41 protein-coding genes, 1 tRNA gene and 1 riboswitch are annotated in these 42145 nt (G+C 40.7%); of the genes, 20 read left to right on the top strand and 22 right to left on the bottom strand.

Going from position 1 to position 42145, the window contains the following annotated elements:
- Positions 1–336: 336 nt before the first annotated feature.
- The 7 genes from P20429_RS05570 to lptD all read right to left on the bottom strand — a co-directional run bounded on the left by P20429_RS05570 (position 337) and on the right by lptD (position 9065).
- Positions 337–2352 (bottom strand): methyl-accepting chemotaxis protein, encoded by a 2016-nt coding sequence (locus P20429_RS05570; protein ID WP_007585094.1) that lies wholly within the window; start codon positions 2350–2352, stop codon positions 337–339.
- A 136-nt stretch (positions 2353–2488) separates the two neighbouring features.
- Positions 2489–3307 carry a symmetrical bis(5'-nucleosyl)-tetraphosphatase gene (locus tag P20429_RS05575; RefSeq protein WP_007585093.1) on the bottom strand — a complete coding sequence of 273 codons (819 nt, stop codon included), beginning with the start codon at positions 3305–3307 and terminating at the stop codon, positions 2489–2491.
- Between the two features lie 8 nt (positions 3308–3315).
- The gene (gene apaG, locus P20429_RS05580; protein ID WP_007585091.1) at positions 3316–3705 is read right to left on the bottom strand and encodes a Co2+/Mg2+ efflux protein ApaG; all 390 of its coding nucleotides are present in this window, start codon (positions 3703–3705) and stop codon (positions 3316–3318) included.
- A complete protein-coding gene (gene rsmA, locus P20429_RS05585; RefSeq protein ID WP_007585090.1) occupies positions 3689–4495 on the bottom strand; it encodes a 16S rRNA (adenine(1518)-N(6)/adenine(1519)-N(6))-dimethyltransferase RsmA in 807 nt (268 codons plus the stop codon). The genes apaG and rsmA overlap by 17 nt, the downstream gene beginning before the upstream one ends.
- A complete protein-coding gene (gene pdxA / locus P20429_RS05590) occupies positions 4492–5484 on the bottom strand; it encodes a 4-hydroxythreonine-4-phosphate dehydrogenase PdxA (RefSeq protein ID WP_007585088.1) in 993 nt (330 codons plus the stop codon). Before pdxA ends, rsmA begins: the two co-directional genes overlap by 4 nt.
- Before the next feature lie 2 nt (positions 5485–5486).
- Positions 5487–6782, bottom strand: a complete 1296-nt coding sequence (gene surA, locus P20429_RS05595; protein ID WP_007585086.1) for a peptidylprolyl isomerase SurA — start codon at positions 6780–6782, stop codon at positions 5487–5489.
- A 30-nt stretch (positions 6783–6812) separates the two neighbouring features.
- Positions 6813–9065 (bottom strand): LPS assembly protein LptD, encoded by a 2253-nt coding sequence (lptD, locus tag P20429_RS05600; RefSeq protein WP_007585085.1) that lies wholly within the window; start codon positions 9063–9065, stop codon positions 6813–6815.
- A gap of 111 nt (positions 9066–9176) precedes the next feature.
- On the opposite strand from lptD, the gene P20429_RS05605 reads away from it, so the two are divergent.
- From P20429_RS05605 to djlA, 3 genes are read left to right on the top strand one after another with little or no spacing between them, the layout of a single operon-like run.
- A complete protein-coding gene (locus P20429_RS05605; RefSeq protein WP_007585083.1) occupies positions 9177–10178 on the top strand; it encodes an aminoglycoside phosphotransferase family protein in 1002 nt (333 codons plus the stop codon).
- On the top strand, positions 10175–10831 hold the full coding sequence (murU, locus tag P20429_RS05610) for an N-acetylmuramate alpha-1-phosphate uridylyltransferase MurU (RefSeq protein WP_007585081.1): 657 nt from the start codon (positions 10175–10177) through the stop codon (positions 10829–10831). The genes P20429_RS05605 and murU overlap by 4 nt, the downstream gene beginning before the upstream one ends.
- Positions 10832–10862: 31 nt before the next feature.
- Positions 10863–11729 (top strand): co-chaperone DjlA, encoded by an 867-nt coding sequence (djlA, locus tag P20429_RS05615; protein WP_007585079.1) that lies wholly within the window; start codon positions 10863–10865, stop codon positions 11727–11729.
- Here djlA and P20429_RS05620 read toward each other — a convergent pair.
- From P20429_RS05620 to rsuA, 3 genes are all read right to left on the bottom strand, one after another.
- Positions 11712–12662, bottom strand: a complete 951-nt coding sequence (locus P20429_RS05620; RefSeq protein WP_007585077.1) for a DUF3530 family protein — start codon at positions 12660–12662, stop codon at positions 11712–11714. The genes djlA and P20429_RS05620 overlap by 18 nt on opposite strands.
- Positions 12663–12754: 92 nt before the next feature.
- On the bottom strand, positions 12755–13408 hold the full coding sequence (gene rluA, locus P20429_RS05625; protein WP_007585075.1) for a bifunctional tRNA pseudouridine(32) synthase/23S rRNA pseudouridine(746) synthase RluA: 654 nt from the start codon (positions 13406–13408) through the stop codon (positions 12755–12757).
- A 120-nt stretch (positions 13409–13528) separates the two neighbouring features.
- Positions 13529–14227 (bottom strand): 16S rRNA pseudouridine(516) synthase RsuA, encoded by a 699-nt coding sequence (rsuA, locus tag P20429_RS05630; RefSeq protein ID WP_007585073.1) that lies wholly within the window; start codon positions 14225–14227, stop codon positions 13529–13531.
- Between the two features lie 59 nt (positions 14228–14286).
- Here rsuA and zapE point away from each other — a divergent pair, with 59 nt between their 5' ends.
- Entirely contained in the window at positions 14287–15396 is a 1110-nt protein-coding gene (gene zapE, locus P20429_RS05635; RefSeq protein ID WP_007585062.1) for a cell division protein ZapE, read from the top strand.
- Between the two features lie 196 nt (positions 15397–15592).
- On the opposite strand, the gene P20429_RS05640 is transcribed toward zapE, so the two are convergent.
- Genes P20429_RS05640 through P20429_RS05665 form a run of 6 tightly spaced genes read right to left on the bottom strand, consistent with a single transcriptional unit; the run spans position 15593 to position 20596 of the window.
- Positions 15593–17014, bottom strand: coding sequence for a lipopolysaccharide assembly protein LapB (locus tag P20429_RS05640; RefSeq protein WP_033026996.1), 1422 nt, complete (start codon positions 17012–17014; stop codon positions 15593–15595).
- A gap of 19 nt (positions 17015–17033) precedes the next feature.
- Positions 17034–17690, bottom strand: coding sequence for an energy transducer TonB (locus P20429_RS05645; RefSeq protein ID WP_007585060.1), 657 nt, complete (start codon positions 17688–17690; stop codon positions 17034–17036).
- Position 17691: 1 nt separating this feature from the next.
- Positions 17692–18096, bottom strand: coding sequence for a biopolymer transporter ExbD (locus P20429_RS05650; RefSeq protein ID WP_007585059.1), 405 nt, complete (start codon positions 18094–18096; stop codon positions 17692–17694).
- Between the two features lie 4 nt (positions 18097–18100).
- Complete coding sequence (locus tag P20429_RS05655; RefSeq protein WP_002960812.1) at positions 18101–18481, bottom strand: MotA/TolQ/ExbB proton channel family protein; 381 nt, start codon at positions 18479–18481, stop codon at positions 18101–18103.
- A complete protein-coding gene (locus tag P20429_RS05660) occupies positions 18474–19823 on the bottom strand; it encodes a MotA/TolQ/ExbB proton channel family protein (RefSeq protein ID WP_007585057.1) in 1350 nt (449 codons plus the stop codon). The genes P20429_RS05655 and P20429_RS05660 overlap by 8 nt, the downstream gene beginning before the upstream one ends.
- Entirely contained in the window at positions 19823–20596 is a 774-nt protein-coding gene (locus P20429_RS05665; RefSeq protein ID WP_007585054.1) for a DUF3450 family protein, read from the bottom strand. The genes P20429_RS05660 and P20429_RS05665 overlap by 1 nt, the downstream gene beginning before the upstream one ends.
- Before the next feature lie 217 nt (positions 20597–20813).
- Between P20429_RS05665 and P20429_RS05670 the strand changes: the two genes are divergently transcribed.
- The gene (locus P20429_RS05670) at positions 20814–22994 is read left to right on the top strand and encodes a TonB-dependent siderophore receptor (protein ID WP_007585052.1); all 2181 of its coding nucleotides are present in this window, start codon (positions 20814–20816) and stop codon (positions 22992–22994) included.
- A 77-nt stretch (positions 22995–23071) separates the two neighbouring features.
- The gene (locus P20429_RS05675) at positions 23072–23752 is read left to right on the top strand and encodes a Fe2+-dependent dioxygenase (RefSeq protein WP_007585050.1); all 681 of its coding nucleotides are present in this window, start codon (positions 23072–23074) and stop codon (positions 23750–23752) included.
- A gap of 176 nt (positions 23753–23928) precedes the next feature.
- Here the strand turns inward: P20429_RS05675 and galE are convergent, their stop codons facing one another.
- Positions 23929–24945 carry a UDP-glucose 4-epimerase GalE gene (gene galE / locus P20429_RS05680; RefSeq protein WP_007585049.1) on the bottom strand — a complete coding sequence of 339 codons (1017 nt, stop codon included), beginning with the start codon at positions 24943–24945 and terminating at the stop codon, positions 23929–23931.
- A 279-nt stretch (positions 24946–25224) separates the two neighbouring features.
- Between galE and P20429_RS05685 the strand changes: the two genes are divergently transcribed.
- Positions 25225–25716 carry a DUF3016 domain-containing protein gene (locus P20429_RS05685; RefSeq protein WP_007585045.1) on the top strand — a complete coding sequence of 164 codons (492 nt, stop codon included), beginning with the start codon at positions 25225–25227 and terminating at the stop codon, positions 25714–25716.
- A 48-nt stretch (positions 25717–25764) separates the two neighbouring features.
- Here P20429_RS05685 and P20429_RS05690 read toward each other — a convergent pair whose 3' ends face one another.
- The gene (locus P20429_RS05690) at positions 25765–26055 is read right to left on the bottom strand and encodes a hypothetical protein (protein WP_007585044.1); all 291 of its coding nucleotides are present in this window, start codon (positions 26053–26055) and stop codon (positions 25765–25767) included.
- A 71-nt stretch (positions 26056–26126) separates the two neighbouring features.
- On the opposite strand from P20429_RS05690, the gene P20429_RS05695 reads away from it, so the two are divergent.
- Positions 26127–26336, top strand: a complete 210-nt coding sequence (locus P20429_RS05695) for a hypothetical protein (protein ID WP_002960797.1) — start codon at positions 26127–26129, stop codon at positions 26334–26336.
- Here the strand turns inward: P20429_RS05695 and epmB are convergent.
- Complete coding sequence (gene epmB / locus P20429_RS05700; RefSeq protein ID WP_033026995.1) at positions 26333–27346, bottom strand: EF-P beta-lysylation protein EpmB; 1014 nt, start codon at positions 27344–27346, stop codon at positions 26333–26335. The two genes, P20429_RS05695 and epmB, sit on opposite strands and share 4 nt — an antisense overlap.
- A gap of 41 nt (positions 27347–27387) precedes the next feature.
- Between epmB and efp the strand changes: the two genes are divergently transcribed.
- Together efp and epmA are read left to right on the top strand one after the other, a co-directional pair.
- Entirely contained in the window at positions 27388–27954 is a 567-nt protein-coding gene (gene efp, locus P20429_RS05705) for an elongation factor P (protein WP_010555265.1), read from the top strand.
- Between the two features lie 56 nt (positions 27955–28010).
- A complete protein-coding gene (gene epmA / locus P20429_RS05710) occupies positions 28011–28985 on the top strand; it encodes an elongation factor P--(R)-beta-lysine ligase (protein WP_007585038.1) in 975 nt (324 codons plus the stop codon).
- Positions 28986–29147: 162 nt separating this feature from the next.
- Here epmA and P20429_RS05715 read toward each other — a convergent pair whose 3' ends face one another.
- On the bottom strand, positions 29148–31265 hold the full coding sequence (locus P20429_RS05715) for a TonB-dependent receptor (RefSeq protein ID WP_007585036.1): 2118 nt from the start codon (positions 31263–31265) through the stop codon (positions 29148–29150).
- 84 nt (positions 31266–31349) lie between these two features.
- Between P20429_RS05715 and P20429_RS05720 the strand changes: the two genes are divergently transcribed.
- The 8 genes from P20429_RS05720 to P20429_RS05755 all read left to right on the top strand — a co-directional run bounded on the left by P20429_RS05720 (position 31350) and on the right by P20429_RS05755 (position 39026).
- Complete coding sequence (locus P20429_RS05720; protein WP_007585034.1) at positions 31350–31748, top strand: thioesterase family protein; 399 nt, start codon at positions 31350–31352, stop codon at positions 31746–31748.
- Between the two features lie 126 nt (positions 31749–31874).
- Entirely contained in the window at positions 31875–32273 is a 399-nt protein-coding gene (locus tag P20429_RS05725) for an META domain-containing protein (protein ID WP_032826923.1), read from the top strand.
- 107 nt (positions 32274–32380) lie between these two features.
- A riboswitch (TPP riboswitch) is annotated at positions 32381–32495 on the top strand.
- Between the two features lie 140 nt (positions 32496–32635).
- Complete coding sequence (thiC, locus tag P20429_RS05730) at positions 32636–34588, top strand: phosphomethylpyrimidine synthase ThiC (protein WP_007585029.1); 1953 nt, start codon at positions 32636–32638, stop codon at positions 34586–34588.
- A gap of 106 nt (positions 34589–34694) precedes the next feature.
- Positions 34695–35696: an FAD-dependent oxidoreductase gene (locus P20429_RS05735; RefSeq protein ID WP_007585028.1), complete on the top strand. Its 1002-nt coding sequence runs from the start codon at positions 34695–34697 to the stop codon at positions 35694–35696.
- Between the two features lie 7 nt (positions 35697–35703).
- Complete coding sequence (gene thiS / locus P20429_RS05740; protein ID WP_002960781.1) at positions 35704–35898, top strand: sulfur carrier protein ThiS; 195 nt, start codon at positions 35704–35706, stop codon at positions 35896–35898.
- A gap of 5 nt (positions 35899–35903) precedes the next feature.
- Complete coding sequence (locus tag P20429_RS05745) at positions 35904–36695, top strand: thiazole synthase (RefSeq protein WP_007585027.1); 792 nt, start codon at positions 35904–35906, stop codon at positions 36693–36695.
- 10 nt (positions 36696–36705) lie between these two features.
- Complete coding sequence (gene thiE, locus P20429_RS05750) at positions 36706–38241, top strand: thiamine phosphate synthase (RefSeq protein WP_007585026.1); 1536 nt, start codon at positions 36706–36708, stop codon at positions 38239–38241.
- A 35-nt stretch (positions 38242–38276) separates the two neighbouring features.
- Entirely contained in the window at positions 38277–39026 is a 750-nt protein-coding gene (locus P20429_RS05755; protein ID WP_007585025.1) for a HesA/MoeB/ThiF family protein, read from the top strand.
- Between the two features lie 331 nt (positions 39027–39357).
- Here the strand turns inward: P20429_RS05755 and asd are convergent, their stop codons facing one another.
- Both asd and rsgA read right to left on the bottom strand, forming a co-directional pair.
- A complete protein-coding gene (asd, locus tag P20429_RS05760; protein WP_007585023.1) occupies positions 39358–40224 on the bottom strand; it encodes an archaetidylserine decarboxylase in 867 nt (288 codons plus the stop codon).
- Positions 40225–40239: 15 nt separating this feature from the next.
- Complete coding sequence (rsgA, locus tag P20429_RS05765) at positions 40240–41298, bottom strand: small ribosomal subunit biogenesis GTPase RsgA (protein WP_007585021.1); 1059 nt, start codon at positions 41296–41298, stop codon at positions 40240–40242.
- 121 nt (positions 41299–41419) lie between these two features.
- On the opposite strand from rsgA, the gene orn reads away from it, so the two are divergent.
- Together orn and P20429_RS19770 are read left to right on the top strand one after the other, a co-directional pair.
- Positions 41420–41965, top strand: a complete 546-nt coding sequence (gene orn, locus P20429_RS05770) for an oligoribonuclease (protein WP_007585019.1) — start codon at positions 41420–41422, stop codon at positions 41963–41965.
- A 105-nt stretch (positions 41966–42070) separates the two neighbouring features.
- Positions 42071–42143: transfer RNA gene (locus tag P20429_RS19770), tRNA-Gly, on the top strand.
- The last annotated feature ends 2 nt before the right edge of the window (positions 42144–42145 follow it).

Genomic DNA, 42145 nt, shown 5'->3' with positions numbered 1-42145 from the left:
CAACTCGATTTGGTGAAGTTGTATTGCATGAGCGTGAAGTGAATTCGCACCTACAAGTGGCATATATTGTAGGTGAGGTTTTATACCTTATTTTTGGTAAAGTTAAATTAGATTAGCGTGTAGTAAATTCGCATCGATAGGGTGTGCATATATTGTAGGTGAGGTTTTACACCTCGCTTTTTATAAAGTTAAGTTAGATAAGCGCGAAGTAAATTCGCATCGATAGGGTGTGAGTATGTTGTAGGCAAAGTTTTACATCTCACTTTTAAAGTCTTGATAAATAAAAACCCCGATGGTGCATAGTACCATCGGGGTTTTTTAATCGTTTTAGTAAACTTAAACTTTAAATTCGTCTACCGACAAGCGAAGCTCTTCGGCAAGTTTTGCTACTTCTGAACTTGAGATATTAGTTTGGTTTGCGCCTTCGGCTGTTTGCTCTGCAATGGCTACAATCGACTCAAGGCGTTCGCTAATTTCTTGTGCTACTTGTTGTTGCTCAAGTGCGGCAGTCGAAATCTCTTCACTTACGTCGTGAGCTTGCGAAACCGCAAATGTAATTGAATCAAGAGCGCTACTTGCTAGGTCGGTTTGCTCAACACACGATACCGCACGTTGCTTACCTTTACTCATTGCTGTTACGGCAGCTTCTGCGCCTGTTTGAAGAGACTCAATCATTGATTGTATCTCTTGGGTCGACTCTTGAGTTTTACTCGCCAGAGAGCGTACTTCGTCTGCTACAACAGCAAAGCCTCGACCATATTCACCAGCACGTGCAGCTTCAATTGCGGCATTTAGTGCAAGTAGGTTAGTTTGATCCGCTATGCCGCGTATTACATCTAAAATGCTGCCTATTGATGCGCTATCTTGATGTAGTTTATTAATTACTTGAGAGGCGTCGTCTACTTCACGTGCTAATTGCTCAATAGTTGCTTTGTTGTTATTCGAAATACCTTTAACGCGCTCAGCTTCTTTATCAGCATTTTTAATTTCGCTAAGTGCTTGTTGAGCGCTATTACTAACCGTTTGCGATGTACTGCTCATTTCGGTTGTTGCAGTGGCGGCTTGTTCAACTTGTGCTTGCTGGTTACGAATTGCTTGGCTTGATTCGGCTGTAATTGCAGATGTTTGTTCTGATGCTGCAGCTAGCTGAGTAGAGCGCGAAATAATGCCTTTAATTAGGCTGCGTAAGTTATCAATTAATGTATTACAACTTTTAGATAGTTCGCCAAATTCGTCTTTAGCGCTGTCGTCTAAGCGTTGTGTCATGTCGCCACTGGCAACAATATCTAAAATTCGGTTAACTTCAGCAAGTGGTTTAGTAATACGGCTAACAGTAATAATAGCAATCGCTACAGCTAAAAGAGTGGCTATAATCATACCAACCCACGTCCATAAGTTTGCTGAGTCTACGTCGCTGCGCACGCCTTGCTGTAATTTAAAGGCAACGTCACTTGCTTGATTAACTAACTCGTCAATTTGGTTAAGTGCCATTTTGGTGGCTTGCTCTGACTGGGCAAGCTCTGACTCTGTTAGCGTAATAGAGTCAATTAATCGTTTTTTGTTTGCAGCTAAACCACTACTACCTTTTATATTGTTTTCTAAAGTATCAACATTTTCTTTTAAGCTTGAGTATAAATCGCTGTGAGTTTGCTCAATAGCCGGTTTAATTAAGGCAATGGTACGCGTTACTTCTTCTAGGTAATAGGTTTGCTCGTTTTTAACAATATCGAGTGTATTAAGCGTTTTAACAGTTAGCATATCAGTGCTGTTACTTACCACCGACATAAAGTTATTTTCTAAATTGTTTGCAGCTTGATAAGCACGAGGGTGGTTTTGCTCAAAGCCGCCAATGTCAATAATATCGAGTACAACAGAATTGGCATCTTCTGCACTTAGCTCTATATTTTCTAATTGTGCTTTTAATGTTTTGTTTAATGCTAGCTGTTTGCTTTTATCTTCTAACAAGCTTTCAACTGTGCTTAAAAAGCTTAAGTAGGTTTTTTCTACATTTTGGCTACTTTGATTAAGCGTTGCATCATTTTTTACTACGTCTTGAAGTTCGCGATGAAGGGTATTGAATAACTGCTTTTGCTCAAAAACTTGCTTTTTAATGGGGGCTAGTTCATTTGCAGAAGTAGTGTAAAAACTCGCTTGAGCGGCTTTACTCATTAAAATAAATTCGGCTTGTAGTTCTGAGCTTTTATTTAGTGCTGGAAGTGATAGTTGGTTCACTTTTTGAGTAGAACGGTCAATATTTGCAATTTTTATTAAGGAGTTACCACCAATTATTAATAATAATAGTGTGATAAATATAAAACCACCCCAAATACGTTGGCTTACTGTCAGGTTCATAAGATTTCCACTCAAAAGTACTTCAATTAAGACTTATCGGCGTTTGTACCAATAAGTTAAGTAATTAAAATCAATTACTTTAACTAATTTTAACTATTAATTGATAAATCTAACAGATGTATTGTTTTTTTTCAGTTTATTTAGACGAAAGGTGGGATTTTTCTACAATAACTTTTTTTGTACTTAGCTCCATTAGGGTCATGGTGTTACCCCATACACAGCCTGTATCTAAGGCGTGAACCCTTGGATTATCTGTTCTACCTTCAAGCGCGGCCCAGTGGCCAAAAATAATATCGTGTTTAGTTTTAGCTATATTAGGATGGTTAAACCACGGTGTTAATGTTTGGCTATCGGTTATTGCACCCTTTGCATTAAGCTCAAGTTTGTTATCACTTGTTAAAAATCGCATGCGGGTAAAATAGTTAACTATGTATCTAAATTTTGCAAAGTCATCAAGGTTGCTTGACCATTGCTCCGGATGAGGCTGATACATATGTTCAAAAAACGCTTTAGCATTGTTTGATTGATAACAGCTTTGTGCAAATTGTGCTTGTTTGAGCGCATCTTCAATAGACCAATCGGGGTTTAATCCGGCATGAGATATAAAGCAGTTATGTTTTATAAGCTCTAAAGCTAATGGTTGGGTTTGTAAAAAAGCGATGTAACGTGCTAATTTTGGGCTTTCAAATATTGGGTTTAGTTTATCTTTTGGGTTGATAGGTTTGTTAAGAAAGCAGCAGGCAACCATGTGAAGGTCGTGATTGCCTAAAGTGATGGTCATGCTATTTTGATGTTGGTAAATGTAGTCTAAGCAGGCTAGGGAGTCTGGCCCGCGGGAAACTATGTCGCCAACTAAATAAAGGTGATCTTTGCTTGGGTTAAAATCAACACGTTGCAAAAGGGTGTTAAATTCACTAAAACACCCTTGTAAATCACCTATCGCATAATCTGCCATCTAAGTGCTTAATGCAAAATGTTAGGGCAAGCCAAACGAAACACATTAATAGGGGCCTGAAACTCAGAGCCAAATTCGTTGCGTAACGTGTAATGGCCTTGCATAGTGCCTACAGGTGTATCTAAAATTGCACCACTGGTGTATTTATAGCTTTCGCCTGGGCCAATGTCTGGCATTTCGCCAACAACGCCTTCACCTTCTACTACTACTTCTTTGCCATTTGCATCGGTAATTAACCAATAGCGGCTCAGTAATTTTGCACTACATAAACTATGGTTTTTAATCGTTACTGAGTAAGCAAATACGTATTTTTCAAGCTCAGGTTGAGATTGACCTTCTACGTAAAATGTTTCTACAGACACCTTTACAGGCGATCCAATATTACTGCTTGTTGTCATAAATCCAGTTAGCTATATCAATAAATTGTTGTAAAGATAAGCGCTCAGCACGCAGCGTTATATCAATGCCAATGCTAGTAAGCTCTTCTGCAGTTAGTAAATTACCTAAACTGTTACGCAGTGTTTTACGGCGTTGATTAAAGGCTTCTAAACACACTGTGTTTAATATTTTAACGCTTTTTGCTGTACGTTGCTCTGGCTTTTTAGGTATTAAACGTATAACCGCAGAGTCAACTTTTGGCGCTGGTTTAAAGCACTCAGGTGGTACTTCAACAACCGGCATTGCATTACAGTAGTATTGAGTCATTACGCTTAAGCGGCCAAATGTTTTACTACCTGGGCCTGCTACCATGCGTTTTACTACTTCTTTTTGAAGCATAAAGTGCATGTGCTCAATATGATCTGAAAATTCAAAAAGATGAAACAATAACGGTGTCGAAATGTTGTAAGGTAGATTACCAAACACTTTTAATTTTTTGTCATCGCGAACCAAGCTTGCAAAGTCAAACGTCATTGCATCGCCTTGGTTAACGGTTAATTTAGGACCCAAAAATGGGTGTTCAATTAATCGTTGCGCTAAATCTTTATCTAATTCAACAACCGTTAAATGGCCGCTTAATTCGGCTACTGGCTCAGTAATTGCGCCAAGGCCGGGGCCAATTTCTACTAGGTTGTCTTCTGGTTTAGGATCGATCGCAGAGACTATTTTATCGATAATAGATTCATCAAATAAAAAGTTTTGCCCAAAACGCTTACGAGCGCGGTGTCCTAAATGTACTTTATCGGTCATTGATTTTGTGCTTTTTCTTGGGCGAGCTTAATTGCTTCGCGGATCGCTAATTCAAAACTGCCAACGTCAGCTGTACCAGTCCCTGCTAAATCGAGAGCAGTACCGTGGTCAACTGATGTGCGGATAAATGGTAAGCCAAGGGTAATATTTACCGATTTACCAAATCCTTTGTATTTTAGCACAGGTAATCCCTGATCGTGATACATAGCAAGCACTGCATCTGCTTCAGATAGGTATTTATCTTGAAATAAGGTATCGGCCGGTAGTGGGCCAATTAAATTCATCCCTTCGCTTCTAAGTATCTCAAGCGTTGGTGTGATTGTTTCTATTTCTTCACGACCTAAATGGCCATCTTCACCTGCATGCGGGTTTAAGCCACACACTAAAATACGTGGTTTTTCTATACCAAACTTAGTTTGTAAGTCGTGATTTAAAATACCCGCTACTTTAGTTAAACGCTCAGGTGTAATTGCACGCGATACATACGCTAGTGGAATATGCGTAGTTACAAGTGCAACGCGTAAGCCCTCTGTTGCAAGCATCATAACTACATCAGCAGTATTTGATTGCTGCGCAAAATACTCAGTGTGCCCACTAAACGAAATACCTGCTTTGTTAATTATGCCTTTGTGAACCGGGCCCGTAACAACTGCATCGAAGGTGCCATCCATGTTTTTTTCGCTTGCTATACGCAAGGTATCTAACACGTATTGTCCGTTACCGTCGTTTAGTACGCCTAGCTCTACATCAACCCCTAAATCAACCTGATGAATATACAAGCTGCCAGCAGGTGCTGCGATGGCGGGGGCATTATCATCAAATTTAATTAAGTTTATTGTTAAGCCTAAATGTTTTGCACGCTCTTTTAATAGCTTGCCATCGGCAATCGCTATAAGTTGAACATCCCACGCTTGCTGAGCAAGCGTGAGTAGCAAATCTGGGCCAATACCGGCGGGTTCACCCGGTGTAATAGCAATTCTTAGGGTCATATTTATTGGTCTGCTGTGAAAATTTCAACGTGAGCTTGCTCGCGCATTTCTTGCTGCCAGTTAAAACTTTCTTCCTTAAATTTACGGTTAAACAACATACCGTGAGCACGGTTACGTTTAGCTAGCTCAGTTTTATCAGCTACACGTTTACCAAGTAACTGCACAATATGCCAACCAAACTGTGTTCTAAACGGTTCGCTTATTTCGTCTTGCTTAAGAGAAAGCAATGTATCTTTAAACGCAGGTACGTAGGTAGTTGGATCTGTCCAATCGTACTCGCCACCTTTAAGTGCAGACCCAGGATCTTCTGAGTACTCTTTAGCTAACTTTCCAAAGTCAGCAGTTCCTGCGCGTAAGTCTTTTGCAAAGCCAGCAAGCATAGAGCGTGCTTTTTCTTCACTTAAAATAATTGAAGGTTTAATTAGTATATGGCGTGAACGCACTTCAGTTGTTTCTACAACTTGTAGGCCACGAACATCTTGTACTTTAATGATATGAAAACCAGCACCAGAGCGAAGAGGGCCAACAATAGCGCCTTTCTTTTGGCCTTTTACTGCTTCAGCAAAAAGCGATGGCATTTCGTTAATACCCATGTAACCAAGCTGTCCACCTTCAAGTGCTTTAGAGCCGCTTGATGATGAAATAGCAATACGCTTAAATTCTTGGCCATCGTTTAATAGCTCAATAACTTTATCTGCGCGTGTTTTTGCGCCAGCAATTTCGTCAGCGTTCGCATCGTTAGGGATATCTATTAAAATATGACCAATGTCGTACTCTTCAGCACTTTGACCTTGGGTTTCCATAATTTTTAAAAGGTTATCAACTTCTTGTTCGCTAATATAAATACGGCGATCGACGCTTGCACGTGTTACTTGCTGCGTTGTAATTTCTTTACGAATTTCTTCACGGTAAGCTTGAAAGCTTTCGCCCGAACCTTCAATAGTACGGCGTAAATCGGCAATTGTACCGCCTTGCTCTTGTGCCATGCTTGCAAGAGTTTGATCGAGTTGGCTGTCTGAGATTTGTAACCCCATACGTTCAGCCATTTGTATCATAAGGGCTTGATTTACTAAACGCTCAACAGCTTGTACACGAAGAGTTTCATCTTTTGGTAATTGCTGGTTTTGTTCTTCGGCTTGCTTTTTAACACGATTAATAATGGTGTCTACTTCGCTTTTTAAAATTACGCCTTGGTTTACAACGCCAATAACTTTATCTATTTCTACTGGTGCGGCCATTGCACTTTGACAAAGGCTGGCACTTAAAACTGCTGATGTTAATAATTTTTTTAAATTCATATTCTTTTTACTACTCTTGCTGATAGTACTCTAGTTACTAAGAAAATACGGTCTACGATAGCCAAAAATACCTTGTTGTAATAATTTTTGTGCATCATAACGGCTTTTACTGCCAAGTCCTTTTAATACAAAATTCAAACTAATACCTGAATCAAAAGTTGCTTGTTCTTGGCCTATTGATTGATTTAAATCTGTTTCAATTTGGCGGTGCCCAGTAATTTGGATAGCCCAACAGCATGATTCATACTGTAATCCGCTCAATACTTCGATACTTCTGTTGTTTTCAAGATCTCGATGATAGCTTGCAATAAATTGCCATTCGTCGCTAATAGGAATACTTGTAAATACACCTGCTTGCTCGATTGTATTTCCTGAGACATCATTTGCATAGCGATGGTTCAATTGTACTAGCTGATTATTATCACCTTTATAATCAAGTGTTACATTTGACTGTACCATTTGCTTGCCATCTGTATCGTATTGAATACCTCCAGCGAGGTACCAACGGCGGTGCCAATGTAACATGGTTTGAGCTGCAAATAGTGCATTATAATTAGTGTCTGAGTTTAAGCCTTGCTCTGTTGGCTTGGCGTCATCACTTAAATAAAATATTTGGCCGGCACTAAAATTAAATACTTCTTCTTGTTTTTTATCAAATAGGCGCGTTGTAGCACCTAAAGTAAACTGATTCGCTGCTGCTATGCGGTCAACACCCGAAAAGCGCACGTCTCTAAATAAACCATAATAATCGTCTTGTAGCTTAGTTGTATCAAATAAGCCAATGTCTGACTGGTCTTTATTAGGTGTATATAAATATTGAATTTGCGGCTCTAGCGTTTGTATAGCATCTTCAAAAAAGTAAGATGCGTCACGCTCAAAATTAAGCTGAGAATACAAACGTACTTTAGGAATAGTACGCGATACGGTATCGCTGTATTGCGTGCCTGTTAAGTTTCCGCTTTGCTTATAATTAGTTTGCAGTAAGCTCACTTCAGATAAAAATGACCATGCATGCGTTGCATAGTTGTAGCGTGCTTTAGGCTCTACGTGTACACGAGTTGCGTTGTCTATGGCCACTTCTGATGAGTCATTAGTAAAATGGCTAATCTCGCCCGACACACTAAAGTCAAAATTATCAAAACGCCAAGGCGCAGTTTGCGTAAAATTAACTTGTGGTATTGCAGTGTATGACTCTAAGTGATCGCCCAGTACTTCAAAGTTTTGCACTTTTATATCGGTGCGCCATGTTTCACCTAAATGAGTAAGTGAACCAGTACGATAAAGCTGTGTATCGGTTTTACTGGCGTAATTTGAGCTTAAATCGGTGATGTAGTTATCATCGCTTACATTGGTTACATCAACGTTTGCGCGCCAGTTTTCACCCAGATAACTTTGCTGTTGCCAATGAAACATATAGCGTTCATTTAAGTCTGGCTCAGAATCATCACTATCTAAATATTCAATTCCTACTAAGCCTTCATGTTGCTCTGTTAGGTATCTAAATTCGGTTTGTAATTGCAGCCCTTTGTTAGACATATAACGAGGCGTAATAGTGGCATCAAAATTAGGTGCAATATTTAAATAATACGGCGTAATTGTTTCAAGACCGTATTTGTCAGAGCTTGAAATAGTCGGGGTAAGTAAACCCGATTTACGGCGCTCATCCAGCGGGAATGTAAAATAAGGTAAATATAAAACCGGTGTATCGAGAATACGTAATACGGCGTTATATGTTTCGCCCCAGCCTTCTTCGCGTGAAAGGTTTATTTCGTCAGCTTCAATTTCCCATACTGGGGTGTCACTTGGGCAAGTAGTAAAGCTTGCATTCATGAGTAATAGGCCAGACTGATTAACAGTGAGCTTTTCAGCGCCGCCTTTACCTTGTTGTTCGGTTAGGCTGTAGTCGGCGCCTAACAAACTGACTTCTGAATTATTTAAATCGGCATTTAATCCGGTGCTGTTTACTTTACTTACGTAATCTTGATAAGTAATTGGCCCCGTTGCATTTAATAAACCACGCTGTTTGTCTATCAACGCAGTTTGTGCGGACAAACTCATCTTAAGGGTGTTAATATCAACATTGCCGGTAAATTCAGCGCTTTGAGTGCCAAGTAGCTCAACATCATCAGCTTGAATATCAACTTCACCAAGGTTAAGGCCTTCAAGTGGTTGCCAAGCTCTGGTTTGCATTGAAATGCCACAAAGGTTGTGTGCCAGTTCAGTTTCGGCAAGCGATGGTGCGCTAACTACGCTTAGCATCAATATGCCCCAGGTTTTGCTCATTTATCGACCTTAATACTGTGTGTTTAATATAATATACACATAATAAAGGAAAATAATGGCAATTACAGTAATTGACCTAATTAACTTAGTGAAAAATAGATATCTTATAAAATGACACGCTTTGAGAATTTACAACAATTTATAAACACACAGCTTAATGCCAAGTCGCATACTTTAAACGCGATCACGGGTGATGCTAGCTTTCGCCGTTATTACCGTTTAAATCACGATAATAAGCATTTAATAGTGATGGACTCAGATCCAAAAAAAGTGAATAACGAACCTTACATTTCGCTAAATCAGGTGTTTGTTGAACAAGGCTTTTTACTTCCTACTATTATTGCAAGTGATGAGAAACAGGGCTTTTTTGTTCTGAGTGATTTAGGGAGTACGCACCTAGCCGATATGCTTGATGATGCAAACCGCACCGAGCACTATAAAGCACTAATTAGTTTAAGTGCTCAATGGGCTAAAACGCCGGCAGCTCCTGCTATGCAAGCGTATAACGAAGGTTTTATAACACTAGAGCTTGATATATTTAGCCAATGGTTAGTGAATGATTTTATTAATGAGCCACTAAGCGCAGAGCAAAACGTAATGTGGCAAACAAGTTCAGAGCTATTAATAAAGGCCATGCTTGAGCAACCCACTGTTACTGTTCATCGCGATTACCATAGCCGTAATATTATGAACAGTAACGGCCAGTGGGCAATTATAGATTATCAAGACGCGGTACGCGGGCCACTTTGCTACGATTTAGTATCGCTACTACGCGATTGCTATTTTAAACTGCCTCAAAAAGAGTTAACAAGCTTGCTTGATTTTGCTTATCAAGAATTTACGGCTCAAAATTTACTGGCTAACACTTCATTTGATGAGTTTAAATATTGGTTTGATTTAACCGGATTACAGCGCCACTTAAAAGCTGCGGGTATATTTTGTCGATTATATTTGCGCGACGGTAAAACAGGCTATTTAGATAATATTTTACCGACGCTTGATTATATTATTGAAGTAGCGGCAAATTACCCAGAGCTAAAAGCATTGAGTGAGTGGACAAAAAATACCATAGTGCCAAAAGTGACTGAAAAGTTGGCAAAGGAGCGCTCATGAAAGCGATAATTTTAGCTGCAGGGCGCGGACAGCGTATGATGCCGCTTACGCAAAATATGCCAAAGCCAATGTTAAAAGTGGCACAAAAACCACTTATTGAGCACCATATAAATAATCTTAAAGCTGCCGGCATTACCGATATTGTAATAAACCTTGCGTGGCAGGGTGATAAAATAAAAGACTACTTTAAAGATGGCAGTCAATTTGGCGTAAATATACTTTACAGCCAAGAAGTTGAAGGTGGCCTTGAAACAGCCGGCGGTATTATTGAAGCGTTACCGCTGTTGGGCGACTCGTTCATTGTAGTAAATGGCGATGTATACACTGACTATGATGTAAGTTCGCTAATGCAACTTCATTTACAACCCGGTGAGGCGCACATAGTGCTTATAGAAAACCCGCCACACAATCTAGATGGCGACTTTGCATTGAGCCATTTATCGGCCGAGAGTCAAAAATATACATTTTCAGGGATTGGCCGCTATCAGGCTGATTTTTTTAAAGGCTTAAAGCAAGGTATTCGCCCTTTAGGGCCTATTTTACGTGAAAAGCTAAATGAACATTTAGTCTCTACTGAGCTCTATATAGGGCAGTGGGATGACATTGGTACACCAGAGCGTTTAAACCAATTAAACACGCGCCTTGAGGCGTAACAACTCAATTTTTAAGAAGGCAGTATTATAGATGTGGGGAAAAATTCTCGGTTTTTGTTTTGGCTTTATGTTTGGCAAAATATTTGGTGCCATTTTAGGTTTATACCTAGGTCATTTATTTGATAAAAGCTTAAAAAATAACTTTGATAAAGCAGGCGGCTTTTCTAGCTTATTTAGTGGTGACGATGTTCACGAGCGCCAAGCTTTATTCTTTTCAAGCTGCTTTGCTGTCATGGGGCACATTGCCAAGTCGAACGGTCGAGTCAGCGAAGTACATATAAAAGCGGCTAACTTGTTTATGGATGAAATGGGCTTAAAGGGCGAAGAACGCCGTGAAGCACAGCATGCATTTCAGTCAGGTAAAGAGAGCGACTTTTCACTTAAAGAAACAGTACACGATTTTAAAGAACGCTTTGCTAAACGAAACGATCTAATACAGTTATTTTTAGAAATACAAATTCAAATGGCGTTTTCTGACGGGGTATTAGCCGAACAAGAAAAGCAATTATTAGCAGAAGTAAGTAAACAGCTAGGCATTTCTAAAACACACTTTGCATTTGTATTAAAGCGCTACCAAGCAGAGTTTAACTTTAGAAAGCAACAACAACGCTTTAATCAGCAGCAACAAAACCAAGGTCAAAGTAGTAGTTACCGTGAGGGTTCTGGCCACCATGTACCGCCAAATAATAATATGAACCGTGCGCAAGCATTGGCGTTATTAGGCTTAAGTAGCGATGCAACGCAGCGTGATATAAAAGTAGCGTACCGTAAACTTATGTCGCAACATCATCCAGATAAATTAGTATCGCAAGGTTTACCAAAACACATGATGGAATTGGCTGTTAAAAAGAGCCAAGATATTCAAGCCGCTTATGAGTATTTAAAAAAGTCGGCGTAAAAAACCGTCTATTTCTTTTGTTAGGCGTGCGTGTTGATCGGGTTGATCGCGCAAGCCAAACAACTGGCGTTGGCGGTAATCAAATTTTGCATTTCGGTCAACCCAGCGCTGACGATTTTTAAGGCTCATTAAAATGTCTGTGCTGTCATTTGCATAGTAAATATCAAGTAAGGCGGGTGTAACAAGTGATGCTGTTTGGCTCAAGCTTTCGTTACGCTTGGTATTAGGTAAGTAACTACTTAAACTGATAAATGCCTCAACTCTCTCGTCCGGAAAATCTGCATAGTACTCCAATAACACACCTGCACTCGTGCCTTGTGCTATAACCACTATATTACTCGAATCTTCCATAGCGGTTTGATACAGCGCATTAAATCGAGAAATGAGATTTATTTTATAGTTATCAAGTATGTCGTCAGTTACTTTTTCAATTGCATTAACGTAATGAGGTTCTTCTTTTATTTTTGCAGGCTGCGGTTGTGCGTTTGTTGCTGTGTCGGGTGATGCAGGTTCCTCGGCTTTACTAGGCGCAGCTTCGGTTTCGCTGGGCATTGCTTCGGCCATTTTACTTGCTTGCCAGTCAATGTCGGGTACTGTCATTGCGTAGGTGCTGTAACCTAAATTATTAAGCTCTTTGCGCAAGTAGCTCATACCTGAATTATTGGTAGGTGAAGAGTGCCAATCGGGTATAAGTATTACGATACCTCTAAAATTACTACTCATATACTCGCTGTAAAGGCTTAAAAATTCTGTTTCTCCCGCCAATATAGGCTTTATTTCATTACTTGGAAGTAGTCGCTCAATGTCGCTACTTTCAATGCTTGATAGATTAGGTGGAGCAATATGTTCAGCCGCGCTGATGGGGTTAGCTAAAAGTAGCGCACAGCTGAGCTGTATATAAAAAGCCCTTTTTAAAAACCGTGAAAATAGCATAACGCACCTAACTAATGACAATTAGTTAGGTATCGGCAAGGTTATCTAAAAGTTTAATAGATAGAGCGAATTAGCTAGTGAATTTGAACCTGTTAAAACTCTAATTCGGCTTCAAAAGTAAGTACTTGCTCAGTTACGGGGTGCTTTAATTGCAGCATTTGTGCATGTAATTGTAAGCGAGGAGCAGCAGCAAGTGCCTCTTTGTGGGCGTAAAGTCTATCACCTAAAATAGGATGACCAAGGCTTAACATATGCACACGTAGTTGATGCGAGCGACCAGTGATGGGAGTTAGCTCTACACGGGTTGCATTTTCTTCACGCTCAAGTATTTTGAAATGCGTAAGCGAAGGTTTACCTCTGTCGTGATCAACCATTTGTTTTGGGCGATTAGGCCAATCACAAATAAGGGGTAAATCTACTGATCCTGTTTCAGCTTCAAGTTGTCCGTATACACGTGCTATGTAACGTTTAGCTGTTTCGCGCTCTTGAAACTGCATACTTAAATGTCTGTGCGCTGCTTTATTCATGGCAAGGCACAGTATGCCAGAAGTCGCCATATCTAAGCGGTGCACTATTCTTGCTGTTGGAAAAACACGATTAACACGATTAATTAAGCTGTCGGCATGTTTAGGATCTTTACCTGGGACAGTTAATAACTCACTTGGCTTATTAACTATCAGTAAGTCGTCATCCTGAAAAAGTATTGTTAAATACGGATTCATAGGGGGGTTGTAGTTAACTAACACGGCCGACCTTAGTAATTTTGAAGGGCGCTATTTTAGTGGAGCAAGTTAAAAGGCTCAAGTAAAAGTTTGGCTATATTGTTTTAACTAATAATCCAAGCCTTAGGCTCCTTTAAAGCGCTTTTATAGCTTAATTTCTTGCGCTGTTAATAATCGATATTCACCACTGGCCAAGTTTTCATCTAGGGTAATTCCCGCAATCTGCTCGCGATGTAACTCAACTACTTTGTTATCTACAGCGTAAAGCATACGCTTAACTTGATGATATTTACCTTCACTTATTGATAAACGCAGGCCGTAATTAGCAAGTCTCTCTGCTATAGCTGGGCGGGTTAAATCTTTTTCGTTATGCAGCATGACGCCTGTACGTAATTGCTCAAGCGCTTCATCGGTAATCGGCTCTTGGGTTTCGACGAGGTAGGTTTTAAATTTATTGCTTTTAGGCGACGTAATTTTATGTGACCAATCGCCATCATTAGTAATAATAACTAACCCTGTGGTATCTATATCAAGGCGACCTGCCACATGAAAGTCACTCATATTTGGCTCATCAAGTAAGTCAAAAACAGTTTTATGTAGCTCGTCGCTGTTAGCACATACATAGCCAACAGGTTTGTTTAGCATGTAATAACGCTTACCTAAAAATACCAAAGGTGTACCTTGGTACAGTACTTCATCTTGCTGGGCTAGCTGAAAATTATGTGATGTGATTACTTCGCCATTAACGCTTACTTCTTTTCGCTTAATATTCGCGCGAGCTTGGGTACGCGGTATTTCAGCTAAGTGGCTAATAAATTTATCTAAGCGGCAAGGGAATTTCATTTTGGTTCACATTTTTAGTCGGCTACAATGGGCGGGATTATAGCCGATAGTGAAATACCATGACAGTGCACAGCACACAAATTTTAAGCCTTTACCAAGCAAAAATAGACACAGGTGAACTGTGTTTTGATGCTGCGCAGCAAAATGCAGTGGAAGCTTTAAATACGCTAAGCGAGCAACTTCAAGCTCACACATCATGGTGGCAAAAAGCGACTTTAATAAAAGGTGTTTATTTATACGGACCCGTAGGGCGTGGTAAATCCATGTTAATGGATTTATTTTATAAAAACCTACCTATTGAGCAAAAGCAGCGGCTGCATTTTCATCATTTTATAGCACAAGTGCATGCCCAACTTTCGCAGCTACAAGGTCAAAAAAATCCACTAATCCTAATTGCAAAACAGTGGGCTAAAAGTATTCGAGTACTATGTTTTGACGAGTTTTTTGTGAGCGACATTGGCGATGCCATGATTATGGCCAGATTGTTTAATGCGTTGTTTGAACAAGGTGTTGTGCTGGTGGCCACATCGAACGCAAAGCCAGAGCAGCTTTATTACAACGGCCTGCAACGGGCGCGATTTTTACCTACTATCGATTTAATTAATAACCATTGCCATATAATTAACGTGGCAGGGGAGGACGATCACCGCTTTAGATATGGTAAAAACAGTCGTCACTATTTTATTAATTTATCAACTCACGATTTTGAAAATAAGTTTTTAGCTTCGTATCCGGCTGTAACATGCAGCAATACAGTTAGTGTGCATGGGCGCGATTTACCTTATTTATTAAGAGCCGATAACGCCTTGATGATTGATTTTATGGCGCTATGTTCAGGCCCACGCAGTGCTAACGATTATATGTTTTTAGCAACGCAATTTGATGTGTTATATGTATCGAACGTGCCGCAAATGGGTGTTAAAGCAACGGGTAAAGTTATTGTTCACGGTATAGAAGATAGCTACCAACGCGAAAAACAAACGCTTGATGAGCACACATTTGACGACGAAGCACGGCGCTTTATTGCCTTAGTAGATGAGTTTTACGATTGCCATAAATTGCTGGTAATAAATGCGCAAACCGACATTGAACATTTGTATAAAGGTAAAAAGTTGAGCTTTGAATATGCACGCACACAATCACGCATAGTCGAAATGCAAAATTGGTAACGCTTTAAAATATATTGTAAACGAGCTTGCTCTCGTGAGAAGCGCAGCTCCCTCTAAACCTCTTTGTGAATAAATCACTTAAGATCTTATTGCACAATGAGGAGTAAATGAGAAAACATTTAAGCATAGAAATTACGAGCTTTGCCCATCACGCCAGCAAGCTGTGTCTACATGAAAGTTTAACCACGGCTTAAACTTACCCCTCTTGGCGCACTATATTCTCAAGGGCGCGAATATTAGTAATTAAGTCTTGGCGTTGTGGGTTAGCTTGTAATGCTTTTCTAAGATGCTTTAGCGCGCTCGAGTAGTCTTTAGAATCAATCGCTATTTGCGATAATCCAAGCCACGCCGATAGTTGGTAATCAGGTAGGGCTTGTGCACGAACGTACATAAGTTTTGCTTGGGTAAGTTGGCTTTTACTGCGATATATACTCGCTAAACTAAGTAGGGCATCACCTAAATTCGGGTTTATTTTAAGTGCGTTATTTAAGCTTTTAAGAGCACGTTTAGTATTACCTTGTTGCATAGCAATTTGTGCGCTGTATACAGAAAACTGGGCTTGTTCATCACGGGGTAGTTGCTTAGTTAATCTTTTTGCGCTGCCTATTAGATCTTTAGCTAAATCCCATTTTTGTTGAGACACAAGCCAGCCTAAAGTTTGCATCGTGGTATTAATAACCTCAACTTGCTGCTGTTTAGTGGCGTATTTTAAACCTTGCTTTAATAAACTAACAGCGCGTTCACTGCTACCTTCACTTAAGTGCAGCTGGGCTGCTAAAAGCTGGTTGCTGGTATCTTTAGGGTTGAGTTTTAAGGCCACTTCAATAGCAGCAAGCGCTTGCTTTTTTTGATCAAGTTGTAACGCTATTTGTGCACGTTGCAGCCAAAGTTCAGCTTTATCAGGGCTTTTATTAAGTAATTCTTTTAGTAATGCACTTGCCTGGCTTAAATCACCCGATTCAATTAACGCAAACAATAGCCCTTGTTGATATTGGCTTGTTTCTGGCGCTAGCATCAGTGCTTGGCGGTACGCCGCTACTGCGCTCCAAGGTTGGCTGTGCTGCACGTGTATATAAGCAAGTTGCGCATAACTTTGTGCATCAGCCTGACCAAGTTCAATAGTGCGTACTAAGTGTGTTTGTGCTTTGTCATACTTTGCTTGTTGCATGTATAAAAGGCTCAAACCTTGGTGTGCTTTTACTAAATCAGGTGAAGCTTTTAAACACGCTAAGTAAGCTTGTTCAGCGTTATTAAAGTCTTTAGTTGAAAGCAAAACTTGTGCACGTAACAAGTTTAAAGCAGTGCTATCTTGGCTTATATCACGGCCTTTAAATAGCGCAGCGACTTCACTGTAATTACCTGCTTGTAACAGTGGTTGCACTTGGCGAGCAAAACCGCGCTCGGTCGGCTCAATAAGGACCTCTGTAGGACCCAGTAATTTATTATTTATAGCCAACTGCCATGTTGGATCGCTAGGCGATAACGTTACTTTTAGTGGCGCATTAGTATCACTGGCAGCGCTTGCATGTACGCTACTTGCACTTACTAAAGGTAATGAACACATTACAGTCGTCAACAGTGCGGAAGTTAATGGTTTTAGCGTTTTAAATATATTCATGTTTTTCATTTTAATAGGCTTAAGGTTTAAATTCGATTGGCCAAATAAAGCGAGCGCGTACGGTTTCACCTTCTTTTTTAGGTGCACTAAAGCGGCTTTGTTTAATAATTTTGTCGATAGCTGGTTTAAGTTCAGGGTATGGGTTTTGTACTACCTCAATTAAACTTACCTTGCCACTTTCATCAATAAATACATCGAGTTTTACAGTAAATACATCAACACCTCGGCGGGTTAAGCTTTTTGGTAAAACGGCCTTGACGGGAGTAAGCAAAGTGGGGAGACCATCGAGTTGATTTAAGCTAAATGCATCCCAATTTACACTCATTGATTGCCATTGTGGCGCGCTTACTTTTACGCTAGGTGTATCGGGTTTTACAATACTTAAATTGCTGTTGATCTTAATTTTTACGGCTTGAATAGACGCGCCTGCACCTTCTACCGCTAAGCTTTGCATTGGCTCACTTGTTTGCTGTTGCGATATTGATGGCGGAGGAGGAGGTGGCAGTGCCACCATGGCAATCTCACGTACAACCACTTTGTCTTGTATATGGTGTTCGGCAAGTTGTCCAAGCCATAAAAGTAGTAATGCAGCACTAAGTACAATGAGGCTAAGGCCAAATGCAAAAAGTGGATGGCGATTGTTTTTTGTTTTTTGAGACGAGTCAATCGTGTGCATATTATTGCTTCGTAGCTAAGTTAACTTTCGCCGCACCTGCCAGCTTTGCTTCGTCAATTACTTGAACAAGTAACTCAGTAGGTACTGTTTTATCAGCTTGAATAACCACAGGGCGTTGTTGCTGTTTTAACATTTGCTCGACACTACTACGTACACCAGCAACACCAATTTGGCTGCCATCAAAAAATACTTGTTGAGAGTCGGTTATTGCTAAAAATATAACTTGCTGCTCAAGACGACTGGCCGATACGGCTTGTGGTTTATCAACCTCAACACCGCTTTCGCGTACAAATACGGTTGTAACAATAAAAAATATTAGCAATATAAATACTACATCAAGTAGCGGCGACATATCGATATGTTGCCCCGCTTCTTGCTCTAGCTTGTGCTTTAATCGTGATTGCATAGTGTTACCCTAACTGTTTACTTAACGTATGTAATTTAGGATTACGCTGCGAATACGCTAAATACGCTTGCATTAACCACGCGGGAATAGCGCACACAAGGCCCAATTGAGTTGTTAGTAATGCATCACCAATGGCGTCACTCATTAACTCGTTATGGCCCAGCGCCATTACTTTAAATGTATCAAGCAAACCAACAATGGTGCCTAATAAACCAAGTAGCGGAAGCGCTGCAGTTAAAATAGAGCTTACCTCTTGCCAGTAACCTTTACGCTGCGCTTGGTATTGTTTAAGGTGCAGTAAGTCATGAAAAATCAGCTGGTATACAAATAAAGCGAGTAAAAGAATACACCAGCAAATAGGGTTACTAACGATTTTTTCAAACATTGGTCTCTCCTTTTTCTAGTTGACTTAGCTGTAATGCAAAGCCTTCGAGCTGGCTGTAGTACGCTTTTGCTTTACGTGATAGCAATGCATTTAATACCAATGCAGGGATGGCAACGACTAAACCCAATTCGGTTGTTATAAGTGCTTGTGCGATACCGCCCGATACAACTTCTGGGTCACCTGAGCCAAACAAGGTCATCATTTTAAATGTTTCGATCATGCCGCTAACAGTGCCTAATAACCCGAGTAATGGGGCTACTGCAGCCGTAACGGCAATAGCGCCAATAAAGTTATCGAGTTTATGCTTATCATGAATTAACTGATTAAATAATTGGTCGTCTCGTACTTGGCCTTTTTCGCTTTGCAGCGTTAAGTTAAATAACTGCTGCTGCATGCCTGCAAATTCATTGCTATTTTCAGCTTTAAAAAATTGCTGTAATTGCATTTGAGAGTGCATTTTAATTTTACTTAAACGTAGTAGCTGTGCGGCTTTTAATAGCGCAATGGTTAGTGCAAAGCAGGCAAACAAAATAATAGGGATAGCCCACAAGCCGCCTTTTTCTAAGTGTTCAAGCGGGCTTTCTTGTTGGGCTTGGCTAGTCACTAAGTGCGTTAAACTAGGATCAAAACTAAGTAATGTTGAGCCTACACCGTTTTGCTTTAAAGTATTATCGAGTGGGTTATCGTCACTTGTTGATTGTACTAACGCTACTTTTAATGCATTAGATTCATCATCCAAATTTAATAAACCCATAAGTTTAGGTGTTTGCGTACTAAACCATGCAACAGGGCCTACTTGAAGGGTATTAGCTTGGCTTAATTCGCCATTACTTAGTACAACCGATTGCTTTTTAAACTGTGGATAAAGTGCCTGTTCTTGATTATTAATTTGCGATATAACGCGGCTTAATAACTCGTTTTGGTTATTAGTCGCGTTGTTATTGCCTGAACCATTGCCTGCACTATTACCGGCACTATTGCTGGTATTTTGGCGCACAAAACGGCTAAGTAAGTTTAATTGATATTGCTGTTGCTGTTGCCAAGTGTCTAATCGGGTTTGTAACTGATCGAGGCTTAATGTGTTTTCGTCAGCTAGGCGGCGATTAACTGCGGCTTGTTCGCGTAATTTACTGAGCGATTGCTGCTTGGTAAAAATTTGCTTTGCAAGGGTAGCTTGCCCTTTTGAAATACTATTTTGAGTTTTATTTAGAGTACGTTGCGCTGTTTTAATATCACTTAAAATACTTTGTTTAGCATCATCACTGCTAGCTGCAAAAGAAATGTTTGCACTTAAAAGTAACACTGTGGCGCTAAATACTTTAATTATGCTGTTAGTAGCCATTATTTAGCCCCCTGCTGGTTTTTATTTACATAACTTAATATTGGGAGTGTTACCCAATCAGCAGCGCGCTTTTTTTGCTGTACAGCAATACCCAGTGCAACTTGTTCTGCATTAATGCTTGGGTCAAATTCCCACTGCCAACCTAAGTCACTTGGAAAACCAATACCTACGTAACTTAAATCTTCGCTTACAAACCATGCTTGTGCTGCACCTAAATAAAGCTGCTTTACCCACACTTCTTGCCCGTCAGGATGCTTAATAGCCATTTCGTGAATTGAAATACGTTGTTGAAAATCATTAAGTAGAGTCAGCATTTTTAGCGCTGTTTGTAATTTGTCAGTTGTACGGAGTTGTGAGTCGCTTAAATCACCGGCGTTTTTCCAACTACTTAAAAGTGGCGGGGGGAGTTGCACTTGTAATGAAAGTAATTGCTGAGAGATACGTGCTAGTTGATCATTTAATTGCTGTTGATCATTTTCAAGTTCTGATTGCTTAGTAACAAGTTGTTCGCGTTTTTGGGCAAGCTCACTGGTGCTTTTTTTTCTACGCTGATTAAGCTCGCTAAGTTGCTGCTGCTCGGCATTAAGAAGCGTTAAGGTTTGCTCCATACTGCTTTTTTGTTCAAGCCAATGAGTATTTAATTCTGTGTTTTGATTTTCTATTTGTAGCCATTTATTAACGAGTTGTTCTAGCTCACTAACAGTGTCGGCTTTTACTGCCATGGTGCTACAAAGCGCGATAACTACGCTAATTGGTTTAATTAAGCTTCGCATTACTTAACAACAATCCTGAAAGTTACGACAAGCAATTACAGGGACGTAATTACTGTTAATTTTTGAGTGTGTATACAATATAGGAATTTACATAACAATGCAATTGATAACAGTTATCGTTTACATTGCGTTGTTTGAGTGGTAGGATTTCGCCGAAATTAAATATGTACCTTAAATTAACAATAGTTAAGTGCTTAATAAAAACTACGGAGTAACCATGAGTAAGCCATCGAATAAAGGGAATGCCTACATAAAGCCAATTGCAGCGGTTGTTACGGCAACGCTTTCAACTTGGGCAAGTGCACAGGATGTTCAAGAACTATCGGTAACTAAAGCAGAAACTAAAACCGAGTCTAGCTATGTTGTTGAAAAATCAACGTCGCATAAATACACTCAACCGCTACTTGATACAGCTAAAACTGTAACGGTAATTAACCAAGCGGTAATGAAAGATAGAAACGTAGATAGCTTACGTGATGCTTTGCGTAATGTTTCAGGTATTTCTTTAGCAGCAGGTGAGGGTGGTTCACCTACTGGCGACAGCATGTCGATTCGTGGTTTTAGTGCTACAAATGATATTTTTGTAGATGGTATTCGTGATGTTGCAGGTTACACACGCGATATTTACAACATTGAAGCCGTTGAAGTTGCAAAAGGCCCAGGTTCAGCTGTTTCTGGTCGTGGCGCAACAGGTGGTAGTGTTAATTTAGAAAGTAAAAAGGCGAAGTTAGACAATTTTAACGACGTTTCGCTACGTTTAGGCACAGAAAACGATTACCGTGGTCGTTTTGATACTAACATTCAAGTAAACGATACAAGCGCACTACGTATAAACCTTCTTACTGATAAAGGTGATGTTGCAGGTCGTGACCATATTGAAAACGAAACAAATGCTGTTGCGTTTGCATTTGCAACAGGGCTTGGTACAAACAGCCGTTTTGATTTAAACCTAGAGTATCAACGCCAAGATAATTTACCAGATTACGGCATTCCGTGGGTTTACAGCGATACGCCTGTAGCTGAACTTGCAGATAGCGCGCGCTCACCTTCTCCTGTCGATTTTGATAACTTTTACGGTAATATTTATCGTGATTACGAAGATATTGAAGCCTACTCAACAACAGCTCGTTATGAGTATGATTTTTCTCAAAATGCTACGTTACGTGTGCAAGGTCGTTTAGGTAAAGTAAAACGTGAATCAGTAACAACTGCACCGCGTTATTTCTCGGTTACAACAGACACTGACATTACCTTTGCAGATGAAAAAACACGTGATACTGAAAATTCACTTGCTGCACTTCAAGTTGATTTAATTGGTAACTATGAATTTGCTGGCTTTACTCACGATGTTGTAGTGGGTGTTGAACTTGCAAATGAAACGTTTACACGCCATAACTTTGTTGCAACTACGCCTGATAACCTAATTGAAGATGGAATACGCAACGACTTATACAATCCTGATGCAACAATTGCATTTACGGGTGTGTATGGCCGTGACGGTACAAGCATTGAAGCTAAAGCTAAAAACCAAGCTATTTATGCATTTGATACAGTGACACTTAACAAGCAGTGGGAAGTTACAGGCGGAATTCGCTTTGATAGCTTCACTACGGATTATCACAACGATTACAATGATCCAAGCGCTTTAATTTCTACAAGTGACGACTTATTTAGCTGGAATGCAGCTGTAGTTTATAAACCTACAGAAAACGGCAGTGTATATTTAGGCGCAGGTAATTCATTCAATCCATCGGCTGAAAGCCTAACGGTATCTACGCGTTCAAATGCAGCTGATTTAGACGCAGAAGAAAGCCGTAGTTATGAATTAGGAACTAAATGGAGCCTAATGGATGGTCGCCTGCAAACTAATGCTGCACTTTTCCGTACTGAAAAAACTAATGCCCGTACTGATGACCCATTTGCAGATAGCTCAAGTGACGAAATACTCGGTGGTGAGCAGCGCGTACAAGGTTTAGAGCTTTCAGCAACTGGGCTAATTACTAAAGAGTGGACTGTAATTGCTTCATACACTTACCAAGATAGCGAAGTAACTAAAGCATTAGGCGACGACGCAACTCAAATTGGTAACGAGCTTGCACGTACGCCTAAAAATAGCGCGAGTGTTTGGACTACGTACGATATGTCGGATAAATTATCGTTTGGTTTAGGTGCGCAATATGTAGGTGAGCGTTACAACGGGACTACTTCAACACGTTCTCGTGCGCCAGGTTATACTATTTTTGACCTGATGGTTGCGTATGACATATCAAAAGATTTGAGCCTGCAGTTTAATGGTGAAAACTTAGGTGATAAAGATTACGTTGATCAGTTAGGTGGTGGACACTTTGTACCAGGTGATGGTCGTAAGTTTAGCTTAACAGCGAGCTACTCTTTCTAAGAGTAAAATAAGTACGGCATAAAAGGGCAGAGTTAACTCTGCCCTTAATTATTTGATGAAAATGTGAGAGGGCGCACATGCTAGTTAAAATTCCAGAGCTACTAACGAAAGAAGAAGTGGCGTATTGTCATGAGGTTTTGCTTAAAGCGCAGTGGGCCGATGGCAGTATTACCGCAGGGCATCAATCAACCAAAGCAAAAAATAACTTACAGCTACCCGAAAATAGCCCTGAATGCCAAGAGCTTGGCGACATTATTATGGCAGCACTTGCGCGCAGTAATTTGTTTATGTCGGCAGCGCTCCCCGCAAAAATTTTTCCTCCGCTTTTTAACTGTTATCAAGGTGGGCAATCGTTTGGTGTGCATGTAGATAATGCGATTAGACAAGTGCCGGGTACGCCAGTAAAAATTCGTACAGATGTATCAATGACGTTATTTATTAATGACCCCGAAGACTATGAGGGCGGTGAACTTGTTATTGAAGACACTTATGGCTCACACAGCGTAAAGCTGCCAGCAGGCAGTATGGTGTTGTACCCTTCAACGAGTTTACATCGTGTAATGCCAGTAACAAGTGGGCGCAGATTAGCCTCATTCTTTTGGTTACAGAGCATGGTAAACAGCGACGAAAAACGTGGTTTACTCTTTGATTTAGATATGTCGATTCAAAGTTTGCGCAGCAAAGTAGAAGATAGCCCAGAGATTATTCAATTAACAGGGGTTTATCATAACTTGCTAAGACAGTGGGCGCAGACATAACGAAGATACTCGTTATTAAATATTGGATATTAGATATAAGTAATTAAAAGCTGCGCTTTTCGCGTGAGTAAGCTCTACGCCTACGACGCAGCCATAAAATTGAATTCGGTGTTTAAAATACTCGGTATGCGCGGCTTGATGCCGCGCACTTATTGTAAGCGCAAAGCTTGTTTTACTTAACCCTTATAACCGTTAGGGTTATTTGACTGCCAACGCCATGTATCTTGCATCATTTCATCAATACCGCGCACTGCTTCCCAGCCAAGTTCATTAAGTGCTTTTTCTGGCGCTGCATAACACGCTGCAATATCACCAGGGCGGCGAGGTGAAACCTGATAGGGTACAGCTTGATCGCTTGCTTTAATAAATGCATTAACCATTTGTAGTACAGAGTAACCGTTACCAGTACCTAGGTTATAAACTAATGCACCCGTGCTGCTGGCAATTTTATCAAGGGCTTTTAAGTGGCCAATAGCTAAATCTACAACGTGTATATAGTCGCGTACACCTGTGCCATCAACTGTGTCGTAGTCATCACCAAATACAGCGAGCTGTTTTAATTTACCTACCGCTACTTGTGCGATAAACGGTAAAAGGTTGTTTGGAATACCATTAGGATCTTCACCAATTAAGCCCGACTCATGTGCACCCACTGGGTTAAAGTAACGCAAAATAGCAAACGCAAAGCGCTCATCTGATTTGGCGATATCTTGTAGCATCATCTCAACCATCAGCTTAGATGTGCCGTACGGGTTAGTAGTACCGCCTACAGGAAAGTCTTCTTTAATTGGTAAGCTTGCAGGGTCGCCGTATACCGTGGCTGACGAGCTAAATACCAATTTAAATACACCAGCATCGCGCATTGCATCAACAAGCGTAAGCGTACCTTGTACATTGTTTTGATAGTACTCAATGGGCTTTGCAACCGACTCGCCCACTGATTTTAAGCCCGCAAAATGTATAACACTATCAACCGTGTGTTTTGCAAATACTGAATCTAAAAAGAATTTATCGAGAATATCGCCTTGGTAAAAAGTGGCCTCTTTGCCTGTAATATTCTTTACGCGCGCAAGTGATTCTTGTGATGAGTTACTTAAATTATCAATAACAACAACATCGTTACCTTGCTGTAAAAGTTCTAAAACAGTGTGCGAGCCAATATAGCCAGCGCCACCGGTTACTAAAATAGTCATGAAAGCTCCGTGGGTACCTTTTATCAATTGAGTTAATTTCACCATAAATAGAGGTGATTTACATGCTTTATCTGTAATTTCTATAGTTTAAATAACATCTTTTTTTAATAACGGTAAATTAAGTACTTTTGATTACATTTTACTCAGTACAAGTAACACTTTATACGTAAGATTAAGTTATAGTTAATAAACAAGTGCTAAAATGAGTCTAGTAATAGCTAATGCTAGGTTTACTCCAATCTACACTTTTGTGATTGGTCTACCTCTTTGGAGAAAGATATGAATTTAGTTAAAAAAATAGCAACAACAATGTGTATTGCATTACCTGCGCTTGCCCATGCTGGTGAGTCTGTTGTTAAATGGCATGACTTTAATGATTATCGTGATGTGCGAGCGTCAAACCAAACAAAGAGCTCATATCACAAAAGTGTGGTAGCAAGTTTCGAAAAGCATATGGCTAAACTAGCCGAGCAATTGCCAAAAGACTATAAATTAAACGTAGAGTTTACAGATTTAGATTTAGCAGGTGATGTGCGTTATGGCGGTATGGACGAAATTCGTGTAGTAAAACCAATTTACTTTCCACGCATTAAGTTAAATTATTCGTTAACCGATAACGACGGTACAGTGCTAAGTAAAGATACTGATGTGGAGCTTAAAGATATGGGCTTTATGGATAAAATTAAAATGGGCCGCGACGAATCATTTTATTACGAAAAACGCTTACTAACAGAGTGGTTTGGTGAACAAATATTACCAAGTTTAGATTAACTGAAAATAAAAATGCCGCTAAATAGCGGCATTTTTATTTTTTAAGCTTTACTTAAAAGTAGCTAACAACGTGAGTATTTGTTGTAACTTAATAACGGTTGTTTTCAGTTTTTCTTCTTCAAAACCATCGTTAGATAAGCTTTCAACATCAGCGGCTACGTCGAGTACGTAAGGCTTAAAACGTTTAGCTTCAAAGCTAAAGCCTGAATCGGCAGTAAATAAGGCTTTAAACTTACCGTGACCTTGCTGTTGAAGCTCGTCGAGTTTTTTGTCAGCATCAAGTGCCTGACGATAAACAATTTTTAAGTTGGCATTGAGTTGTTCAATAATAGAATCCATGGTTTTCCTAAAGCTTTGCACTGCATTGCCGACATAATACTTGGATTACATTTAAAAGTCAGGTTTGTTATATGAATATATCAGGCACAAGTTTACCCGCTGTTTCTGGCTCAGGCCAAGGCAGTGAGCTTTACAGCGCTGCTTTATCTAAAAAGCAGCAGTTAGCAGATGGCGCGGCGGCTCTTGCACTTATTGAAGGTGCTGCACAATCGTCAAGTGCGCAAACACCGGCTAAATCGGTAACTGCATCATTGGGTAACAACGTAAATATATACGTTTAAATTAGCTTAAGATCGATAGGTGTTTTGCTTTTTTGACCACCGATTTCTCTTACTAATTTAGGCACTAAAAATCCAGGCAGAGCTTTTAATAGCTCTGCCATTATTTTTATAGCGTCTTCTTCGTTAATATCAAAGTGGCTGGCCCCTTCAACTTTATCGAGCAAATACAAATAATACGGTAATACGTCTGCGTCAAATAACGCTTCGCTTAAATTTATTTGCGCATCGAGCGTATCGTTCACATCTTTTAAAATTACAGCTTGGTTTAAAAGCGTTACGTTTGCTTGTTTAAGCTTTTGCATAGCTGCTTTAAAATCAGCGTCTATTTCGTTGGCGTGGTTTATGTGATTAATAAAAATAATTTTTAATGGCGATTTTGCTAATCTCTCACATAACTCATCGGTAACTCGCGCCGGTATAACTACTGGCAGACGGCTATGAATTCGCATTCGTTTTATTTGTGGTAATTGCTCAAGCTCATCCAAAAACCAGCTTATTGCATCGTCTTTGGCCATCAGTGGATCGCCACCACTTAAAATCACTTCGTTTATATTGCTATCTGATTTTATATAGCTCAGTGTTTCTAGCAGACTTTTTTTATTGAGTTGGTTTTCTTGATACGGAAAATGCCTTCTAAAGCAGTAACGACAATTTACAGCACAGCCGGTTTTAAACATCACCAAAACACGCGATTTGTACTTATGTAAAAGGCCTGGTTGGTCGTTATCTTGCTCAAGTAGGGGATCTTTATTAAAACCCGATTTAGTCAAAAATTCTTGATGGCGTGGCATAACTTGTAGCAAAAGAGGATCGTTTGGATCGCCTTTGCGTATTTTTTTTATAAAAGGGATAGGCACGCGTACCGGAAATAAACTACGGGCTTTTAGGTCGTTTTCATGGACTTGGCTCGATAAACCGACCATTTCAAGCAAGGTTTTTGGGCAGGTAACTACATTTGCTAATTCTTTTTGCCAGTTTTTATGCAAATTTGCTTCATTTCTTTGTATCATTGGCATGTAGATTACTCGAAAAAATATAAATAGAGGAAACGATGGCGAATTATAGCACCAACGAGTTCAAGGGCGGCCTAAAAATTATGATGGACGGCGAGCCTTGCAGTATCTTAGAAAATGAAATGGTAAAACCTGGTAAAGGCCAGGCGTTTAACCGTGTTCGTATCCGTAAACTTATCTCTGGTAAGGTGCTTGAAAAAACCTTTAAATCGGGTGAATCAGTTGAAGGTGCTGATGTAATGGATACTGATTTAGCGTATCTATACACAGACGGCGAATTTTGGCATTTCATGAACAACGAAACATTTGAGCAAATTGCTGCTGACGAAAAAGCACTAGGCGATTCAGTAAAATGGTTAGTTGAAAATGATTTATGCACAATTACACTATGGAACGGCAGCCCTATTGCTGTTACACCACCTAACTTTGTTGAGCTTGAGATCACTGAAACTGATCCTGGCCTTAAAGGCGATACAGCGGGTACTGGTGGTAAACCAGCAACGCTTAGCACAGGCGCTGTGGTACGAGTTCCATTATTCGTACAAATTGGCGAAGTAATTAAAGTAGACACTCGTAACGGTGAATACGTAAGCCGTGTTAAGTAAGCTTTAACATTGTTTATAAAATCCCAGCTTACGCTGGGATTTTTTTTGGAGAAAATATGTCAGCAGATCTTTGGGCCCCAAGCGCAAGCATTGAAACACTAAAACAACGCGCAGCGATATTACGTAGCATCCGTGAATTTTTTTATGCACGTGATGTTTTAGAAGTAGAAACGCCAAGCTTAAGTGCTGCCAGTGTAACCGATGTGCACTTAGCTAGTTTTAATACCAAATTTGTAGGTCCAGGGCATGCTGGTGGGCTTCCTCTGTTTTTACAAACATCTCCAGAGTTTGCTATGAAACGCTTGTTAGCAGCAGGCTCAGGCGCTATTTTTCAGCTTTGTAAAGCATTTAGAAATGAAGAAGCGGGTAGCCATCATAATCCCGAATTTACTATGCTGGAATGGTATCGCCCAGGCTTTGATGAATTTGCACTTATGGATGAAATGGATGAGCTAATGCAGCTTGTTTTAGGTGTCGCGCCTGCAACTAGACTTACCTATCAGCAAGCGTTTGAAAAAGCACTCGGCCTCGATCCGTTAACAGCAAGCATAGAGCAATTAAAGCAACTAGCGTGTGAGCAGGGATTTGCTGATATAGCCCAAAATGAAACGCATAAAGATACCTTACTGCAATTATTATTTTGTATGAAAGTAGAGCCTACAATAGGACAAGAAAAACCGTGTTTTGTTTATCATTTTCCAGCTTCTCAAGCGGCACTTGCTCAAATTTGTGAACACGATACACGTGTAGCAGGGCGCTTTGAGCTTTATTATAAAAATATGGAGTTAGCGAATGGCTTTAACGAACTCACAAATGCCAGCGAGCAAGCTAAACGTTTTAATGAAGATAACGCATACCGCGCTGAAAACAGTTTAAAGCAAGTGCCAATGGATACGCGTTTAATTAAAGCGCTGGAGCATGGATTACCTCAGTGCGCAGGGGTGGCTTTGGGGATTGATAGGTTGGTAATGCTCGCAACAAATAAAGAAAAAATTAAAGACGTAATAGCGTTTGATGTGCAAAGAGCGTAATGCTTAGCCTGTAGGTGCGAATTTATTTCGCGCTCATGTAATTTAACTTTATAAAAAGCGAGGTATAAAACCTCACCTACAAATAAAAACACCGCGTTTAAATTAAACGCGGTGTTTTTATTTGCTTGCTGTAGCTTTCATTTGAAAGCCAACGGCTGTGCTTTACAGATTAAGTGTAAACGTAACACCTGCAACACGAGGCTCACCTAATTGTGTGTAGGTATGCGTTGTGTAACCATCTTGTGGATCGTTACCAAACTCAAAACCACGTGTAGGGACTGTCTCGTCAAACACGTTACGAGCCCACGCGCGAACTGCCCACATGTCTGCTTCGTAACCAAAGCTTAAGTTAACTAAGTTGCTGCTTGGTGCCTGTGAGTTATGACTATCTGAGAAGTAGTAGTCGTCCTTACCTTCAACACCAATCATACCGTAAAGCTCACTTGTAAAGTTATAGCGAGCAGTAAACGCATACTGGTATTTAGGTGACTGTGCTTGCTCACGACCGTCTTGGTTTAAGCCAGACTGCGTTACAAAGTCATCTATTTCAGTGTTTAAGTAACCAGCACTACCCGTTAAAAATAGATTATCAGTTAGTTGGTAACTACCTTCAACTTCTAATCCGTAGTTGCTACCAGAACTTGCGTTATCAACATAACCGGTAAATTGCTGACCTTCTACTTGCCATGCTTTTAACTGAATATCGTCGCGGTGCATGTAAAATGCAGCTAAGCGAAGCGTAAATTTGTCATCAAGCGATGAGCCTTTAACACCAAATTCGCCACTCCATAAATATTCAGGGTCGAAACTGGTGTGTTGCTGGAAAAAATCAGCGCTTAGGTTTAAGCCTTCATCTTTGGCTTTAGCAAGCGCTTCTGAGTTAATACCGCCAGCTTTGTAGCCACGCGTAATGCTGGTGTAGATCATAGTGCGATCAATCACTTGATATTCAAGTGCTATTTTACCGCCAACCATTACGTCGTCAGTGTCTTGTATAAAGCCATTGCTATCGGTGTAGTCGCCTTGGTATTGCTCTACACGTAAACCTGTAATTAATGTTGTTTTAGGGCCAATTGGAGTCGCTACTTGACCATATACTGCAACGTTACTCGTTTCGTAAGTTGAAGAAAATGGGCTTGCTAACCATGTGTATTGGCGCTCTAAATCAACGTCACGGTTTTGGTAATAAATACCCGCAACCCAGTTACCCGTTTTAGAATTAAACTGTAAATCTACAGACTGATCGTCGCGATCGCGGCTGTAAAGATCGGTTGAGCTGTATCCATCTGGATGTAAGCCAGCAGCACATAACTTTGGCTCACTTGTATCGTTACATACCCAGTCTTCGTCAAAGCTGTAAAGTAATTCGGTATCGATAGCCGATAGGTTTAGATTTACATCAAAAGCGTCAAAACCCGTGTAAGTATTCTTGACACCTATAGCGTAGCTTTCTTGATTATCTTGGCCTGGTTCATCGGCAACACTATTGCGGCTGTTATCAAGCGTAAACGCATCATAGCCATTGTTTATATCAATATAGTGAAGGTTTAGCTCAGTATTTAAATGCTCTGTAAGCTGGCTGTTTATTTTAAAACGCGCTACTTGTTCGTCTTGATTTTGTGTTTCGTCATTTAAGTACAAGTTATCTACGTAACCGTCTGACTTTCTACGAAAGTAGCTAACGCGTGCGCTAGTGTCATCTGTTAAGCCTGTGCTTGCTGCAATACCTGCTTCGCGGGTGTTGTACGTGCCAGCACCTACTTGTAATTTTAAACTTGGATCGCTCGTGGCTTTAGCTGAACCCATTTGGATCATACCGGCCATACCGTCTGCGCCAAAGCGTGTACCTTGTGGACCACGGTAAATTTCTACTTGGTCTATATCAAATAATAATGAGCTGCCACCAAGGCCAGAATAGTTAATACCATCAATTACTAAGCCTACAGATGGATTAATAGGATCTACAAATTGTGAACGAAGTCCCACGCCACGAATTTGGATGTAACGACCACGCGACGCACCAGATGCAAAATTTACATTGGCGGCACTGCCTAACATTTCGTCTAAGTAACTTGCACCACGTTGATTAATTTCATCTTCGCTGAATAAGCTCGCACTCGCGCTTAAAGTTTGAATGCTTTCGCGCTGAAAATCGCCTGTTACAACAATTCTTTCTAGGTCGCTATCATCAGCGTTAGCTGCAATTGGTGCACCAAGCAGCGGTAAAAGTGCGGCAGTAATTAAAGACAAACGTAAGTTCATTGGGTTACTTAACTCCATTTTAGGGACTCGTATGGTAGCAATTATTTAAACACATGTGCTATAAACGCGGCAATTATACGTTAAATAATCAGGATTACTAATATGACCTTTAAAGTTGACTTCAAAGTACGTGATTACGAATGTGACTTACAAGGTATCGTAAATAACAGTGTTTATTTTAATTATTTAGAGCATGCTCGCCATGAATTCTTGTACGCATACGGTATTGATTTTGCTCAATTAGCGAAAGATAAAATTAACCTAGTCGTGATGCGCAGCGAAATGGACTATAAACATTCACTATTACCAGGTGATGAATTTTATGTGGCTGTGGAGCCGCAGCGTATTAGTCGTTTAAAATTTGCGTTTAAGCAAACGGTTATACGTAAAAACGATGAAAAAGTAATGCTCAATGCACTGGTTATAGGAACGTCTGTTAATGAAAAAGGTAGACCGTTTTTACCTGAGCAAATAGATAACGTATTTAAAACTACAACTTAGTACTTAATCGCATAACTTTTGAACTATCATAGAACAAAAATTTACATTTAAAACATGCATTTTTAACGGATAAAGGGCATAAATATTGTTACAATTACATTAATTAGACAATTAGTTAGTAGTAGCATGAAATTAGCAGCAATACCGATGCTTATAGTCGGTTTATGTGTTGGTTGCGCATCAACAGGGACGGTTACCAGTGAGCAGCTTAAATACACCCAATGGCAATTATCACGTGTTGATGGTTTAGCAATTCCACCTTCGTTTAATGCATCAATGAGCTTTATTGAAGCACTGCAAGTAAACGGTTTTGCTGGCTGTAACAAATTTTTTGGTGAAGGCTCGCTTGAAGAAAGTAACCTTACCGTAAGTAAATTAGGAATGACGCGCAAGTCGTGCGGCGAAGAGCTTGATGAGTTTGAGCAGCAGTTATTACAAGCCTTAAAGCAAGGTGCCGAGCTTAAAATGCAAGACCAGCAATTAGTCATGCAAGGCGAGCAAACATTTGTGTTTATCCCTAAATAATTTTAAGTTTTTGAAAAACAGCCCCTTGCGGGCAGTTTTTAACTGACGTACACTCAGCGCAGATTTGTTGAATAATATCTTCGAATCGACGAACAAAATTTATATATCAATACTTGTCGGAGTGCCAAAGCTAAGGAATTAGTTTTTGGCTGAGATCGCGAAAGCGGGATCCGTGAACCTGATCAGGTTAATACCTGCGTAGGGAACAAGCTGCCTAAAATGGGACGCTTGTGCGTCTTTTTTTATGCGCACAATAAAGTGATTTATTTTTTAGGCTGCAAAGTAGCATGTACGCTACTTTACGATCTTTCTCTATTCCTCGGAATATCTGACAAGACAACCCTTAAGCAATGAGGCAAGTCATGTCAAATACTACAAATAAAGCGTCACGCCGAGAAACTCGTGCTGCCGCGTCTGAATATATTTATAACTTAACGGGTCAACCGTTCCCAAATTCTCATAAAGTATACGTTGAAGGTACTCAACCAGGCGTGCGCGTTGGTATGCGTGAAATCACGTTAAGTGATACGTTTATTGGCGGTACAGATGAAAACCCTGTTTATGAGTCAAACGATCCGCTACGTGTTTACGATACGTCGGGCCCGTATACCGATCCTGATTTTGAACTAGACGTGCGCAAAGGCTTACCAAAATTTCGTGAGCAATGGATTGAAAACCGTGGTGACACTGAAATTTTAGAATCAGTGACGTCGCAGTTTTCGCAGCAGCGCATGGCAGATGAAGGGTTGGATCATATTCGCTTTGATCACCTTCCAAAAATTCGCCGTGGTGTCGCTGGTAAAAACGTAACGCAAATGCACTACGCACGCCAAGGGATTATTACCCCTGAAATGGAATACGTAGCCGTTCGCGAAAATATGGGGCGTGCAGAAATTCGTAAAGAATTACTTGCCGCGCAGCATAAAGGCGAGTCGTTTGGTGCGAGTATTCCTGAATTTATTACCCCAGAGTTTGTACGCGACGAAATAGCCCGTGGTCGCGCTATTTTACCAAATAATATAAACCATCCAGAAACAGAACCTATGATTGTAGGCCGTAACTTTTTAGTAAAAGTTAACGCCAACATTGGTAACTCATCAGTAAGCTCATCTATTGAAGAAGAAGTAGAAAAAATGGTGTGGTCTACCCGCTGGGGCGCAGACACCGTGATGGACTTATCAACGGGGCGTTACATTCACGAAACGCGCGAATGGGTTGTACGTAACTCGCCTGTACCTATTGGCACAGTACCGATTTATCAAGCGCTTGAAAAAGTAAACGGTGTGGCTGAGGATTTAACGTGGGAGATTTTCCGCGATACGCTTATAGAGCAAGCCGAGCAGGGTGTTGATTACTTTACTATTCATGCCGGTGTACTGCTTCGCTACGTACCAATGACGGCTAAACGTGTAACCGGTATTGTGTCGCGCGGTGGCTCAATTATGGCTAAGTGGTGCTTAGCGCATCACAAAGAAAACTTTTTATACACGCACTTTGAAGACATTTGCGAAATTTTAAAACAATACGATGTGTGTTTTTCATTAGGTGATGGCCTTCGCCCAGGTTCTATTGCTGATGCCAACGATGAAGCACAGTTTAGTGAGCTGCGCACATTAGGTGAACTGACTAAAATTGCGTGGAAGCACGACGTACAAGTATTTATTGAAGGCCCAGGGCATGTGCCAATGCACATGATTAAAGCCAATATGGACGAGCAATTAAAACATTGTGACGAAGCGCCATTTTATACTTTAGGCCCGTTAACGACCGATATTGCACCAGGGTACGACCATATTACTTCTGGTATTGGTGCCGCTCAAATAGCATGGTACGGCTGTGCAATGCTTTGCTATGTAACACCTAAAGAGCATTTAGGTCTGCCAAATAAAGAAGATGTTAAAGAAGGCTTAATTACCTACAAAATTGCAGCGCATGCCGCCGATTTAGCAAAAGGGCATCCTGGCGCGCAAGAGCGCGATAACGCCTTATCAAAAGCACGCTTTGAGTTTAGATGGCATGACCAATTTAATATTGGTTTAGATCCAGACCGTGCTCGTGAGTATCACGACGAAACTCTGCCGCAAGAGTCAGGCAAAGTGGCTCACTTTTGTTCTATGTGTGGCCCTAAATTTTGCTCTATGAAAATTAGCCAAGAAGTACGCGATTACGCTAAAGATTTAGAAACACGCGGTATTGATCCAAATGACGCTGGCGACGCTATTGAAATAAAAATGATTGATGTAGAAGCCGAAATGAAAGCTAAATCTGCCCAGTTTAAGCAAACAGGCTCAGAAATTTACCACAAAGCGGTATAGCAAGAAGTTAGATACAGATGTAGGTGAGGTTTTATACCTCGCTTCTTTAAATATTGAAGAAGTGCGAGTGAATTCGCACCTACTAATAACTGCTTTTGGAGGTTTTATGTTTTATAACATTGCTGTGGTGGGTTTTGGTTTAGCAGGGCGCTTAGCTGCCCTTGAGCTAAGTAAGTTACATCATGTAACGGTGTTTGAAGCAGACGATGAGCAAACCCCAAATAGCGCCGGTAAAGTGGCAGCAGCCATGCTGGCACCGCTGGCTGAGTCGGTGTTATGCGAGGCTGATTTAGCTTTAATGGGGCTTGATTCAATGAAGCGCTGGCCAGAAATAGTGAGTGGACTTGAGGGGGATGTGTTTTTTCAGCAGCAAGGCACATTGGTCGTTGCGCATCAGCAAGATAAAGGCGATTTACAAAGCTTTACCCAGAGAATAAAGCCTATAGCAGGGCACAGCGCTCAGGCATTGAATGCTCAGCAAATAGCGGAGTTAGAGCCAGAGCTTGCTAATCGGTTTAACCAAGGTCTATTTTTACCCTGCGAGGGGCAAATAGATAACCAAGCCTTTTATAAAGCAAGTTTTAGCATGCTCAATAAGCGCAAAGTTAAGTGTGTGTTTAACCAGCGCGTAACCATTAAAAACGGTGAAATAAATAATCGACCATTTGACTACATTATAGATTGTCGTGGGCTTGGTGCTAAAAGCGATAAACCGCTTAGAGGTGTGCGCGGTGAAGTCGCAAGACTATATGCACCTGAAGTAAATTTAACGCGACCTGTGCGTTTAATGCATCCGCGTTACCCAATTTATATAGCGCCTAAACCTAATCATGAATATGTAATTGGTGCGACCGAAATAGAATCGCAAGATAGCGGCGCCGCAACAGTGCGATCAACTCTTGAGTTACTTTCAGCGGCTTATACCGTACACAGCGGATTTGCCGAAGCACGGCTACTTAATATTCAAACCGGATTACGCCCTGCATTTAGCGATAACCGTCCAGAAGTATCACAAGTTGGTAATGTAATTAGCATTAACGGCTTATATCGTCATGGTTATATGCTTGCACCGGCATTAGTGGCGCAAGTAGTTTCACGAATAGAGTGAGAATAAAATGAACATTACAATTAATGGCGAGCTGCTTAATGTTAATAGCAAAGCACTCGTTGAGGTACTTCAAAGCTTTGGTGCAGTTGCACCTTTTGCTGTGGCTGTTAATGGCGAATTTATTCCACAAAGTCGGCACAGTAACTATGTACTTAATGAGGGCGACAGTGTTGAGTTGCTGTCACCCATTCAAGGCGGATAAAGCTCATGCAAACTAAAGACTGTTTAACTATTTATGGTGAGCAAGTTAATAGCCGTTTATTAATAGGCTCTGCGCTTTATCCGTCGCCTGATGTTATGACCCAATCGATAGTCGCCTCTGGGGCTGAAATTGTTACCGTGTCGCTTAGGCGCCAGCAAAGTGCAACAGCAGGTGATGACTTTTGGCAGCTAATAAAAAATACAGGCTTAAAAATATTGCCTAATACCGCCGGGTGCCACAGTGTTAAAGAAGCGACAACCCTTGCAAAAATGTGCCGAGAGGTATTTGCCACCGATTGGATTAAGCTAGAGCTGATTGGCGATGATTACAATTTACAGCCTGACCCTTTTGCGTTACTTGAAGCCACAAAAATATTAATTAATGATGGCTTTAAAGTATTGCCTTATTGCACCGATGACTTAGTACTTTGTCAGCGCTTAAATGAGCTAGGGTGTGAGGTGCTTATGCCGTGGGGGGCGCCAATAGGCACCGGTAAAGGCTTGTTAAATAGCTATAATTTAAAAACTATTCGAGAGCGTTTACCCGATACCACATTAATAGTAGATGCCGGTTTAGGTTTGCCATCGCATGCCTGCCAAGCACTCGAAATGGGGTATGATGCGGTATTATTAAATTCAGCCATTGCAGGGGCGGGTTGCCCAATTACTATGAGCCGCGCATTTAAAGCCGCAGTTGAAGCAGGGCGCTTTGCATATAAAGCAAAAGCAATGCCTGAAAAAGACGTTGCAGCCCCATCAACCCCAACAATGGGTATGCCATTTTGGCATCAGCAGTGAAGGAGAGAATATGAATAACGTAGTGTGGACAATTGCCGGATCTGATTCGGGCGGCGGTGCAGGTATTCAAGCTGATATAAAAGCAATGCAAAGTTTTGGTGTACATGGCTGCACGGCAATTACGGCGCTTACTGCACAAAATAGTTTAGGCGTAGAAGCTATTAATGCGGTGTCTACCGATATTATTGAATCGCAGTTACTTGCGCTTGAAAAAGACATGAAAGCCAAAGTAATAAAAATTGGCATGTTAGCCAATGTGCAGCAAATTCAGTTGATCAGCGAACATATAAGTCATTATAAAGCTAAGTGGACTGTGCCTCCCGTTATTGTATATGACCCTGTTGCGATTGCTTCAAGCGGTGACTTACTAACAGAAGAGGACACGGTAAGTGCAATAAAAGAATGTTTACTGCCGCTGGTGGATGTAATAACCCCAAACACCCATGAAACACAGTTATTAACCGGTGTGTATTTAATTGGCCCGGCTGCAATAAAAGAAGCGGCTAATAAGCTATTAAGCTGGGGCGCAAAAGCCGTTGTTATTAAAGGCGGACATTGGGATTACCCAAGTGGCTACTGCATTGATTATTGTATTGATAGTAATACACAAAATGGCGAAGAATATTGGTTAGGTAATCAAAAAATACAAACACCGCATAACCACGGCACCGGGTGTAGCATGGCTTCGGTCATTGCTGCGTGTTTAGCTAAAGACTACCCATTAAAAGATGCCTTTATTTTAGCTAAAGCGTATATAAACCAAGGGCTAAAACAGTCGGTACGCTACGGCGAAGGGATTGGACCGGTTGCTCATACATCGTTCCCCACTAATTTAGCTGACTACCCACAAGTAATTGAGCCCGGTAGCTGGCTGGGTGATGAGCTTGATTTTGATGTGCCGCTTGATTTTAATATGGCTGCTGATTTTGCTCCATGTGAAAGTAAATCGCTTGGCTTATATGCGGTTGTAGATAGCACAGATTGGTTAGAAAAATGCTTACAACAAGGCATTAAAACAGCGCAGTTACGCGTTAAAAATAAAACGCAAGATGAGCTTGATGGGCTCATTAAGCAAGCTGTTGAGCTGGGCAAGAAATACAACGCACAGGTATTTATAAACGACTACTGGCAGCTAGCTATTAAACATAGTGCGTATGGTGTGCATTTAGGGCAAGAGGATTTAGACATTGCTAATTTAGCGGCAATTAAAGACGCTGGATTAAGGCTTGGGCTTTCTACTCATGGTTTTTATGAAATGCTACGTGCGCATAATTATCGCCCTAGTTATATGGCATTTGGCGCTATTTACCCAACCACAACAAAAGATATGACAGGTCAAATACAAGGCCTTGAAAAGCTGATTAAGTTTGTACCACTTATGCAAAGCTACCCAACAGTAGCAATAGGCGGTATTGATTTAAGCCGTGCTGAGCAGGTAGCGAAAACAGGCGTAGGCAGTGTTGCAGTAGTGCGTGCGATTACCGAAGCTGATAATTACGTAGAGGCTATAAGCGCTCTGCAAGTGGCCATAAGCAGTGCCAATTAAAACTAACAAGGGTAATACTAATAAGGCTGATAAACGTGAGTGAGCTAAGCGATAAAGAAACCCTGCGTTACAGCCGCCATTTATTGCTTGAAGAAGTTGGGCTTGAAGGGCAATTAGCACTTAAATCCTCAACGGTTGCAGTAGTGGGGGCTGGTGGTCTAGGTAGCCCAGCGCTTTTATATTTAGCCGCTGCAGGTATTGGAACGCTTATTTTAATTGATAATGATGAGGTTGAGCTTTCAAACTTACAGCGCCAAGTGCTTTATAAAATAAATCACTTAGGACAAAGCAAGGTCGCCGCAGCGGGTAAAGTATTAGCGAGTCTTAATAATCAAATAAACATAGTAACGCATTGTCAAAAGCTAGATGAGAGTAATGCAGCTAACATGCTCAAAGGTGCTGACATCGTACTTGATTGCTCTGATAACTTTAGTACTCGCTATAGTGTAAACCGTTATTGTATTAGCAATAAAACACCGTTAATTTCGGGTGCTGCACTCGCAACTAAAGGGCAGTTAATGGGCTTTGATTTTAGGCAAAGTGATAGCCCGTGTTATTGCTGTGTTTTTCCACAAAGTGAAGCTACACCAATTATAAATTGCAGTAACGCAGGAGTAATTAGCCCGCTACTTGGTGTAATAGGCTCTATGCAGGCGCAACTTACGCTTAACTTATTGCTAGGGCATGCAGAGGGGGGTGAATTTATAACCTTTGATGCGCTTACTTTAAAGCAGCAGCATTTCAAAGTGATTAAAGATTCAGAGTGTAAAGAGTGTGGTAAATAGGTTTTTGAGGGAGTTGTGCCTGTTACTATATGTGCCGTTAAAAACTAAAAGCTGCGCTTTTCACGTGAGCAAGCTCTACGTCTACAACACATCAAACTTTTGCACCAAACTTGTAGACGCACAGCTTGCTGGCGTGACGAGCAAAGCTCGTAATTTCTATGCTTTGGTGTCTTCTCATTTACTCCTATTTGTGCAATAAGATCTTAAGTGATTTATTCACAAAGAGGTTAAGAGGGCGCTGCGCTTTTCGCGTAAGCAGGCTTCACGCCTTAAAAAATAAAAAACCGCGTTTAAATAACGCGGTTTTTTTGATTTCTAATTAACGATTGATTTAGTCGTTAATTTTTGCAAACGCAGTACCTAAGCGAGTAACCACTTCTGGTAGTTGATCTTCCAGTATTTCAGCTTTATCAGCACCCCATGCTAGTACCACAGTAGAGCCTAATTTAAAGCGACCCATTTCTTCACCCTTTTTAAGCATGATGGCGTTATCGCCAGTGGTTGGGTATTTCCAACTAAATACATCGCTACCTGCTGGTGGCGTGACAGTACCTGCCCAAATAGTTTCTATGCTGGCTACAATTGTTGCGCCAACAAGTACCATAGCAAGCGGACCAATCTCAGTTTCAAAAATTGCTACTACTCGTTCATTACGCGCAAACAAGTTAGGCACGTTTTGCGCGGTAAGTGGGTTTACTGAAAATAAATCACCTGGCACGTAAATCATTTTGCTTAGTGTGCCATCAATTGGCATATGAATACGATGGTAATCTTTAGGTGCTAAATAAATCGTTGCAAACTTACCGCCTAAAAATGGTGTTGTATCATCTTGTGAGCCGCCTAGTAGCGCTTGTAAGCTGTAATCGTGACCTTTAGCTTGTATTAGCTGTCCGTCAACAATATCGCCTAGCTGGCTGATTGCGCCATCCACTGGATGAATGATGATATTGCTATCTTCTACCATTGGGCGCATGCCGTCTTTTAAAGGGCGAGTAAAAAATTCATTAAAGCTTTTATAGTGAGCCGGATCTGGGTATTGGGCTTCGTTCATATCTACTTTATATTGCTTAATAAATAGTTTAATTAAAGTCGTTGTTAAAGCGCCTGCTTTAGCTGCGGCTAATTTACCGACTACGCGTGAAATAAAATGTTTTGGCATTGCGTACTGCATTGCGATTTTAAATTTGTCTAAACTCACAGTATTTATCCTAAATTATACGCGAGGCGCACGGGCGCCTGCACGGCCATCGGCCATTGTTTCTAAAATTCGGTGGTAGCTGTCAAAGCGCAATTGAGAAATTTTGCCATCTGCTACAGCTTCTTTAACTATACAGCCCGGATCGTTTAAATGTTTACAGTCTCTAAAGCGGCATCCGCCTATAAATTCTCTAAACTCTTTAAAGCACCAGGTTACACGCTCAACATCTAAATGCCATAAACCAAACTCACGAATTCCTGGCGAGTCGATTAGGTTACCGCCACTTGGTAAATGGTGAAGGCGTGAAACAGTTGTTGTGTGCTGGCCTAGGCCGCTGTTTTCAGATACTTCTTTAGTTAATATTTCAGCGTTAGGCAATACAGTATTAACGAGGGTTGATTTACCCACACCACTTTGGCCAACAAAAATATTATTTTTATCAACAAGTACTTCTTTTAATTTATCAATACCATCGCCTGATATATTACTAACAAGGAGTACTTGGTAATCAAGTTTACGATAGATATCGAGAACTTTTTGTATTTCGTTAAGGCCTGCTTCGTCAATTAAATCGGTTTTATTGAGCACTAAAATTGGCTCAATGCCCATATCTTCACAGGCTATTAAATAACGGTCGATAATACTGGGTGTAAATTCGGGTAATACCGCCGATACCATGAGTATTTGGTCAATGTTGGCTGCAATAACTTTAACACCGTCGTAAAAATCAGGGCGGGTAAGTTGCGAGCGACGCTCTTGCGTGGCTTCAATTACACCGGCTAAATCACCTTCACTTACTTTGGCACGGCGAAATAATACTTCATCACCACATACTAAATTAGACACAGTACGGCGTATATTACAGCGAAGTACATCGCCATTTTCAGTTTCGACATCGGCGTGTTGGCCAAAACGACTGATCACAATTGCGCTCTCGACCTGACCTAAGTTATCGGTTTGCCATTCTTGCGCTCCTTTTTTAGCCGGTCTTGAGTCTGCGCTATTAATGCGCTTTTGGTGATTGGCCTTGATCTGACGCGATTGGCCTTTACTTAATTTTTTTTGTTTTGCCACTGGAGGCCTATAACCTTAGTTAAATGTCGCTTTTCCTAAAAAAAGCTTTAGCTCGACGGTTGATGCTAATATGATATATCGAAATGCGTTGGATCTAAAGGAAAGCACCGCTTAGGTAATTATGACTATTAATAAATCAAATTTAATTTGGCTCGATCTTGAAATGACAGGGCTCGAACCAGAGACCGATAAAATACTCGAAATTGCGACGGTTGTCACTGACGCAGACCTGAATATATTAGCCGAAGGGCCAACTATAGCTATTCATCAAAGTGATGAATTACTAAATGGCATGGACGAGTGGTGTACTACTCAACATGGTAAGTCGGGTTTAACAGCACGCTGCAAAGCAAGTACCTTTGATGAAGCCTATGCTGTAGAGCAAACTTTAGCGTTTTTAAAGCAGTGGGTACCAGCAGGCACTTCGCCAATGTGTGGTAATTCAATTGGTCAAGACCGCCGCTTTATGAATAAATATATGCGCGAGCTTGAAGACTTCTTTCATTACAGAAATCTTGATGTGAGTACTATTAAAGAATTAGCACGTCGCTGGAAACCAGAAGTGCTTGCAAAAGTGAACAAAAAAGGCTCACACCTTGCTTTGGATGACATTAAAGATTCGATTATGGAATTAAAAGTCTATAGAGAAAATTTCTTTAATTTGTAAAAAACACTTGCAAACAGACTGTATTATTGTAGAATCCTGCCCCGCTCAAGACGATAACCCACGCGGGGTTAGTGTGTTTGAGTGATTGAATTACCATCAATAAATGCGGTACTAGCTCAGTTGGTAGAGCGCGACCTTGCCAAGGTCGAGGTCACGAGTTCGAGCCTCGTGTACCGCTCC

Origin of the sequence: Pseudoalteromonas sp. BSi20429, assembly GCF_000238895.1 — a bacterium.
GTDB lineage: Bacteria > Pseudomonadota > Gammaproteobacteria > Enterobacterales > Alteromonadaceae > Pseudoalteromonas > Pseudoalteromonas arctica.
The sequence above is the reverse complement of the archived record's forward strand: the minus strand, read 5'-3'. Positions and strand labels throughout refer to the sequence as shown.

Bases quoted from the DNA above. Each gene is read 5' to 3' on its own strand.
- P20429_RS05675 (WP_007585050.1), top strand. From the start codon at position 23,072: ATGCTAGTTAAAATTCCAGAGCTACTAACGAAAGAAGAAGTGGCGTAT.
- P20429_RS05685 (WP_007585045.1), top strand. From the start codon at position 25,225: ATGAATTTAGTTAAAAAAATAGCAACAACAATGTGTATTGCATTACCT.
- epmA (WP_007585038.1), top strand. From the start codon at position 28,011: ATGTCAGCAGATCTTTGGGCCCCAAGCGCAAGCATTGAAACACTAAAA.
- P20429_RS05640 (WP_033026996.1), bottom strand. From the start codon at position 17,014: ATGAATATATTTAAAACGCTAAAACCATTAACTTCCGCACTGTTGACG.
- P20429_RS05575 (WP_007585093.1), bottom strand. From the start codon at position 3,307: ATGGCAGATTATGCGATAGGTGATTTACAAGGGTGTTTTAGTGAATTT.
- P20429_RS05655 (WP_002960812.1), bottom strand. From the start codon at position 18,481: ATGTTTGAAAAAATCGTTAGTAACCCTATTTGCTGGTGTATTCTTTTA.
- P20429_RS05695 (WP_002960797.1), top strand. From the start codon at position 26,127: ATGAATATATCAGGCACAAGTTTACCCGCTGTTTCTGGCTCAGGCCAA.
- P20429_RS05715 (WP_007585036.1), bottom strand. From the start codon at position 31,265: ATGGAGTTAAGTAACCCAATGAACTTACGTTTGTCTTTAATTACTGCC.
- P20429_RS05670 (WP_007585052.1), top strand. From the start codon at position 20,814: ATGAGTAAGCCATCGAATAAAGGGAATGCCTACATAAAGCCAATTGCA.
- P20429_RS05650 (WP_007585059.1), bottom strand. From the start codon at position 18,096: ATGCAATCACGATTAAAGCACAAGCTAGAGCAAGAAGCGGGGCAACAT.
- lptD (WP_007585085.1), bottom strand. From the start codon at position 9,065: ATGAGCAAAACCTGGGGCATATTGATGCTAAGCGTAGTTAGCGCACCA.
- thiC (WP_007585029.1), top strand. From the start codon at position 32,636: ATGTCAAATACTACAAATAAAGCGTCACGCCGAGAAACTCGTGCTGCC.
- epmB (WP_033026995.1), bottom strand. From the start codon at position 27,346: ATGATACAAAGAAATGAAGCAAATTTGCATAAAAACTGGCAAAAAGAA.
- thiS (WP_002960781.1), top strand. From the start codon at position 35,704: ATGAACATTACAATTAATGGCGAGCTGCTTAATGTTAATAGCAAAGCA.
- thiE (WP_007585026.1), top strand. From the start codon at position 36,706: ATGAATAACGTAGTGTGGACAATTGCCGGATCTGATTCGGGCGGCGGT.
- apaG (WP_007585091.1), bottom strand. From the start codon at position 3,705: ATGACAACAAGCAGTAATATTGGATCGCCTGTAAAGGTGTCTGTAGAA.
- P20429_RS05745 (WP_007585027.1), top strand. From the start codon at position 35,904: ATGCAAACTAAAGACTGTTTAACTATTTATGGTGAGCAAGTTAATAGC.
- zapE (WP_007585062.1), top strand. From the start codon at position 14,287: ATGACAGTGCACAGCACACAAATTTTAAGCCTTTACCAAGCAAAAATA.
- P20429_RS05620 (WP_007585077.1), bottom strand. From the start codon at position 12,662: ATGCTATTTTCACGGTTTTTAAAAAGGGCTTTTTATATACAGCTCAGC.
- P20429_RS05605 (WP_007585083.1), top strand. From the start codon at position 9,177: ATGACACGCTTTGAGAATTTACAACAATTTATAAACACACAGCTTAAT.
- djlA (WP_007585079.1), top strand. From the start codon at position 10,863: ATGTGGGGAAAAATTCTCGGTTTTTGTTTTGGCTTTATGTTTGGCAAA.
- P20429_RS05570 (WP_007585094.1), bottom strand. From the start codon at position 2,352: ATGAACCTGACAGTAAGCCAACGTATTTGGGGTGGTTTTATATTTATC.
- P20429_RS05665 (WP_007585054.1), bottom strand. From the start codon at position 20,596: ATGCGAAGCTTAATTAAACCAATTAGCGTAGTTATCGCGCTTTGTAGC.
- P20429_RS05725 (WP_032826923.1), top strand. From the start codon at position 31,875: ATGAAATTAGCAGCAATACCGATGCTTATAGTCGGTTTATGTGTTGGT.
- surA (WP_007585086.1), bottom strand. From the start codon at position 6,782: ATGAATTTAAAAAAATTATTAACATCAGCAGTTTTAAGTGCCAGCCTT.
- efp (WP_010555265.1), top strand. From the start codon at position 27,388: ATGGCGAATTATAGCACCAACGAGTTCAAGGGCGGCCTAAAAATTATG.
- murU (WP_007585081.1), top strand. From the start codon at position 10,175: ATGAAAGCGATAATTTTAGCTGCAGGGCGCGGACAGCGTATGATGCCG.
- orn (WP_007585019.1), top strand. From the start codon at position 41,420: ATGACTATTAATAAATCAAATTTAATTTGGCTCGATCTTGAAATGACA.
- P20429_RS05660 (WP_007585057.1), bottom strand. From the start codon at position 19,823: ATGGCTACTAACAGCATAATTAAAGTATTTAGCGCCACAGTGTTACTT.
- rsuA (WP_007585073.1), bottom strand. From the start codon at position 14,227: ATGAAATTCCCTTGCCGCTTAGATAAATTTATTAGCCACTTAGCTGAA.
- galE (WP_007585049.1), bottom strand. From the start codon at position 24,945: ATGACTATTTTAGTAACCGGTGGCGCTGGCTATATTGGCTCGCACACT.
- P20429_RS05735 (WP_007585028.1), top strand. From the start codon at position 34,695: ATGTTTTATAACATTGCTGTGGTGGGTTTTGGTTTAGCAGGGCGCTTA.
- rsmA (WP_007585090.1), bottom strand. From the start codon at position 4,495: ATGACCGATAAAGTACATTTAGGACACCGCGCTCGTAAGCGTTTTGGG.
- P20429_RS05720 (WP_007585034.1), top strand. From the start codon at position 31,350: ATGACCTTTAAAGTTGACTTCAAAGTACGTGATTACGAATGTGACTTA.
- P20429_RS05690 (WP_007585044.1), bottom strand. From the start codon at position 26,055: ATGGATTCTATTATTGAACAACTCAATGCCAACTTAAAAATTGTTTAT.
- P20429_RS05645 (WP_007585060.1), bottom strand. From the start codon at position 17,690: ATGCACACGATTGACTCGTCTCAAAAAACAAAAAACAATCGCCATCCA.
- pdxA (WP_007585088.1), bottom strand. From the start codon at position 5,484: ATGACCCTAAGAATTGCTATTACACCGGGTGAACCCGCCGGTATTGGC.